Below are 56,067 nucleotides of genomic sequence, written 5' to 3' on the forward strand. Positions count from 1 at the left end.
ATTCTTGACAACAAAGAGGTCAGCAGTGATGAGCGTCAGGTGCGTGCGTTGGCACGAAGTGTCGGCATGGTGTTTCAAAGCTTCAATCTTTTTCCACACTTAACCGTTGGCGAGAACGTGATGCTGGCGCCAAAACTGGTGCTCAAACAGTCAGCCGAAGACGCACGCAAAATGGCACTGGATAAGCTAACAAAAGTGGGCTTGGCCGAGAAGTTTGACCAATACCCAGACAAGCTATCCGGGGGGCAACAACAGCGCGTTGCGATTGCACGGGCCTTGGCCATGTCACCGAAAGTTCTGTTGTGCGATGAAATTACCTCGGCGTTGGACCCAGAGCTGGTAGGGGAAGTGCTTAAAGTACTGGAGGAACTGGCAGCCGAAGGGATGACGCTCGTACTGGTCACGCATGAAATGAATTTTGCGCGAGATGTCGGTGATCGGGTGGTGTTTATGCACCAAGGAAAAGTGTGGGAAACCGGCCCCTCTGCTGAGGTGTTTGCCAATCCAAGCACGCCCGAATTAAGAAGCTTTATTAACGCTGTGCTTTAACCAGACACCCCTTGGCCATGCCGGTCTGGTCATGTCATCTGAGCAATGCATGACCACTGGCTCAGGCTTATACAAAGTGGGCGCTGGGTGTGCATATGTGCCTTAAATAGGCAATCAGGACAGGGTCGTCGTGTTGACAAATTATGGCTTTCTAATGTAACGTTTGTTACAGTTTTGTTTATTTTTGCAACTAAAGTTTTAATACGATTTTAACTCCAAAGGATGTGTGTTGTGCGCCAAATTACCGATGTGATTCGCAAAGAGTATGAAGACTTGTCACCCAGTGAGCGACGAGTGGCCAGCTTTATTCTGGATCATTTAGATGATTTGGCCACCTATAACTCGGTGGAGCTGAGTGAGGCCTGTCAAACGTCTAAAGCAACAGTGAGCCGTCTATTCCGGCGCTTGGGATACGATAGTTTTAAAGCGATGCGCGATGAAGTCCGGGTGCTGCGTCAATCTGGCGTGCCCTTACCAAGCGGAGCTTCTGAGTCTGGCACCACCTTGCTTGATCGGCATTTTCGCCTTGAGTCGAAAAATCTGTCGCGGTTAAACCAGCAAGCCAAACTTTGGCCGCTGGATGCCATACTGAGCAAATTCGAGCAAGCCCGGCGAGTAGTGTTAATTGGTTTTCGCAACAGTTACCCAGTCGCCATGCACTGGCGACAACAGCTGATTCAAGTGCGACCCGATATTCAACTACTGCCACAAGCTGGACAAACCTTAGCAGAGGATTTAGCCGATCTAACCGATCAGGATCTGATTATCTTGATTGGATTTCATCGCCGTCCCGCGCAATTTCCAATGCTGCTCAACCGTTTAAAAAGCTTGGCCATTCCGGTCCTGCTGATCACGGAAACACAAAGCGGGTTGGACCACTCACAGGCGACCTGGTGTCTAGAAATACCACTGGATAGTGTGTCTGCTTTTGACAGCTATGCCTTGCCCATGAGCCTTGTGAGCTTTATCACCAACGCTTTGTTGCACCAACAATTGCGCCATGGTCGTCAGCGGATTGAGGAAATTAACCGCCTCTATGACAGCCTTCAAGAACTGGATTTAACCCTGAACTAATTTTCGAGATAGATGTATGCAGACCACAAGCAATCCTTATAAGCGCACGATTAACCTAGCCGATGCCCGTTTGGGAACTCAAGCTATCTTTGTTACCGATGATTGGTTCGCCGATGTAAACCGAATGCTACAACCCGAGCCACCGGTATGGAAAGAAGGGGTGTTTGACGACAATGGTAAATGGATGGACGGTTGGGAAAGTCGTCGTAAACGCTTTGAAGGCTATGACCATGCGATTATTCGCTTAGGAGTACCGGGCTTTATTCGCGGGGTGGATATCGATACTTCGTATTTTACCGGTAACTATCCGCCTTCGGCCTCGCTCGAAGCCTGTTTTTGTGCCGATGGTGACCCCACTGCGCAAACGCATTGGACACCGATTCTGCCTGCCGTGGATCTGCAAGGGAACAGTCATCATTTTCATGACACCTCCCATCAGGATCAACCTTGGACGCACCTGCGTTTTAACATTTATCCAGATGGTGGTGTTGCGCGCTTGCGTGTGTACGGTATGCCTTACCGAGACTGGTCCGACGTTGCTGATGATGAGCAGATTGACTTAGCGGCCGCTTTAAATGGTGGGCGTGCGCTTGCCTGTTCGGATGAACATTACGGCACCATCAGCAATCTGATTAATCCGGGGCGGGGCGTTAACATGGGTGATGGCTGGGAAACCGCACGCCGTCGCACGCCTGGTTATGACTGGGCGATTCTGTCCTTGGGCCATCCCGGTGTGGTTGAAAAAATCATCGTGGATACGCTGCATTTTAAAGGCAACTACCCAGACAGTTGCTCAATCCAGGCGGCGTATGTCAAAGGTGGAACGGAAAGCCAAATCGAGACCCAAAGCCTGTACTGGAAAGAGCTTTTGCCTTCTCAAAAACTGCAAATGCACCAAGAGCATGAGTTCAGTCTTGAGCTGAACGACTTAGGCCCCATTACCCATTTGCGTCTTAATATTTTCCCGGACGGTGGCGTGAGTCGTTTGCGCATCCTCGGACGTGTGTATCGAGGTTGAGCATGAAACACCTGACGCTGACGCCGCTCACTGCTGAACACTTCGCGCCTTTTGGCGATGTGATCAGCACCGAGGATAAAGACTTTTTTCTGATTAACAGTGGCTCTACTGAGCGATACCATTCACTCGCGACAGTGAACACTGGCGCTGACGATGGACGTGCCATTATCAGTATTTTTCGTAAACCCGTGGCGGATCGTTTTCCTTTGCAAGTAAAACTGCTGGAGCGGCATCCTCAGGGGTCTCAGGCTTTTATCCCGCTACAGCGCAAGCCCTTTTTGATTTTGGTGGCACCTCCAGCAGATGCCCCAGATCCTAGCGCCATGCGTTTGTTTTTGAGTGATGGTCGTCAGGGCGTTAATTACCATGCGGGCGTTTGGCATCATCCCTTAATCACATTAGAGGATGATGATCAGTTGCTGATAGTTGATCGACAAGGGCAGTTGCCCAATTGTGATGAAGTGTTTTTTGATGATGCCGATGCTTGGTGGATTGCACATCCTTTTCAGGAAAAAGAGGAAGGAACGCTATGACGAATACAGGTTACCCACGTGATTTGATTGGTTATGGTGCCACGCCGCCAGATCAAGTGGCCCAATGGCGCGCGCTTAGCCCTGAATTTTGTACTCAACTACGAAGAGGGTGGGGAGATGTCGGTGTTGCATGGCGATGCCCATGCGGAGACCTTTCTGTCGGAAATCGCAGGTGCAAGCCCTTATCCAGAGCGCCACATGAGCATGGAGTCCATCTATGAATATGGATCGCGTGCTGGGGTTTGGCGCATTCTGCGAGAGTTTGAACAACGCCAACTGCCGATGACCATTTTCGGGGTGGCCATGGCTTTGCAGCGTCATCCTGATCTGTGTGCTGAGTTCCAGCGTCTAGGTCATGATATTTGTTGCCATGGTTTGCGTTGGATTCATTATCAACATATGCCTGAAGATCAAGAACGCGAACACCTGCAAGAAGCCATTGCTATTCTAAAATCCCTAACGGGCGAAGCGCCTTTGGGCTGGTACACTGGGCGTGACTCACCGAACACGCGTCGTCTTCTTGTTGAAGAGGGTGGGTTTCTTTACGACTCGGATTACTATGGTGATGATTTGCCGTTTTGGACGGAGGTGCAAACGAGTTCAGGTGAGTCGAAAAAGCATCTGATCATTCCGTATACACTGGACTGTAATGATATGCGCTTTTCGTCGCCACAAGGCTTTGCAGATGGTGAGGAGTTCTTCAATTACTTGCGTGATAGCTTCGATGTGCTGTATGCCGAAGGGGCGTATGCTCCGAAGATGATGTCTGTCGGTTTGCATTGTCGCTTGGTCGGACGTCCAGGGCGCTTTAAAGCTCTGCAACGGTTTTTAGACCATGTTCAAGCGCATGAAGGGGTGTGGGTGACGCGTCGGGTCGATATTGCGAAGCATTGGGTTGGGGAGCATGGGTAAGGGGGCTGGGTGCCTTCCGGGGTGGTGATACCTCTGCCGGGAGACACGCTTTGCGTCATCCCTGACCGCTCGACTGCCGCCGTCCTGGCGGCAGACGGTCTCCCAGCAGCGGCACCACCACCCCTCTAGAACAGGGTGCCCTCAAACTATACATTTAAGGTTTAGGAGAAAACTTCGTTAGATGAAAACTCACATTCAGATAAGGCGGCGGCACGCCACGTTGAGTCCATCCCGAAAATGACAAATGCAGCTTTTCGTTTTTGGCTGTAGGTGGATGCCAGTTGGTTCGTGAGATTTTTCACGTCTTCTTCCAACAACTGTCTAACCTCGATATAGCAGATTTCACGCATCCATCTGCCGTTTATTTCACTGCATGAGTAGAGTTCCAGCTGGCCAGACGTCAAGTTTGCAAGAAACTCTTTGGGCAGTAGTGTGCGTCGAAAATCGAAGGGTGGAAACAAGTCATTTTCAGCCGTCGTGGCGGAAAGTTTTTTAGCTAGCTCAGCTCTACAACATAGCTCTAAAGACATGAGAAGGTGCGTTAAAAAATTATATGTGTAGTGTTCAAGGCACTGTAGCTGTTTAACTGGGTAGTCTTCTGAAAAATGATAATCCAGGCTTTCAAACTGGCATTGAAAATGAACCGCCGTTTTCCAAGTTTGAGTTAACGTATCAAGGGCATAGATATGATCATAATCCTCAGTATGATTTTCACCTTCAGGTGAAGGATTGTCGCGATACATGGTGAGCTTGATGGTACTTGATAGTATTAAAATTTCATCGAGACGTGTGTTAAGTCGGCTTAAATTTTCTTGCAGGCATAATGTGGATGTCTCTGCAGTCAAGCCTGTAATACAGTCGGGGGGATTCGCCACTAGAGGATCATAGTCGCCAATATAGGATTTCCATTGATCAAAAACATCATTCAGCATGATTGCCGGAGCACTGATCATCACTGGAGACAGGTTGCTGGAGGATACTTTACCACATGAGTATCTAGCGCTATGGCGTTACAACGAGGCTTTATTTACACGATTGTTGTTTCGTGCAAGTCAAGAGTCTTTGTTAGAGCTATTGGCGGATCGAAAGTATGGAGGCATCAAGCATCGGAAAAAGCGAAAAACCGAGTCGTTGCTCCTAGTCCCCATCCGTGTCAAAATTGAGCGATACACGAACGAGAGGATCCCTCCATGAATCTCCAGAAAATTGAAGACGAGGCTCTCCACCTTCCTAAAAAGGAGCGAGCCCAATTAATCCAGCGACTGGTATTGAGCCTAGAGTCTCCGTCAGAAGAAGAGCTCAGATCCGATTGGTTGCTTGAGGCCCGGCGTAGAGGCGAAGAGCTCGATAATGGCACAGTTCAGGCTGTGTCCGGTGAGGATGTCATTAGGAAGGCTAGAGCACTCATCAAATGAACTATTCTTTTCACCCGGCAGCGGAAGCCGAGTTCCTGGAATCGGTTGGCTATTACGAATCAAAAGTTCCGGGATTGGGTGGCACCTTCATAGAGGAATTTGAGGCCCTGGCCAATTTAGTCGGCGAGTCACCAAAAGCCTGGCAAATTGAGTTGCCGCCAGATATCCGTAGAGCACCCCTTCACAGATTTCCGCTATCTGTTGTTTACCGAGAAAAGTCTAATGGTTTTCAAGTCCTGGCTGTTGCCCATGACCGGCGACGTCCGCAGTACTGGCTAGGCAGGCTTTAACAATCGGCTGCACAGCGACCGATTTTCCGCCGCTTTACTGCTCCAAGCCTGCAGTGAGAATGTCCTGTTCATGGCACTGTCAGCTGACAGCCAACCCCATCACAGCACTTTAGCCGATTTCATCTCTCGAATGGATGAGGTGATTGCACCCTTGTTCACACACGTTCTAATGGTGTGTGATAGCTTAAATCTAATCGGACGGGAGATGTTCGCGATTGATGGCTGCAAGATGCCCTCGAACGCTGCCAAGGAGTGGAGTGGCACACATGCGGAGTTGAATCGTAAGAAAGCCAAGATTGATCGCTCCGTAGAGCGAATGCTAAAAGCGCATCAAACGGGTGATCAACAGGATCAACCCATTGAGGTCACCGACCGTGAACGTGCCCAGATCGTGAAGCTTGAAAAGGTTTCAGCCAAGATAAAAAAACACTTAACAACGGCACCTGAGCGGTACGGTCAACGGGGTACTCCAGTTAAAGGTAATATCACTGACCCTGAAAGTGCCAAGATGAAGAAATCTAAGGGAGTGATCGCAAGGCTGCACCGGGGTTTATTGAGAAAATGAAGCAAAAGATAGACAGCCCGATGGGGCGTCATATCTACAGTCAGCGATTAGGCACGGTAGAACCCGTGTTTGGTAATTTAGAAAGCACAAGGCACTGAATCGATTTACCTTAAGGGGCAAAACCAAGGTCAATGCGCAGTGGTTAATGTACTGCATGGTGTACAATATCGAGAAAATAGCGACACAGGGGCAACAATGCCGTTCACGACGAGCGCTAACGTGTCGAGGGCATGGACTTTCCAGTAAGGAGTAGGGTTTGTCAAAATTATCACAGTCACAGAAAGTGGTTCAGTTTCTTCGGGATAATCCGAAAGAGCGTTTCAACGCGAGAACTATAGCTGAAGCAATAGTCAGTCTCTATTCAGATGACTATGCAGAAAAGCGCAACAATCCCAGATTTGTCGATGAGAAAGCATTTATCACTCAGATAGTTGCCGAAATTGGCGCACAGAAGGATCAAATTGCAAATCAAAGCTCCCATGTTTTTTGGCAAGATAAACCTCGCCCGAGACTTTACTGGTATGACCCAGATAAAAAGTCGACCGATATACCCGATGTTTCGGATTTTGATGGCGTTGATGACGATGAGGTCCCAGTAGATACTGCACCAGCTACAAATCACATATTATCCGAGCATGAGCTGTATCCATTACTGATTGAATACCTAAAAACGGAACTAAAGCTTTACTGTCTTCGAATAGATGAAAAACGCTCCAAAAACTCAAGGGGTAGTGGCGGAAATCAATGGTTGCATCCGGATATTGTTGCGATGCAGCCCATTGATAAAGAATGGAACGAATTAATCAGAAGCTGTGTGAAGCAGGGGGCTGGTCAGAGTGTCCGTTTGTGGTCGTTCGAAGTGAAGAAAGAGCTCAATGGTTCCAATGCCAGAAAAAGCTTCTTTCAGGCCGTAAGTAATTCTAGCTGGGCAAATGAAGGTTACTTGGTAGGCACGTCGATTGCTGACGCAAATACTGAAAAAGAGTTAAGGATGTTGTCTGCGTTGCACGGAATAGGGGTAATTCTTCTTAACCCTGAAAATCCCAGCGAAAGTGAGATGATATTACCTGCACGTTCTCGTCCAGACGTAGACTGGGAGTCCACTAACAGGATACTAACTGAGAATGAAGATTTTCGTGATTATATCGAGCTAGTTTCAACCTATTATCAAACGGGCAGGGTTCGTGCGAGAGATTGGAACAAGGCATAAACAAACACCTATGAGTCCAAACTATTGTCGACAGGCATTAGTTTTTTATTGGCCGCGTTAGCGGCCAGTATCAAGCCCCTGAGCCAGTGATCCTACTTCATCTGTCATCGTTGGCTGTGAATCACTTACAGCAAACATATCCATGGGCACTTCCTACGAAACCAATATTATCTTCAAAGCCTAATCTTGCGACACCGTGCGGCACTTCATTACGATTGCTTTATCAATAGCCGACCACAGTCGATGAGGCGACAGAAATCAGGCTGGATTGGCTCTAGAATAAGGCCTTGAGAGGTCAATGGCCTATACTTATAAAAGTAAAGGCTGAAAGTACAGAGTTAATAAGTGATGGTTGACTGAAGTCATCAGTTAAAAATTGATAATATACAACGGGTTATAGTAGAGTGGCTTATCAGAATTAGGTTTTTCAACAGGCTCGTTATTCATACAGGAGAGCGACATGAAGGAAACTGGAAAAATCAACTATGTCGAGATTCCGTCAAGGAATCTTGAAGCAACGAAGGCGTTCTTTACTTCTGCTTTCGGATGGTCATTCGTTGACTATGGCCCCGAGTATGTGGCGATCGAGAATGCAGGTATAGATGGCGGCTTTTATAAATCTGACAAAGTATGCTCACCCGAGCGCGGTAGTGTACTGGTTGTTCTTTATAGCTCGGAGCTTGAAGAAACGGTTAAGAAAGTCATATCGTCAGGTGGCAAGGTGGTTCAGGATATATTCGATTTTCCAGGTGGCAGGAGGTTTCACTTTACCGATCCAAATGGAAACGAATATGCTGTTTGGTCGGAGCCGGATGCATAACCAAGCCATCAAAGATAATCCCTTCGGTCACTGGGTCTCGTATGACTCGGCCATTTATGGCAAGTGTTAAACATATTCGGAAAGTTGTCATCCAGTCACAAACGGAGTTGTATATGAAAAAGAAAGTGGAACGGTCAAAAGGACTGAGAGTCTTTAATTCCCTGTGTGCGGCCCTGCTCATGACCTCTGTAATTTACATTTTGGTTATGGGCTTCAACTCTATTGTGATGGCGGTTATGGTTATTTCCGTTGCTGGAGCAGCAGCACCTCTTATCCACAGCGATGAGGGAATTTTGGAGATAGTAATTGGCACCTTCGAAGCCATGATCGACGGGGTCGTAGCTGTCATCGAAGGCATAGTAAATACAATTACTAGCCTGTTCAGTTAGAAATGCATACTGAACAGGCTTTCGTTGGTAGCCCGTGGACATGAGTGTTCAAAAGCTTGGAAGAAAATAAGTTTATTTGAAACAAGATGGCAATGAGCTGTTCTAGTCAATCAGCCTAAGCTATTGGGAGGGCTTAATGAGTATCAAAGCCATCCAGCAGTCGTACCAAAGGCTCGCTTTGTATGTTTATGCATATTGTCTCTTTTAAGATACATTGCTATAGTCTCTTTACAAGGATGAACTAGAGTCAGCTATGCCAGAAATTGATGCTCTTTTAGGTCTTTCATTTTGCTTGTATTTCTTTGATAACAAGCAGCATAAATTGCCTCATCTTCACGTTAAGTACGGCAGTTATGAGTTAATTATTGCTATTGAAACGGGCGAGTGTTTAGAGGGGTATTTACCCAATAAGCAACGAAAACGTGCTGAAAACCACATACAAATGCATAGCGAACAACTAATGGCTATGTGGAACAAAGCGGTGAAAGGTGAAAACCCAAGTAAGTTAGGTGATGTATGTTAAAAGTCATAGATGTTGATTTTGTATCAGGTCATACATTAGAGCTGACGTTCAATGACGGTTTCCAAGGTCACGCCGACTTGGCGGAGTACTTTACAAAAGCGCCATTTTCAGAGGTTAAGGATTTTAAACGATTTTCTTTGACTGGCGATGGATCTTTAAACTGGAGTGGTCATGAGCTCTCTGCGGTGACACTTCGTGACATTACAACAGGCTCACAAACGTCTGTTGAGTCAAGTTTTAATGTTCAAGAAATGGAAGCTGTTATCAAACAAGCATCATGGGAGTCTATGATGGAAGGCCGCCCAGACATTCTACAAGCGGTCATTCGCTCTTATGTTGAACAGTTTGGTCATGGTCAAGTCATTGCAAAAGCCGGCATAAAAAGCCGCACTAGTGCATACCGTTCATTGAAGCCCGAAACGACGCCAAACTTTGGGACATTAGTTCAATTGGGGCATGCTGTTATTGAGTTAGCCAAAGATCGATCAGTGGCAAACAAGGAGCCACGCATATAACACCTCAGTGTCATTATTATTCTACGGGTGTGGCATGAGCTGGAGGGAGAGCGTGCGAAAATCAGATAGGCTTTTTCAGTTAACCAATATCCTGCGTAGACACCAGCCACTTACTGCCAAGCAGTTGGCTGAGAAATTAATCGTGTCTGAAAGAACCATTTATCGCTATGTTGATGATTTGTCTATATCTGGAATACCTGTTTATTGCGAACCGGGTGTTGGATATCGCTTGTCTGAAGGATTCGAGTTACCACCTTTACAATTGTCGCCGGATGAGTTGGAAGCACTGATCACTGGAGTAAGCTTCACTGCGTCTTTGACTGGAAAAAGTTTTGCTGCTTCCGCGCGTTCTTTACTGTCTAAAATTGAAGCGGCTTTACCGAATGGATCACGGATGATGTCTAGCAACGAAGATAGAGTGGTTAGGGTGCCAGCAAGTCACCGTGAATCTGCGGTATATCTTCTGTGGGGTAAGATTCATTCGGCTATAGTGGCTAGGCACTGGCTGAATATAGACTATCACTCGCTTTCAGAGGTAGTGACGACCAGAACCGTATATCCTTTAGGGCTATCGCCAGTTCGCAGGAAAAAGCTGAGGAATACTGCCAGCAATGGTTAGATAACAGGGTTGCATTGGAGTATTTAGAGCTTCTTGAAAAACAGTCTGTGAATATGACATTCTGGACGAGAATTAATTAAAAGACTCTTATCATTTGTGGCATCTTGACAAGAAATTAAGTTTAGATAAGGTACAAAAAGTTGAGCTGGTAAGATGGGCTCAGGCCCATCTTACTTTTGCGAGTGCTTAATCATCCAACATAGCAGCAAAACCTTTAAAGCCCATCTCGCCCAGATTGGCTCGCAGAGTGAGTTCACCTGTTGCCAGATCAATGGAGTAAACACCAGAAGTGTTGGCACTTTGCATCATCAGCATGGCATATGCCATATTCGTGCCCTCTGCAGGCGAGACGATTTCCATATCACCCATTGCACTGATATCCACTGCTTTACCATCCAGTGTTAGAGCAGCAACGGTGGTCAGCGACCCAGCGTTATTGGCAAGATTCAGCAGTGTGTTGGTTTCTGCATCTAGCACATATTGTACGGTCTCGGATGCGGTCTTACCCTTGATTGCATTGGTATAGGCGCTTGCAAAAACAGCAGGGATAGCGCCTTCGTTTTTGTCACCTTGGGCATAGAACAAATCGGTGAAACGGCGTACTGAATTGGCACGTTCGTCATTATCACCGAACCCTGAGGGGAAATAGACATGGTTCGACCCGTCGGTTGCCACAATGCGGATCGCATCAATGCTGTTGTTGAAGTCGAAACCAACCATTGCACCTTCGGTGATTCCAACATTATCGCCTTTTAGGTTATCGGTCGCTGTCAGCGCGCCAGTTGCTGGATCGATGGTGTAGACAGCCGCATTCGGTGCAATACCGATCAGTTCGCCCGTCACAGGACGATAGGCAATTGCGGCCAAGCTGCTGGATAAGGTGATTGTCTCGCCGACCTCGGTCAGACCAGGCAAAGAGACAAGACTGGTGCCGTCACTGCTCAGCGCATAGCCGGTGACTTTGATATCATGGGCGAAGGCAGGAGCGCAGAGCAAGGCAAAGATGGTGGTGGAGAGCAGAGTCTTTTTCATGAATATTTCCTTTTACTAAATTCGGCACCAAGGGCCTTTTAAGTTTCTAAGATCACGATTTAGGTGTTATATGCGAAGCCTGGGAGGCAGCAATATTTTGCATAAATGCCCGTCTACTCTTATTTGCCTTATCTAGTAGTTTAAATTGGCGATAGCAACGGCGACAGTTCGCGCATAACGCAAGATGAGTGTAAAGCCAAACCCACTCTCTGAAACTTAATCGAGTCTCTAGCTTTTTAGACATTAGAGTCGTTGCATGTTTACAGGAGTACATAGATTTCATTTTATTTCTCCTTGCGAAAACCAGCTGCGTTCTAAACAGCTTCTTAGTTTTACACGTGCTCTATGTAAAATTGTCCAGCAGTTATCTTCACTGATGTTTAATGAATCACATATTTCATCTGTTTCAAGGCCCATTAATTCTCTCAGGGTAAAAACACGCGCTGTTTTTTCGGGTAGATGATATACACAAATATCAAAAACCTGCCAAAAATGATCATTTTCTAAAGAGTCATCAGGTGTTGTCCAGGTTGATGGCGCGGCTTCGTCAGTCCATTGCTCATTATCTTTAAAAAGCATATCGATTTCTGGAAGGTCATCTGAAGAAAATTGGAAACTAGCAATACGGGTTTTACGACGTATTTCATCGAGTAACTTATAACGTAATATACCAAATACCCAAGTTTCAAAACGTGACTCACCTCTGAAGTCATGTAGCTTTTCCCAAGCCGTTATTAGTGTTTCTTGAACTAAATCTTCAGCAAAAGATTTATCGCTCATTTGTAGTCGAGCAAAAGCCAACAGTCTTGGTCTTATATTATTTAGGCGTTGTGTATAGTCCCTTATAGAAGCCTCCTGATGGCTGGTATCAAATATTTCGCTAGGATTCATAACAGTGCTACTCATGAAGTGACTTCTCTTTATAGTAATGATATTTAATCCAATAATCTAAGCTTACGTAGCGTCCTCCACCCGTGTAAAAAAGTGTCAAAAACATAATAAAATAGGTGGCCGCAAATTCGACACCATTATTCAAGATGACGAAATTTCCGTTTTGAGTTAACCAACTAAAGTTTCCATGTGTTCTTAAAATTTCTCGGCCACGTTGCAGTTGCTCGGTTGAGGCGTGAACTCTATCGTTTGCCAGCCAACTTGAGGCGTCAGCAATGGCTAGCCAGCCATTTTGCCAATGCACAGTCAGGGCGGCGACCAGCATCGTTACCATTAAAGGAACACTAAACCAACGTACCGCCAATCCTGGGATCAGTAATAAACCACCGATTAGTTCAGCACCACCGGCTAGAATGACCATCAATTCAGGAAAAGGTAGCCCCAATCCCCAATCAGGATTTCCAAACCAATTCACCGTACTTTCAAAATTAGCCAACTTCATCCATCCTGCTTGCATCATGACAGGTGCTAGGTAAAGGCGCATTAACAAAGGCGCTAAGCCATCGAGATGCCGTAAGCAGTTCATCACGTTGCGAGAATGACTTATCAGTGTACTTATCATGACGACTCTCCTCTAGCTCTGCTGAGTACATCTCGATCATGCCAACCTTGCACTAGAGAAAGACCCTGATTCAGAAAATGCTGATTGGGCTCAAGCCCAAATTGAATGGCTATCTGTTGTAGATGATTTTCAAGTGCTGTTTCTGGTTGGTCCGATATTAGTGCAAATAGATGGGCACTAAACGGATTAAGATGTTCAAAAACTATTTTGTCATTTCGGTTTCGATACACTAACAAGAACGTAGGGTGTAGACTGGGTTCAGTCGGCTGGTTATCTCGATTAATTAAGTGAACAGGATAGCTGTAAGCTTCAAGTAAACTTAAAGGGGATAAGTTTATACCATAATTAAGTTTCGGAGTTTCCCCACCATCAAATTCTGCATCTGCTAATTCAAGAAATAGCTCTAGCCATTCGTAACGCATCAGCTCATGCATAAAAGGGGGATCCTGCTCAGTGCTAGGTCTAACATCACTTTGCAGATAATCCAAAAACTGTTCAGCAATATCGTAAAACCTTGGTGACTGACAGCGATAATTGGACATAAATCCGCGAATCTCATTTAACCACCACTCATCAGACACTATCTGTTTAAACACAGGAAATGCACTGCTGATAAAATTATTAATATTATTAAAAAAGAGACGTTGATAGACCGCCAGTCTGCGAGGCTCGATTTCGAGCGAAACCTCTTCTGGGTTGCGAATAGCATGAGTTAATTTAAGCAAGTGTTCAGCGTACGCTGGTGGGTTATGCTGCAGCATGGTAACCACCTGACAACTGTATCGATTTAATAATATCAGTTTCTTTATAAAGCTCAGCTAGTGGCGGAAGGTTAAAGTCACGCTCCAATAATGTGGGTTTTAAGCCTGCATGGTGGTATACCACATGTAATAATTGCCAAACAGGATTGGAAACGGCAGCGCCATGGGTATCAATAATTAAATCTTCAGCTTCCTGATGATGACCGGCGATATGAAGATAGCCAATCCTGTCGGGATCAATTCCCTGAATGAACGCTTTAGCGTCATAGCGATGATTAACACTATTCACATAGACATTATTTACATCAAGTAGAAGCTGACAGTTGGCTTCATCTAGTATGGCTTGAGTAAACTCAAGTTCAGACATTTGTTGATGTATTTGTGCGTAATAGGACACGTTTTCTACATAAAAAGGCCTTTCTAAACAATCCATGACCTGTTTAATTCGTTCAGCTACCCAATACACGGCGTCTTCCGTAAAGGGAATCGGCATAAGATCATAAAGATGACCGTCATCACTGCAAGCGCTAAGATGCTCGCTGTAGACGTCTATCTTGTGATCGTCTAAAAAACGTTTAATTTGTTTGACGAAATCCATATCCAATGGCGCAGGACTTCCTAATGAAAGCGATAAACCGTGGGTATAAAAGCGGTAACGCTCGGTAAATTCACGAAAATTTTTGGCTAACCGACCACCAATGTTCATCCAGTTTTCGGGGGCAACCTCAAAAAAATCAACGGATACTTTCTCGCCAGGAGTGATTGCCTTAAGGTGCTCTCGACGGAAACCAAGGCCTACTTGATCGGTCGTTTTCATTAACTATCTCCTTAAGGTCACTTAAACCGAAATCGAATTCAATCAGAAAAGAAAAGGAGCCCGATCCATGGGCGAACCTAAGCCGCCTAGATTAGCCGCCACATTTACCTTCGCCACATTTAGCTTCTTCAATTTTTTCTTCACCGCACTTGGCCTCACCGCACTTGGCTTCACCACATTTGGCCTCACCACATTTAGCTTCAGTTGAACCATATTGAGCAACTTGCGTGTAACCTTGGGTTAAGACTTCGGTCGCAAATGGATTTGCAGCAGAAGCAGAAGCAGCCATACCTAAACCGATTAGAGCAGCGCCTGTTGCAGAAAGCAGAGTTTTAGTAGTTGTCTTCATGTTTCACCTCGATGTGTTTATTGATTAGAGCGTTTAGCGCTCATAGGTGAGTTGCACGAAATCACTTTTCCTTACAAAATATTTTTATTTTTTAATTTTTTGAATTTTTATAAAAAAATCAATGCATTAGTGTGTGTTAATTTATTTGAAATTCATTGTTTCTAGCTGAATTAACAACTGATAACTGATAGGTTTTTTGAACCGATCCATTCTTTATACGACTGACGGCGGTACCACGCATATAACACCTAAGTGTCATTATTATTCTACGGATATGGCATCAACTGGAGGGTGAACGGTCATCATCTTCAACCTTATAGACTAAGCCCCCCATCCCAGCCAGCTTATTTCATATACTCATCAAACAGACTGTAGCGCCACTGCCTCAATGCAATCACCATAGTGGTGCCGTGTTTGTCAGTCATGGGCAAGTGCCTGTCTTTTTTTAGCCGCTCGTTAAATTCCATGCTAAGTCGATCAATTTTTTCCTGCATTTCTGCGTTGCTGGTGTGGCTAAGTAAACCATTGAGTACCATGAGCTTTTCAGATTTGTCGTCAAAGCGGGAGTCAAAAAAGTCCTTTTGCACATACTGTAAAAAGAAACGTTGTATCGGGCCATCGGGTTTCCAACGGAAGTTGGGGGCAATGCGCAGTTTGATGCGGTTGCCAGGATGAAGGTCGATCAGCTTAAGCCGATCAAGCTGGGCGAGCTTTTGGATGCATTCTGCTGGGGTTAGGCGGAAGTGGCTGAGCAGGTCGTCGTAGCTGAAGCCATTAATGACACTGACGGTCACCATCAACAGTAAGACGTCTGAGGCGATTTCGGCTTCTTGTTCTTCACTCAGTTGTTCAACTTGGCGTTGCTGGAGTAGCATGCTTTGCACCAGTTCAGCAAGGTCGGTATTGGCGAGGGTGCACACTTGTTCAAGACGCGCGAGGGTGAAGCCCTGCTGAGCAAACAGGCGCTTGATCGAGGCTTCGCTCAGGCCCAATGCGTGGGCGACATCGGCATAGGTTACGCCGTTGGCGCGCAGGCGTTGTTTGAGGGCAGAGAGGAGGGCAGTGGTTTGCGGCATAGTGAATCCTAATGGAATCGGTAAAAAGTATTATCATACGATACCTTGAGACGAAAATAATAACACAATGAATATGAAGGTTTCTATTTTGATCCCTGTGGATACAATTGCCGTCACATCTGATAACTCGTAAAGGACCAGAGTCATGCTTAAACTCAGACATTTCGCAGGAGCCATTCCCTTTCTCGTGGCGGTGTTTCTCAACGCCTTTGTGGATTTGGGCCACAAGATTATTATTCAGAATACGGTGTTCAAACTCTACGATGGCCCACTGCAGGTCATCCTGATCGCGAGTGTTAACGGCTTGATCCTTTTGCCGTTTATTGTCTTGCTCAGTCCAGCCGGTTTTTTGTCCGACAAGTATCGAAAGACGTCCATTATGCAGGCATCCGCTTGGGCGGCGGTGGCAATCACCTTGGGTATTACCGCTTGTTACTATATGGGGTGGTTCTGGGCGGCCTTCGCCATGACCTTTTTGCTGGCGGCACAGTCGGCGGTCTATTCACCGGCCAAGTATGGCTATATTCGTGAGCTGTTTGGTAAGGAGCATTTAGGCGAAGCCAATGGTCTTGTGTCTGCATTGTCCATCTGCGCCATTCTGGTCGGTATTTTTGCGTTCTCCATTCTGTTCGAACACTGGTACCCTGCTGGCAGCCTATCCGAAGCCGATATCCTGCGCGCAATCGCGCCTATTGGTTGGCTGCTGGTGCTGAACAGTGTGATTGAGTTGGCCATGATGTATCGGCTGCCAGTGCAGCCAGCAACGGGTGTGAACACGACCTTTGAAACCAAAAAATACCTGAGCGGTCGATTGTTTGGCAAAGACTTGCAGCCACTGTTGAAAAGCAAGGTGATTCGCCTGTCAGTGATTGGCTTGGCGACGTTTTGGGGGGTGGGGCAGGTGATGCTGGCGGCTTTCCCTGCCTTCGCTAAAGAGGAAATGTTCTTGACCAATACGATCTTCGTGCAGGGTATTTTAGCCTGCTCTGGCGTGGGGATTGCATTGGGGTCTGTGTTTGCGGGTCGCTTTTCGCGTGATTATATTGAGACTGGGTTATTACCGCTGGGTGCGCTTGGTATTGCAATGGGCTTGTTGTACCTGCCATTTACCGAAACACTGATGGCCGCCGCATTGACCTTTCTGTTTATCGGATTCATGGGTGGGATTTTTATCGTGCCTTTAAATGCCTTGATCCAGTTTCATGCCGATGAGTCTGAAATGGGCCGGACACTCGCGGCGAACAATTGGGTTCAGACGGTGGTGATGCTGAGCTTTTTACTGCTGACGGTGGCCTTCTCTTTGTTGGGTTTGAGCAGCAAAGCATTGTTAGAGCTGATTGCGATTGTGGCACTGGTGGGCTGTTTCTATACCATTTACCAGTTGCCGCAAAGCTTGACCCGCTGTGTGCTCAGTTGGGTGATGTCGCGTCGTTATAAGGTGGCGGTGCAAGGGTTGGAGCATATGCCCGCACAGGGTGGCGTTTTGTTGTTGGGCAATCATATCAGTTGGGTGGATTGGGCAATTGTGCAACTGGCCAGTCCACGCCCCGTGCGTTTTGTGATGTTGCGCAGTATTTACGAACGCTGGTACCTCACTTGGTTGTTCGATTTATTTGGTTGTATTCCGATTGAGCAGGGTGTGAGCAGTCGCAATGCGTTGAAGACCGTCAGCGATGCGTTAAATAAAGGTGAAGTGGTCTGTCTCTTTCCCGAAGGCACGATTAGTCGCACAGGGCATTTGGGGGATTTTCGTCGTGGTTACGAACGTGCGTGCATGGATGTCACGTCAGATGTGGTGATTTTGCCCTTTTATCTGCGCGGTTTGTGGGGTAGCCAATTCTCACGTTCGTCCAGCCATCTCAAAAACAACTCCCTGCGCTTGACTCGTCGCGATCTGATTGTGGCCTTTGGCGCACCCTTGCCAGCGACAACGACAGCCGATGTGCTTAAACGGCGAGTGTTCGATTTATCAATATCCTCTTGGGAAGCCTATGTCGAAACCTTGCCGACTGTGTCCAAAGCCTGGATACACTCAGCCAAGCGCACAGGGCGTCGTTTAGCCATTGCCGACGTCGTGAGTGGGCGTGATCTGTCGGGTTACCAAGCTCTAACAGGTTCGATTGTTTTGGCACGTCGAATCAAGCGGCACAGCCCTGAGCAAAACCTAGGCCTGCTGCTGCCAAGCAGTGCCGGTGGCATGTTGGCGAATATGGCGGCCTTGTTGCGAGGCAAAACACTGGTTAATCTGAACTATACCGCGAGCCTTGCCGCGCTAGAGGCAGCGGTTGCTCAAGCGGACATCCGTACCCTGTATACGTCACGTCGTTTTATGAAGAAGTTGGAGGGTCGTGGTATACATTTGGAGGCTTTGCTGAATCGCCTTAAGGTTGTGTATCTCGAAGATGCGTTTGAGAAGGTCAGTCTTGTTGAAAAACTATTGACCTTGGTGAGTGTGACTGTATTACCCGCGTGGTTGCTGTGTTGGCTGCATTCCCGTGCGCATAACAGCGATGCCACGGCTGCAATATTGTTCTCTAGTGGCAGCGAAGGTGCGCCCAAAGGGGTGTGTCTGAGCCATAAAAACATCATGGCCAATGTGAAACAAACAGCGGAGGTGCTGAATACCGAGGAGCAGGACATTGTCATGGCGAATCTGCTTGTTTCATGCCTTTGGCTTAACCATTACGCAGTTTATGCCCTTGATCGAAAGTGTGCCCGTGGTGTGCCATCCTGATCCGACGGATGTGGTGGCGAGTGCCCAGGCCATTGCCCGTTATCAAGCAACGATTCTATTTGGAACCTCGACCTTCTTACGGCTTTATAACCGCAATAGCAAAATACATCCCTTAATGTTAAGCAGCTTGCGACTGGTGGTGGCCGGTGCAGAGAAGCTGAATGAAGACGTGCGCAATAGCTTTACGCTTAAGTTCAGTAAGCCACTTTACGAAGGCTATGGCGCGACGGAAACCACGCCCGTTGCCAGCGTTAATCTGCCAGACAAAATTGAAAGTGAGCGCTGGCAAGTGCAGCGTGGCCAGAAGCTTGGCTCAGTCGGAATGCCCTTGCCTGGCACCAGTTGCAGAGTGGTGGATCCCGAAACCTTTGAAGAGTTGCCAACGGGAGAGGCGGGGATGATTCTGATTGGGGGTGTCCAAGTGATGCAGGGGTACCTGAATAATCCGGACAAGACCGACTCGGTGATCAAAAATATCAAGGGGACGCGTTGGTACGTGACGGGTGATAAAGGCTATATCGACAGTGATGGTTTTCTGTTTATTGTCGACCGCTATTCCCGTTTTGCCAAAGTCGCGGGTGAAATGATTAGCCTAGGTCAAACCGAACAGGCCATTAGCCACTTACTTGAAGACCCTGATGTTGAGGTGATCGTTGTCGCCGTTTCCGACGCTAAAAAGGGTGAAAAACTGGTGGCGCTGCACGATGTGGAGCTGGACACCGATTCGCTCAAGCAGGCATTAATAAAAAGTGGCCTGAACAATCTGGCAATACCGGATCAGTGGTGTCGGGTGGCTGCACTGCCGAAACTGGGTTCCGGCAAAACGGATTTCGGCGCCGCAAAGGCATTAGCCTTGGAGTGTTGCAGGTAAACGCCAGAGTAGCTGCGCTACTCCGGCGTTTGAGTGGCGTCCGTCAGTGCAACGATGGCCGCTTCCAGATCCACCCGCTGTTGTTTGAGTTCGGCAATGCGGGTGGGGTCCCAGATGATCTGTGAGGCGTCAAAGTCGATGCGGTAATCGACCCGCCGCAGAAAATCCATGCCCAATAAACCATCATGAGCGCCAGCTCCTTGGAAGTCTATGATGCTGGCGCGAGGTCCATCAATCCGATAGGGGCCGATTTCAATCCGATCAAAGCGTGCTGAAAAGGTTTCGATCAGATCACCACTGGCGACCTGCGCATACCCAGAGGGACGTGCATCAATGGGTAATCGGGATAATTTATCGCGATGAAATACGGTTGAAGAGGCACCCGTATCCAGAATCATTAAGGTATTGGCCGTGCGGCCCTGTAAGGTGACTTTAACGGGGAGCATTACCGAATTGCCACGCATGGTCAGTGGTGTGTGCAATGCGGAAATGGCCTGATCGAGCTGTCGTAGATGCTGTTGCAGTTGCTGAATATTTTGCTGCTCTTGGCGCTTTAGATCCAGCTCATTACGGCGTTCTGGCGTCAGTTGAGTGCCGCGAACTTCGAGTTGGTTGCGATACTGCTGGGGAACTTTGCTGATGTTATCCACATAGATACGACGCCCTTTATCATCCGTGTAATGCAGGATTTGAGCGTGCAAGGTTGTGGCAGATAAGCAGGCCAGTAAAACGAAACCCAACGAATAAACCTGATGCGTCATGCGCTTCCTTTGCATAGAATGAACCCGTAAAAAAACCTGATCTGAGCTTTATAACCCAGATGCAGGTTAGTTTCCAGTCGCGTTCATCGCAAGAGCGTTTCGACGTTGGGTGTTGTTAACCTACTCATGCATCCATTGAGCAGGTATCACGGCGCTAGCATATCGCTTCCTTCAAGCGATTTAGATCGCACTCAAGACTTTACGAAAGATGGCAATTTCTTCGTCTGAGAATTGACCAAATACCGCTTGTTGTCGATCATTCGCGATACGCCAGAGCGTTTCGGCTTGTTCGGCTCCATTCGGATTAATGCTGAGCTGATTTCCTTCGCGTACTAACCAGCCTTTACGGCACAGCGTATCAACGGCAACGTTTAAATCATTGTCGGGCATGCCGATTCGATCTTCAAGCTCTTGTGTAGAGAGGGTACCGAAATCGTTTAGCGTTAAAAGCATACGTGCCTCGATTGTGCGCAGCCCCGTTGCCAATTGTAAAGGTTGATAGTCCGCTTGGTAGCGTTTTACGGCTTGGAGCATTTGGTAGTAGAGGTTGTCCGCCAAGCGTTGCTCATTTTTGCTTTGCGCCGCATCCGATGCCGATGTTTTTTCGGGCTTAGACCTGCATGGGGGATGACAGCAGAATAGGCCCCACCGTGATACACCAAAGGCGCACGACCGGTATCGACGAAGGACACCACTTTTCCTACGAGAATCCAGTGATCTCCTCCATCTAGGGTTTGATACTGCTCACACTGAAAGCAAGCAGAGGTGTCTGGCAGAATGGCAGCGTCCCCTAAACCCAATGCAAACTGAATGTCTTTAAACTTATCGTCACTTGGGCGTGCAAAGTGATTGGAAAGGTGTATTTGATCGGCCGCAAGGATGTTAACGGCAAAGTGGCTGGCTTTTTCGAAGACTGAATAGCTGCCAGAGTTTTTACTGATGCTCCATAAAATAAGGGGTGGGTCGAGTGAAACAGAGTTGAAGCTATTGGCGGTGACGCCTGCACGGCTTCCATCAGAAGCGGTGGCCGTGATCACAGTAACCCCTGTCGCAAAATTGCCTAATGCGCGACGAAACGCTTTGGGGTCGAATTCGGTTGAGAGTGTGCTCATAAGATAACCTTTGGCCTAACACGAAGAGTGTGGAGTTCACTGGGCGTATTGAATCACAGCCCAGTGACTTGAAAATGATTAGAGTAAGGATGGATCTGGCTCGAGTCCCAGTAATTCACGACCGAGGATTTGAGCGCAGACATCATAATCAGTGTAGGCGTGTGCAGCGGTCATGTTCGACTCATGCCAGAGGCGCTGAGACTCACGATCTTCATACCAGTTGGATGCGCCCATCACTGCCCACAGGCGATTGACGGCTTCAACGCACATCTTGATTGCATAGGCCTGATTGGTTCGCCAATGCGCCAACACATAGCGGGTAGGATATTCGTGGCGCTCGCCATACTCTTTGTGTTCTTGCCAGGTTTTTTCCAGAAAAGCACGTGCAGCCGCAACTTGTTGATAGGATTCAGCAATGCGCAGAATCGGGGGGATGGACTCACGGACAGCGGCACCCGTGTAGGCTCTAACACGGTTTTGAGTGAGTTCTTTGTAAACGTCGATCATCCGCTCCGCAACACCAAGGCTCATGGCGGCAAAGCCACATGCAAAGTATGGGCGGTAAGGGGTGTGATAAATTTTACTATCAGGATAGAGATCGCGCCCAACGTGACGGCCTTCCATCATATCGATTGCTGCTTGTATGCGATGTTCGGGCACAAAGACACCATCAATGTGGGCCGTTTTTGTACCACTGCCCTGCATGCCGACCGAATACCAGTCGTCGATAATGGTAAAGTCGCTGCGAGGGATGACAGCAAAGCTATACACCTTAGCACCATCGGATTTAGTGCGAAGGAAGCCGACGATAATCCAGTCTGCATGATCAACGCCCGAACTCCATTTCATATCGCCTGTAAAAATAATGCCACCTTCGGTTTCTTCATGCTTACCGAAAGGAGCAATGCTGCTGGATGCAACAGCGTCAGGATTCGTTCCCCAGAACTCATCTTGTGCTTGTTTGCTAAACATCGACATTTGGTGGTTATGGGTGCACAAAAGGCTGTAGGCCCAAGCGGTTGAACAGCATGCACCAGCAAGAGCCGCTATACAGTCGGTGAACTCAGGAAGTGACATCTCAAGACCCCCATAGGCCTTAGGAAGAAATGCTCGGTTGAGTCCAATCCCATGAAGCATGTCGACATTTTCTTTAGGAACTTGGCGAAGTTTAACCGCAAGAGGGGCATTCTCTCGAATGGCGGGCAAAATTTCGTTTAATTTTTTAAGCATAGGATTGTGTTGTGTCATGAGTCAGAAGCCTCTGTACTTTATCACTTATTTTAATGAGGTCGCTATTAAGCTAAATGCGTTAACTGGGTTAGATTATGGGCAAAAGTACTCCTTAGCAGAAAGGTAATAAATTATTTATTTATGGTACTTTTCTGTTTTGTTGCGTGTGTTATTAGGGTTTTCGGGTTTTTAAATGATTTAAAATCAAACGACTAGGAGCATTTTTTAAGCAATTATTTGGATTTTAATTATTTTTGACATGACTCAATGCTTAGCCGTTATACGATTGACAGCCTCTTTCATATGTACTAGGATTTTTAATACTTAATATGTTAAATAAATTCCTTTATACTAAATAAAAACTAAAAAGGTGCTTGCCATGGGCGAAATCGTTTTAGCAGCCAAGGTTACTCATGTTCCAACCATGCTCCTCTCTGAACAACCCGGAAAACTCCAGGGGTGTCGACAGCAAGCCATTGATGGACACAAAGAAATCATGCGTCGAGCACGTGAAAAAGGTGCGGACACGGTGATTGTGTTGGATACACATTGGTTAGTGAATGCAGGCTTTCATATTAACAGTAATCCTGTATTCAAAGGGCGTTACACCAGCCACGAGTTTCCACATTTTATCCAAAATCTGGACTATGCATATCGCGGTGATCCGGAACTCGGTGATGCCATCGCTGCTCGAGCAACCGAAAAAGGTGTGCACACGCTTTCTCATCAGGTTGAAACATTGGATTTAGAGTACGGAACCTTGGTTCCAATGCACTTTATGCAGCCAGGTGACATGCCCATTATTTCAATTGCGGCTTGGTGCACGGTTCACAGTCTGCAAGACTCCAAAACACTGGGTGAGGCCATTCGCGAAGCCGTTGAAGCCAGTGACCGAAAAGTGCTGCTGCTGGCATCAGGATCGTTATCTCACAAAATCTGGGAAAACGAACTCTATGCCGAGAATAACGGTACCTTCACCATTTCTCGTGAGTTCAATCGGCAAGTTGATTTGCGTGTTCTAGAGCTTTGGCAGCAGGGAGATATTTCCACCTTCCTAAAAATGCTACCTGAATATGCGCAGTTTTGCTCTGGCGAAGGGGGAATGCATGATACCGCAATGCTCTTCGGTGCCTTAGGCTGGGATCGCTACTCTGGAAAAGGTGAGCTGATTGGCGAGTATTTCCCTAGCTCTGGAACGGGTCAGGCCAATGTCGTCTTTCCTGTCATCTGAAATGAATTTTTTAGCCGTTAGATAACGATTAACGCAAAGCCAATTACTGGAGATTACATCGCGATGTTGCGAGCACATTACCCCTTTTATCTTGCGAATGAGCCCCAAACCCCCAACCAGGATTTGATTGTTTACGATAAATTCACAGGTGAGGTGGCAACACGTGTCGCGATTGCCGATGCTGCGGTGATCGATCAAGCCATTGCTGCGGCTGAACAAGCAACAGAGCCGATGCGCAAGCTACCTTCATGGAAACGTCAATCCATTTTGAACCACTGTGTTAAACGTTTTCAAGAGCGGGCGGAGGAGTTGGCTCAGGCTTTGTGTGTTGAGGCTGGAAAGCCGATCAAGGATGCACGAGGAGAAGTCACTCGCTTAATCGATACGTTTAAGATCGCAGCAGAAGAGGCGGTTCGGATCGGTGGTGAGGTGATTCCTATGGACATTACCCCCCGAGCCGAGGGCTATACGGGAATGTGGAAGCGTGTGCCTATCGGTCCTTGTTCGTTTATATCTCCATTTAATTTCCCGCTTAATCTTGCGGCACACAAAGTCGCGCCTGCAATCGCGGCTGGTTGTCCGTTTGTGCTGAAGCCTGCGAGCTTAACACCGATTGGTGCGATTATTATTGGAGAGGTGTTAGCGGAAACGGACTTGCCGAAAGGTGCCTTTTCGATTTTGCCTTGCCATCGTGATGGTGCCGATCTTTTCACGACAGATGATCGCCTTAAGTTACTCAGCTTTACTGGTTCACCCGAGGTGGGTTGGCAGCTTAAGGCTAAAGCCGGTAAAAAACCGGTGGTCCTGGAGTTAGGTGGCAATGCTGCGTGCATTGTAGATCAAGGAGCGAATCTGGACGATGCGGTTAGCCGAATCGTGTTTGGTGCCTATTATCAATCCGGTCAAAGTTGTATCAGTGTGCAGCGTATCTTAGTGCACGAGGATCATTATGACGAGGTGCGTGATAAATTAACGGCGGCGGTTAAAGCGCTGCCGTCTGGCGATCCAAAAGACGAGCAAACCTTTATAGGCCCGATGATTTCTGAGAAAGAGGCGATACGTTTGCATAATTGGGTGCTGGATGCCACCTCAAACGGTGCGACGCTCTTAGCGGGTGGCGAACGTCAGGGGGCAATGCTGCAAGCGACCTTACTTGAAAATGTCGATCCCTCTCTCGATGTGAACACCCAAGAGGCCTTTGGACCTGTTGCGATTTTGTCTCGCTTTAAGGATTTTGATGCGGTATTACAGGAGGTCAATAACTCCGCTTTTGGATTGCAAGCTGGAATTTTTACCCGCGATATTTACAAAATTCAAAAAGCTTGGGATGAGTTAGAAGTGGGCGGCGTTGTCATTGGTGATGTTCCTTCTTGGCGAGTGGATCACATGCTACGGGGGTGTAAAAGACAGTGGTTTGGGTCGTGAAGGGGTACGGTACGCCATAGAGGACATGACTGAGTTACGCCTTCTTGTCATCCGAAATCCGTCATAGTTCGACCATGCTGACACCGCCAGCATCGGCCTTGCTGATTTTAATGGCAACGGCAAGTCCGCTCGCCTTGAATGCCTTTCTACCTGCAATGCCGGATGCAGCGCGGATGTTGGGGGTTGATGCGGGTGTCATGCAGTTGACGTTTACCCTCTACCTGCTGACCCTTGCGTTTGGGCAGTTGATCAGTGGTCAGTTAGGGGATTACTTTGGTCGACGTCCAGTGATTCTGGTTGGTTTTGGATTGCATGTGCTGGGCAGTGGCATCGCCGCATTGTCAGGGACGGTCGAGGCACTGATTGTAGGTCGCATACTCCAGGCATTGGGAGGGAGTGCAGCCATGGCCTTGGCTCGCACTGTTTTATTGGATGTGTATGGACGCCAAGGGGCTGCAGGTCGAATGGGCTATCTAGTGATGGCCATTGCCTTAGCGCAAACCTTGGCACCTGCTTTGGGTGGCGTGCTCAATCTATGGAGTGGTTGGCAGTCTGTCTTTTATCTATCGATTGCGATGGGAGGCACTGTTTGGTTGATTGCCTTATGGTATTTACCTGAAACCTGTGCAGAGCGACGTTCCAGCCTTAGCCTTTTTTCAGTACTGCAGTCTTATAAGGGACTTCTCAAGTCAGTGGCGTATCGAGGATATGTCCTCACGACAACAGCCTTAGCGTGCGGATTTTATCTATTTATTGGTAGCGCACCCTATCTTGTTGTCGAAAGCCTTGGCGGCACGTCTGCTGATTATGGATTTTGGTTTTTGACGGTGTCGCTTGCGTTTTTGTTGGGCAGTTTTATGTCGACACGGCTGGCGCATCATATTGATCTTGATGGACTCATCGTCATTGGAAATGGACTGGCTGTGTTGGGTGCCTTGCTCTTGTTGATTTTTTACTGCGTGCAGGGGTTGAGTTTGCCGACGCTGTTTTTACCTATGGCCCTGATGATCTTGGGCAGAGGGTTGAGTCAACCGGTTGCACAAACGGCGGCAATCAGCAGCAGCGCAGGTTCGACAGGTGCGGCTTCAGGCATGATGGGGTTTATTCAGTTATTGGTGGGCTCAATGGTGGCGCAGAGCGCTTCCTGGTTAATTCGTTTTGATCCTATTTGGATTTTCGCTGCAATCCTATTGACCGCGTTACTGGCAATGGCAGCACAGGTTTACAGTTGGTCACAGTGTCGATCAGCAAAACAATATAATGATGAGTAATGAGGTGTAAGTTATGGGTAAGCTGGCATTGGCGGCTAAAATCACGCATGTACCGTCCATGTACCTTTCAGAGTTAGATGGGCCTCAAAAGGGGTTTCGGCAAGCCGCCATCGATGGCCATAAAGAAATTGGTCGCCGTTGCCGAGAGCTGGGGGTTGATACGCTGGTGGTGTTTGATACTCACTGGCTGGTTAACGCCGCCTATCATATTAATTGCGGTGCACATTTCAAAGGCACCTACACCAGCAATGAGTTACCCCATTTCATTTCCAATATGGAGTTTGAGTTCAGCGGTAATCCACAGCTAGGTCAGTTGATTGCGGATGAGTGCAATGCACAAGGCGTTGAAACACTTGCGCATGCCAATACGTCGCTTGATCCAGAGTACGGCACGTTGGTTCCCATGCGCTATATGAATGAAGATCAGCATTTTAAAGTGGTCTCCATTTCGGCGATGTGCATGGCCCACTACTTGAATGACAGTGCGCGTTTAGGTTGGGCGCTTAGACAAGCGATAGAGAAACACTACGACGGTACCGTGGCAATTTTGGCCAGTGGCTCGTTATCTCACCGTTTTGCGCAGAACGGCCAAGCACCCAGTTTTTCAACGAAGGTCTGGAGCCCGTTTTTAGAGCGATTGGATCATGATGTGGTGCGTATGTGGGAAGCCGGTGAGTGGGCAGATTTTTGTGCCATGCTCCCTGAGTATGCGGTTAAAGGCCATGGCGAAGGCTTTATGCACGATACCGCCATGTTATTAGGGGCGTTGGGCTGGTCACGCTATGATCAAAAAGTAGAGGTGGTTTCACCCTATTTTGGTAGTTCGGGAACGGGGCAAATCAATGCAATCTTTCCTGTGTCACCGGTCGCGGGAGATGAAGTGCCGGGACCTCAGGCCTCTATTGCAGATGCTGCAGGTGCAACGGCTGGACGTCTTTAATAGGAAGGTAGATTCTAGATGGTCACTGTATCACGTCCTCATCGGTTGATTGTGCTGCTGGCTGCGCTGGTTGCGTTTGGGCCTCTGTCAATTGATATGTATTTGCCCAGTTTGCCCTTGATCGCTGATGATCTTGGTGCGGTGCAAAGCGAGATTCAGTTGACCATCAGCAGCTTTTTGATTGGGCTGTTTGTAGGGATGCTGGTCTACGGTCCTTTATCGGACAAGTTAGGGCGAAGGCCGCTTTTATTGGTTGGTATTAGCCTTTATCTCGTTGCCAGTGTGGCATGTATCTTGGCAAGCTCAGCACAGTGGCTGATTGCATTTCGCTTTTTGCAAGCCTTGGGGGCGGCTTCGGCGTCTGTCTTGGCAAGAGCGATTGTTCGAGATTTGTTTCCAATCAGTGAGGCGGCGCGAGTCTTATCCCTCATGCATTTAGTCACAATGATTGCAACGCTCATTGCGCCATTGGTCGGCGGGTATTTGATCTTGCTGGCAGGTTGGCGCGCGCTTTTTGGGGTGCTGTTTATCTTTGCATTGGTTGTATTGGTCTTTTGTATCTGGAAAATACCCGAAACCCATCATGGTAGCTCTCGTGGTACGAGCTTTTCCGCTGTCTATAAAGCCTATGGAAACATTTTGCTACAGCCCGTCGCGGTGGGGTACATCTTGTGCATGTCGTTAACCTTTGCGGGCATGTTTGCCTTCATAACGGCTTCCCCATTTGTGTACATTGATTACTTTGGTGTGTCGCCTCAGGCTTACGCTTGGCTGTTTAGCATGAATGTTGGCGGAATTATCCTGCTGGTCAGCTTAAATGCGCGTTACGTCGGGCAGTGGGGAACACAGCGATTATTGTGGCTAGGTGCAAGCCAGGCTGCGGTTTCAGGTTTAGTGCTGTTTTGCGCCACGTTATTCGATATTGGTGGGCTGACGTTAATTGTGCTGGCGTTATTCAGTTTTGTCAGTGTCACGGGTGTATTGGGCGCAAACTGCATGGCGAGTCTCTTGTCACGTTTTCCTGAACAAGCCGGTGCCGCCGCCGGAATAGCCGTGGCGACTCAATTTGGAATCGGTGCCTTGGCCAGTGGGTTAGTGAGTGGATTACACGATGGAACCCCGTGGGTAATGGGTTGGGTCATCGGTCTTTTGGGGTGTGGTTCCTTTCTGGCATTGTTACTGACACGTGAAAAAAGCTGAATAAAAATTAAAACTATATTTTAGTAGCGTTGACATCACTTAATATATTAATTAAATTTGATTTAGTTTACGATTGAATAATTGTTAAACATTTTTTAAGAAAGATGACAGTGTGTGAGGTGTTTCAGTGCCACATTTTATCGTTGAATATTCAGGCAACTTGCATCATCGGTTGGACTTTCAACCCTTGTTTAAAGAGTTGCATGAGTATGTGGTCTCTACGGGGGCATTTCCTTTAGGGGGAGTGCGCAGTCGTGCCATCCGTTGTGATGACTTTCGTGTGGCGGACGGTCGATCAGATTTCGCCTTCATAAACCTAACACTCAAGATAGGTCACGGGCGAGACATGACTCTGAAGCAGCAAGTGGCAGATCAGGTATTTGAGATCTTGTGTCGCTGGATGGAGCCGATCACGAACGAAAGCTATTGCCAGATCTCCTTCGAGATGACGGAGCTTGACCCTGTTTTAAAATATAACAAAAACAATATTCATGCCCTTTTTAAAAGTAATTGAGTGTTTGTTCTTGTTGAACGCCATTGAAAATAAGGTTTTTACGTGTACTTATACTCAAGAGGATGATCTAAGTACAAACCGTATAAACAAAAATTGTACATCAGGTAATTGAATTTTGACTGTGTCTTAAACGTTCTTACTAACCTCAAGACATGCAATACAATAAAAACAATTGGAGACATACTATGAAATCACTCCCAACTAAAATTAAACGTCTAACAGCTGCCTCTCTATTCATCGTTGGTATGGTCGGGGCATCACTTGCAACCGCGTCTACTACCCTGGTCGTCGGCACGTGGATGCCCCCCAGCAATCCCATGAATGCCGTTGTCTTGCCGACTTGGGGCGCTTGGGTCGAGGAAGCGACAGAAGGGCGAGTAACGGTGCGAATTGAGCATGATCTTGGTAATCCAGCCGCCTATTATGACCTAGTGGAGGATGGCGTAATTAACGCCGGATGGAGCTTCCACGGCTACTTGCCTGGACGTTTCACCCTGCCTATGGCGGTTGAGCAACCTGGCATGGGTGTAAATGCCGAGGCAGCTTCGGCGGCATTATGGCAGGTTCATGAGACGCATTTTGCAAAGGCGAATGAGTATGAAGGCCTTGAGTTACTTGCGTTGATTACGCATGGACCCGGCCAGTTGCACACCCGTGAGCCAATTAACAGCCTACGTGATTTACGCAATAAACGTATACGCATTGGGGGTGGTGTTCAATCTGCGCTGGGTGAGCGTATGGAAGTGACGGCTGTTGCGGCACCTGGACCTCGTGTCTATGAGATGTTACAGCAGGGTGTTATTGACGGTGTCTTTATGCCAGCCCAAGAGCAGCGCTCATTGCGTTTGGATGAGGTGGCACCTAATTTAACCCTCTTTCCAGGTGGCCTGTATCTAGGCAGTTTTGCGATGTTCATCGATCCAGAGTTTATGGAGCAACTTGAGCCACGTGATGCGGATGCTATTCGCAGTGTGTCGGGTCTTAAGCTGTCAGCAATGGCGGGTAAAGAGTGGGACCAGGCCGATATTGATGGTATTGCCTATGCGCGTGAGAAAGGGGTGAATGTTATCGAGTTGGATGAAAATCATCCGATGGTGCAGGAATTTAACCAGTTGATTCAAGGCATGGATGACGCATGGGTCGCCAGTGTTCAACGTGCTGGCGTCGATGCGGCCGCTGCGTTGGCCGATTTGAGACGCCTGGCGCTTGAATATGCTGAGCAAAACTAGGTAGGAGAGACACATGTCATTTGTAGCCTGGTTAAAGGCACATTATGACGAGAAGGGGCCAATCCGTTGGTTGGCCTTTCTACTCGAATTAATCGCCGCTGTAATGTTAATGGTCTTGATGTTGATTACCTGTGTCGATGTGGTGGGCCGATATGTGTTCAATAAACTTGCCGGGTTCAATTGAATTGACTGAAATCGGCATGGCCATCTTAATCTTTGCAGCGATGCCTGTGGTGACCTGGAGAGGAGGCCATATTGTTGTCGATTTGTTGGACCGTTATCTGAGCACCTTTGTGGTTAAGTGCTTATCACTTTTGTCTGCCATCGTGATCTCAGGTTCATTTTATTATCTTGGGCATCGCATTTATCAATTGGGCGAACGTTCGATTCGTCGAGGTGAAGTGACAGAGTTCTTGGGCATATCCAGTGGTTATATCGTGCAGTATATCGCCATCATGAGTTGGGCGACGGCATTGGGCATGATCACCTACGGTGTTTATCGAATCTTCTTTCAAGATAAATCCAACTAGTCTCTATCACAGGTAGTTTTTTATGTCCGTTATACTTATCGGCTTTGTTGTTCTGCTGTTATTAATTATCGTGGTGAGGATGCCGATTGCCTTTGCGATGGGGTTGGTTGGTTTCTTCGGCTTTGCTGTGATGATGGGATTATCCTGGGATAATTGGGATACGTTTCGTTGGACGGGGCCCATGTCGATGGCTGCAAACCGAGTTGTCTCGACGGTGCAAAACTATAGTCTGTCGGTGATTCCCCTGTTTATCCTGATGGGAAATCTGGTAATGCGCTCGGGTCTTTCGCAGGAGCTGTATCAGGCGTCAAATGCCTTTTTAGGGCATAAAAAAGGTGGACTGGCCATGGCGACGGTTGTGGCCTGTGGTGGCTTTTCTGCGATCAGTGGTTCTAGTCTGGCGACATCGGCAACCATGAGTAAGGTGGCCATGCCATCGATGCGTAAGTATGGCTATAGTGACTCATTGGCGACCGCGACCATTGCCGCGGGTGGGTCTTTGGGCATTCTGATTCCACCCAGTGTCATCCTGGTGGTCTACGGTTTGCTGACGGAAACCAGTATTCGTGAGCTTTTCGCGGCTGGCTTTATACCCGGTTTTATTGCCATACTCTTTTACTTGGGCGCTGTGCAATATGTGGTTTGGCGTAACCCAAGTGCAGGCCCTGCAGGTGATCGGACGCCTTGGCGTGAACGCTTGATCGCCTTGCGCGGTGTGTTGGGTGTGTTAGCGCTATTTGTCATTGTTATGGGAGGGATTTACCTCGGTATCTTTACCCCCACCGAAGCGGCGGGTATTGGAGCCGGCGGTGCGTTTGTCATTGCGTTAATGCGCAAGTCACTGACTTGGAGCAGCCTTTTTGATACCTTAACGGATACGGCGCGTACCTCTGTCATGCTGTTGGTTGTGGTGATAGGCGCGCTCATTTTCTCGGACTTTATCAACCGCGCAGGCCTTCCTGATATTCTGCTGAGCTTTGTTAATTCCTTAGACGTTCAGCCGATTGTCGTCATTCTTGTCATTGTAGGGATTTACCTGATCTTGGGCATGGTGTTCGAGAGTTTATCGATGATGCTGTTAACGATCCCGATTTTCTATCCGCTGGTTGCTGCATTGGGCTACGATCTGGTTTGGTTTGGGATTGTGGTGGTGATCGCGATTGAGATTAGCCTCATTACGCCGCCTGTTGGAATGAACGTGTTCGTGTTGAGTGCTGTGTTAAGAGACGTAAAAACCAGCACAATCTTTAAAGGCGTAGGTCCCTTCTGGGTCGCTGATATTTTGCGATTACTGCTCATCATTTTTGTGGTGCAGATCTCATTGTTCCTGCCAACATTGTTATACCGATAACAGGAGGTTTCATGCTGTCGAATTTTCGCAAAATACTCTATGTGTCAGATCTAGAGCAGGGCTCACGACCTGCTTTTCGCGCCGCGGTTAGTCTTTGCAATCATTATGATGCCCAGCTGACTTACTTGCATGTGATTGAGGCGGTCTCCGCTACGGCAAAGAGTGTGCTCAGTAATATGATGGAAAAAGACGATATCGAGGGTTTTTTAAAAGAGGGGGTTGAAAAACTCCGTGACAAGGTTGCTGTGCGCTTGGAGCGATTCTGTCAGCAAGAGCTAGAAGCCGATGATCGTTTGAATATTGCTCAGGTTGACGTCAGAGTCGAGGAAGGTACACCTTGGAAGGTGATTCTAAAGGTTGCGGACGAAATAGATGCCGATGTCATTGTGATGGGGACCCGCAAGCATTCGGCGCTCAATCAAATTCTACTTGGGTCTACAGCGGCTAAAACACTCACGCACTCAAAACGCCCAGTGTTTGTCGTACCCTTGGGGAGTGAATAGTTCACCTCATATCTAGCCAGCTGCTGGGTGTTTTCAGCAGCTAGGCTGGCAAACATGAGATCCATTTGGGGTCTACTCAGGGCTGTTACTCATTCTGTTTTTGATCCTTCACTGACCGGTTTAATTTGTGTGAGTTTGTTCAGAAGCTCATAGAGCAGGTCAAGATTCTCTTGAGTGTATTGCTCTGTGATTTCTTGATATCGCGCTTCCAGTAACGGGGTCACGCGCTTAAACATGGTTTCTGCTTTTTCGGTTAGGCTAATTAAAATACGCCGTTGGTCTTCATTTGACCGACGTCGCTGAGTGTAGCCTTGTTGTTCTAAGCGACTAATGATACCCGTAAGACTGGGACTTAGAATGCAACATAGGTCAGCTAACTGTTTGGATTCAAGCTCTTTATGTTCAGCGAGCGCACGAATAATTCGCCATTGTTGTTCAGTCAATGAAATGTCCAAAAGCACCGGGCGGAAAAAGTTCATGGTTGCTTCACGGGCTTTCAGCAATTTGAGCGGTAAGGATTCTTCGTATTTGAGCATTAAAATGTACACTTATTAAATACAGGTTATGTGTGAGGTATACATTTTATATGATTTGGTGAGTGATTTTATAGAGAATATCACTTTTAATAAAAATTTACTTTTGTGATTTTAATTGAAATTGAAAAAGTCTATGGATATGTTTCTATAAAGCGCGTTTATTAAATGCACTCTTCTATAAATTGGCTGTATTTGTGTGCAAAATTTGATTGATTGCACTTTTTTGGTTCAAGCGCAGCGTATCCGTTGCATGTAAGCACTCTGCTGTACGTGTCGTTGATAATTGGCAGGTGTGGCTGAAACGCACTTTTTGAATTCACGTAAAAAATGTGGCTGATCGCTGAAGCCAAGATCCGATGCAAGATCTGAAAAGGCTATGCTGTCATGGCAGTTGATCTCATGGACGGCAAACTGGCAGCGTACAATCCGACTAAAGGTTTTTGGTGACATACCCATATCACTTTGAAACTGTCGCTGCAGTGTGCGACAGGTGTAGCCAGTCAGGGCTTCTAACTGTCCGATGCGCAGAGCACCCTTGTTCTCGCAGATGATTTTAATGGTTTCTAAGGTGAGAGGAGAGGGAGTTCTCGGTGTTTTACCCTCATAACAGCGCCTGAATAACTCAACTTGGTTATTAAAATTACCCTCACTCACAATTTGTGCAAAGGCTGACTCAAGTTTTGGCATAATATCTAAAAGATTTACCTCGCAGTTCACAAGTTCATCTGCAGAAACGCCTAGAAAACCGGGTATAACGCCAAGCTTATAACGCACGCCAAAATATCTATGTTGATGTTTTAATTCAGCATTACGTGCCTCCAGTGTCGAACCACAGACCTTCGCTTCAGGATTAATTTGATCACAATCAAACAGTATATCAATACATCCATCAGGGATCGCAAAGGTCGGACCCCCAGAATGATCCGCTTCGAATGCATAGCATTGGGAAATGATCTTATCCTTGCTAATTGCAAGGTCATAGTGTTTCGACGAAGTTAATACAAACCAGGGTTGCTCAACGTATGCGCCTGATATTTTGTTACTAAACGAAACACGTGAGTTGTTACTAACAGGAACACTTAACATATTAACTACCAAGTAAGGTTCATTTGAAATAAATCAAGCAATAATCATTCCAAAATAATTCAGTCCTTTTGATCAAATGTCGTAAATATTCAATACGCGTTCGGCGGGCAGGGATACTATCGAGAAAAGTGACGGAATGATTACCAAATCATGACCTGACAAAACGGCGCTAAAGACCATAGTCGCGATATAAAGTTACGGGTGATTCAATGTCTATAAATACAAAAATTGATTTTATTTATCTTTCTGAACCGGACATGATCAAAGCGGGCGTGACGGATATGTCTGCTTGCGTGGATACGATGGAAGAAATGTTTATCTTGCTTCACAAGGGTGATTATCGGATGGCCGGGCCGAACAGCGACTCCCATGGCGCGATGATTACCTTTCCAGAGAATTCACCCTTTGCAACGATGCCCAAGCCGACGGCCGATAGACGTCTGATGGCGATGCCTGCGTATTTAGGCGGCGATTTTCAGACCTGTGGTGTTAAATGGTACGGCTCTAATATTGCTAACCGTGAAAAAGGCCTGCCTCGCTCAATTTTGATGTTTATTTTAAGCGACATCGATACCGGTGCCCCTTTGGCGTATATGTCAGCCAACTTGTTGTCAGCTTACCGTACCGGTGCGATTCCGGGTGTGGGGGCGCGACACTTGGCTCGCAAAGACGCGAAAGTCATTGGCCTGCTCGGCCCCGGTGTGATGGGGAAAACCTCGGTTGCATCGTTTATGGCCGTTCGTCCCAGTATTGACACGATTAAGATCAAAGGGCGCGGTAAGCAGAGCCTAGACAACTTTATCGCCTGGGTCGAACAGGAATACCCGCAAATCACCCAGATTGAAGTCGTTGATAGCAACGAAGAGGTAGTTCGTGGCTCCGATATTGTCACCTACTGCAATTCGGGTGAAGTCGGTGATCCCTCCAAGTATCCAATTGTTAAACGTGAATGGGTCAAGCCGGGTGCTTACTTAGCAATGCCCGCCAGTTGCAGCCTCGATGATGGCATGAGCGGTCTAGGTGTTCGTAAGGTAATGGACAGTATCGGGCTTTATAAAGCCTGGTATGAGGAGGTGCCTAAACCTGCCCACAATTATATCCCCTTAGTGGGTATGCGCTTCATGGACATGATTGAAGACGGCTTAATGTCCAGCGATGAGCTTGAGGACTTAGGTGCGATTCTCGCCGGAGATGCGCCAGCCCGTCAAAACGACGATGAAATCATCATCATGTCGGTGGGGGGCATGCCAGTGGAAGATGTGGCTTGGGCCACCAAAATTTATCGCACAGCCTGTGAGAAAAACATTGGAGTTCCCTTGAATCTATGGGACACCCCGGTCCTTCGCTGATGCTCAAAAATAAAGCAGTTTCATCGAATCTAATTGATTAAGTTGATATTTTTAGGATTAAACCCATGACCAAGATCATCAAAGTTAAAACAGGCTCCAAGTTTGAAGAGATTGCGAGTTATTCTCGCGTCGTCGCTGTGGATAACTTAATCCACGTGTCCAACACGGCGGGTCGTAACCCAGATACCCAAGAAATTCCGGAGGACGTGATTGAGCAGACGGAGCAGGTATTTAGAAATATAGAAAGAGCACTGGCGGCCGTTGATGCCTCGCTGGCGGACGTTGTGATGTCACGCGTTTTCATCCAGTACCCAGAAGACACCCCAAAGGTTATGGAATTCATTGGCAGCAAGTTCCGTGGTATTAACCCGGCAACAACCGTTACCTGCCCACCACTGGGTTCGAACGTTTATAAGGTTGAGCTTGAAGTTACCGCGTATCGCGGTGCGTCAAAAGCCGACGTCGAAGAAATCACCATCGCTTAATACTCTCTATCGAGGTCGCCGTCCAAGGCTAGCCTCGTTGTACAGGCATCAGGGCAACTGCAATGACAAAAGCACTGGAACGCGTTAATACATCAGATGAACAGCCCGTCACGACACAGGTGGTGATAATTGGCGGGGGAATTGTGGGTGTAACTGCCGCTTTGGCACTTGCCGAGCGCAATATCCCCGTGGTTCTACTCGAAAAAGGCCAGATTGCCGCTGAGCAATCATCCCGCAATTTAGGATGGATTCGCAAAACCAGTCGTCATGTTAGTGATGTTCCGATGGCTCAGGCCGCGGACCGTCTATGGGCGCAGATGCCAGAGCGCATTGGTCGCTCTGTGGGGTATCGTCAGGCGGGCATCATGTTCCTGGCGCGAACGCAAGAACAGATGGCGATGTATGAGGCTTGGCATGAGTCCGTCCATCCTCTAGAGCTGGATTCCAAGCTTCTTTCACCCGCTGGAATAGATCAGTTGGTTCCGGGTGGCAAGGGGGCTTGGGTCGGGGGGATCTATACCCCGTCAGATGGTTACGCTGAACCTGCGATCACCACCAGTGCTATAGCCAATGCCGCGATGAAAAAGGGCGCAATTCTGATACAGAACTGTGCCGTTCGCACCCTGACTATGTCAGCCGGAGCTGTATCGGGTGTCGTTACAGAAAAGGGTGAAATTCGTTGCGAACAGGTACTGTTGGCCGGAGGTGCGTGGTCTCGTCGTTTTCTCGCTAATTTGGGGATTTCATTGCCGACTCTTCCGTTGATTTGCTCTGTACTGCGCACCCAGCCGATGAAAGGCCCAACGGATATTGCCGTGGGTGGCCCTAACTTTTCGTTCCGCAAGCATCAGGATGGTGGCTACATCATCACCCAGCGCGGCAAGCTTGATGCGCCAGTTACGCTGGATCATTTGCTGATCGGCCACCGTTATCTGGATCAACTGCGAACTCAACGGAGTTTTCTGAAGATCGGTTTCGGGCGGGCATTTATGAATGATTTGAAGATGAAGAGGCGCTGGACGTCCGATGCTCAGACACCCTTTGAGCAGGTTCGCACCAACGATCCACTCCCCAATCATGAACTAAATCAAGATGCACTGAATAACCTGAAAGCCGCTTGGCCTGCATTTGATGACGCCAAAATTGAGGAAGCCTGGGCGGGTTTGCTTGATGTCACACCCGACTCCAATCCGGTCATTGACCGTATTAATGCCCTTCCCGGTCTTTTTGTGGCCACAGGGTTTTCAGGACATGGTTTTGGGACAGGTCCCGCCGCCGGTCAGTTGGCCGCTGATTTAGTGAGCGGTGTGCAACCCATTATTGATCCAGCACCTTACCGATTTAGTCGGCTGTGAACGCGTTAGAACGCTCAACGTTGTTAAGGTGCTTTGGATATGAACAGGCCGGAAATCGGCAAAGAGTGGACTATCAACCTTATGGTTGATAGTGAGAGTAGCGTAATTCTTTTGTAATGAATCACGCTACGATGCAAAAGAGGGCAAGACAGTATGCTACCGAAAGTAAGAGCCATCGTTTATGCATCTGACATCGCGGAAGGCAGCCGCCCTGCATTTCGAATGGCTGTAGAGCAAGCCGTCAGACATGAAGCGCATATCATTTTTTTGCATGCCATTGAACCACCGGTTACAGATGCCGATGCGATGATTCGGGATTATCTGATTTCTCAGGCCCAGTTGAAACACACCCGTCAGCTCATGGATCAATACCGAGCCAAAATCGAACAACGCATTTCAGATTTTCTGGAAAGTGAAATACCGAGTGATATCAAACTGAAGCAGGCACCTCAAATTGAGGTAAGGATCGGAAAACCTGACACAGTCATTGTAGACGTTGCTCGAAATCAAAATGCCGACTTAATTGTGATGGGGGATCGTGGAGGCTCCACCGCATCGCGCATATTTCTTGGGTCTACGACACAAAAAGTCATTCAACAAACATCCATACCCGTGCTGATCGTTCCTCTGAAGGGGAAGTGAATAGCACCAGTCAATCTATCAATTACGAGGTAACACGATGAAGAAAATAACTAAAACCCTGTTCGTTGCTACACTGGCAATCTCACCGCTTTTGGCGTCCGTATCGGCCGTGGCCGATTATCCAAAGCGCCCGGTCAGCTTTGTTGTACCTTGGCCACCGGGTGATTTGGAAGACATAGTGACGCGCATGATCGCAGACGAAATGCATAAACAAACAGGCGTTCCCGCATCTGTTATTAACAAGCCCGGAGGTGGTGGCATTGTGGGGGCGTTGGATGTATCGAGAGCCCGAGCCGACGGTCAAATGGTGGGTTCCTTCGTTGCCGATATTTTAACAACACACATTCATTCCGGTAATGCGCCTTACGACCAGAACACCTTTGAACCTGTGGGTATTTTCCTTGATTATCCCTTTGTCATCGCAGCGAATGCCGATGCGCCCTATAACAATCTGGCAGAACTCGCGGAATACTCCAAAGAAAATAACATCTCCCTTGGGCATTTCGGCTATCAAGCCTTACCAACAGCAATCACCTTCAAGGCTGCAGAACAGCAAGGGATTCGTATCGCCAGCGATGCTGCCTTTGATGAAAATAACTGCGCGACGCTTGCAACAGGTGATGCGACCATCATCAACACCACAACTCAGTTGATTCTGTCCTGCTTATCGTCGGGTGAGGTCAAAATCCTGACCTCATTAACCCATGAACGCTTAAGTATAGCGCCCGAGATTGCCACCCTTGCTGAGCAGACAGGCATCACTCAAACGACATGGAATGGCTTGTTTGTGAAGGCGGGTACACCGGAGAGCGTGAAAGAGAAAATTGCCGACATTGCGCAAGCGGCTTTGAATTCGGATCGTGTTCGAGATATCAGCAACACGACCGGTGCCGGTATCTACTGGATTGGTGGACGTGAGGCTGAAGAGTTGGTGGCCAAGGATTTCGAAAATACCAAAGAGTTGCTTGAGTACATGAACAAGTAGTTTCGAGTAAGGGGGACGGCCTTTTATTCGGGTCGTCTTCATCTCCTGACGTTTTGATTAATCGATTATCCGAAAAGAGATACCACTGTGTCTAATAAACCTCTTGTCAAAGCCGATATTTATTGGATCTTGCTTATCCTCTCTGTCGTGCTGCTCATGCTAATACCTGAGCAAGCCGCTTGGGTAGACACCAGACGAGGGTGGTATACGCAACCCATGATGGCTCATTATTGGGTCTGGGTATCTTAGCCATTTTTTCCGCTTTTAGAGTGATTCAGCTCTCACGTGGTGATGGCAATGTGTGGCGCAGTACTGTGTTCCGACAGAATCCTCTTGATAGTCTGGTCGCCATACTTGATAGCTATCGAACGGCGCTCATCTCATCCGTGCTGTTTTACCTCTATATTAAATCCCTATCCATTATTGGTTTTGTCCCTGCCACGTTTATTTTTGTAACGGTGCTGCTATGGCTGTCTCGGCTGTTTAATCGGACGTGGGTGCTCGCCACGATTGCGACTCTAATAGCGCTGGTGCTCATCTTCCGTGTGGCTGTTTCTGTATGGTTGCCTGATGTGTGGCTGTACTCACTCTTACCCGATCATTTGGCAGATTTTGCCAATCGCTATCTCTGAGAGGTTTGATCACTATGGATGCAATATTGTTAGGCTTGAATGAAATTGCGACGTTTGATGTGATCGTCGCCATCATCATTGGGGCACTCATCGGTGTGACGATTGGTTCTATTCCAGGACTTGAACCCGCAGGTGTCATGGCGATCCTACTCCCTATCAGTTTCTCGATGGAGCCTTGGCGGGTGTGTCGCTGCTGTTGGGTGTTTATGGCGGCGCTTGGTACGGAGGTGCGATCCCCGCTATTTTATTGAACACTCCTGGTACACCCGTCGCGGTGCTCACCACGTATGATGGCTATCCTATGGCCAAGCGCGGGGAAGCACGAAGAGCCCTGTCCATTGCCTATACATCGTCCTTTGTTGGTGGCCTGATTAGTGTCTTCTCTCTGGTGATGTTGGCTCCGACTTTATCACAGATTGCACGCAAGTTTGGTTCCGCTGAGTTTGCCATGTTGGCGGCTTTGGGGATGGTCTTTGTTGTGCTGGCTCACCGCAAACATGTGGTTGAAGCGGCCATGATGCTGGGTTTGGGCATTTTTCTGGGCACCATTGGATTGAACCTCTCCTATAGCACACAAGTATACACCTTCGGACAAAGCTGGTTGCTGTCCGGTATCCCTTTGGTGCCTGCTGTTATTGGCCTGTTTGCGATGTCTCAAGCGTTCATACTGCTGTCGCAAAGAGGCAATGATGCACAGGTCACAAAGTTGACAGGAAGCAGTATTTTTTCAGGTGTATTTGATCTGTTAAAACACAAAGTTACGGTAATTCGCTCGGCTGCGCTGGGTGTGGTTATGGGATTGTTACCCGGTGTTGGTGAATTTGGTTCACAGTTTTTTTCATACACCTTGGCACAGAAGTTTTCTAAAACACCTGAGCAGTTTGGCAATGGCGCACCTGAAGGACTCATTGCGACGGAAACATCCAATAATGCGGTCACAGGATCGGTTATGGTGCCCTTATTGGCTTTCGGGATTCCAGCAGATGCCTTGATGGCGATGATGCTGGCTGTCTTTATGGTGCACAACTACATTCCGGGTCCCACGTTGTTTGTCGAACGCCCTGAGTTTATATCCGGTCTGTACATTTCACTGCTGCTAATGAATGTCGTGGCATTCACCTACCTGACCTTTGCGACTAAGTGGATTGTTAACCTGACCCGTATTCGCGGTCGGTTCATTGGCGCTTTTATTTTGGTGCTGGGTTTTATTGGGAGTTACAGCCAGAACTTCCAATTCAGTGACTGTTTAATTGCGCTGGGCTTTGCAATTTTCGGTTATGTATTAAAACGCAACAATATACCTGCAGTACCCATTGTATTAGGCCTTGTTTTGGGTCCGCTGTTCTTGGCTAGAACCCAACAGGCTCTAGGCGTAGCGGGTGGAGATATTACCATCTTCTTGCAGCGACCCATTAGCCTGACCTTGTTCATTATGATTCTACTCTCAATCGGTGTGTACGCTTGGAGCCAGCATCGGGAATCTAAACAGGAGAAGCATCAATCCTAATCGCCTAATTATCCTTTTGAAAATAAAAAATACTTGTCTCTAGTCATGCTGAGGAATAAACCGATGACAAAAAATATGAAACCTTCTTTAACGGCAGTTTTGCTTGGCTCGGCGATTGCCTTGGCGTCAGGTTCTGCTACTGCACATACTCTCTACAGTGAAAATGGCACAGAATTAAACTTAGATATCGAGGCTGTTTTTGGTGTGTTCTCTAGCAAAAAAAACTACCAGCCAAATAGCAAAGGTGGCGGTTCAGATTGGCAGGAAGGCTATATCAAATACGGTTTTTCGGGGCAGCATGCCTATAGTGGAAGCAATGCTTCCGTATACGGTGGTCTGAACCTAGTCAGCACCGCGACCTGGGGTGACGGTGATGCTGCTGGCTTGACCTCCGGTAAGGAGTCTAAGACCGATTTGGAAGATGCTTACCTAGGATGGCGTTCTGGGGATTTATTCCCTGCTCTCGGTCAAGATGGGCTGGATATTTCCTTCGGGCGTCAGAGTTTTTCCATCGGCGATGGTTTTCTTATTAACGGAGATGCGCTGAATTTAGGTGATGGACTCGATCCAGAGCTGAACCGTGGCGGTGCCTATTGGCTAGCGGGTCGCCAGGCCTTTGATCGGACGGCCATTGTTCGTGTTGGTGGTGACGAAGGCGTTCGGCTGATCTGTTTTGGCTGAAGTCCGATAACCTTGCTCAGTCCAAGATGGAACTTGCGGGTATCAACACGGAGTATGTGATTCCTGAAGGGACTTTTGGTGTCAGCTATATCAAAGGGCTTGATGCATTTGGTTCAACTGCACGAGATGGGCAAGAAACTGTCAGTCTGCGCTATCAAGGTAATGCAGGTGTTGAGAATCTGTTCTTATCGGGTGAGTTCGTGACCCAGGATCAAGGAGATAATTCTGCAAGTGCAGATGCTTGGTATGTTGAAGCAGGTTGGACCTTTGCAGACCTGCCTTGGTCACCCAGCGTGAATTACCGATACTCCTCTTTTGACACGGGGTTTGATCCTCTGTTTTTCGGATTTAACCGTGGGTATGGGACATGGTTTCAAGGTGAGGTTGCGGCCAACTATGCCGGTCCATTTAACTCAGGTGCTGATGTGCATCACATAGGCATCAAAGCGTCACCGACTGAAATGTTAAGCGTGGGTGCCCTATATTTTGACTTTAAGGACAAGGCGGGTAGCGGTGCCAATGATGCTCAAGAAATCAATCTCTATGCAGAATGGGTCATTACCCCAAATCTGATCGTGAGCCCGTTGATCGGTGTTTACTCCCCAGACAACAGCAATACGAGTCAGATCGGTGGTAAAAAGACCAACGTCTATGGCCAATTTGTTGTCGTAGTTCCATTCTGATACCACGATTACATCAACAGGTGACAAGAGACGACGGTCTCTTGTCTTAATTCATAGGAAATACATATGATAAATATAAAAACAATGCTAATTGATGGTATGCCCCTCATCGGTACTGGAGAGCCCTTCTCAGTCATCAATCCAGCGACCGAAGACATTATTTGCCAGTGCAATATGGCCAGTACTGAACAACTTGACCAAGCCGTTGCGGCGGCGAAAAGGGCTTACTCTACTTGGCGTCAGACACCGGATGCTGAGCGTAAACGTCTCCTGCACGAGATTGCGGATCATCTGGAGCAACATGCAGATGAGCTGGCGAGTATTATCGTGCAGGAACAGGGTAAGCCTTTAGCTCTTGCACAGATAGAAGTCGGAGCTGCAGTGGGTTGGACACGCTATACTGCTGAGCTGGACATCCCAGAGCAGGTTTTCGAGAATAGCGATACCCGATACACGACAGCGCACAGAAAACCGCTTGGCGTTGTTGCCTCGATCACCCCTTGGAACTGGCCCTTAATGATCGCGATCTGGCATATCATGCCTGCACTGCGCGCGGGCAATACGGTTGTTTCCAAACCCTCTGGTTTGACGCCGTTAAATACGCTGCGACTTGTACAGATTATCAACGAAGTGCTGCCTAAAGGGGTTGTAAACGTTGTGCTGGGTGAGGCCGACATTGGCAATGCCATCAGTCGCCACATCGACATCAATAAAGTGATCTTCACAGGGTCGACCCCGACGGGCCAGCGTATCCTGTCTAATTCTGCCAATACACTCAAGCGATTAACACTTGAGCTCGGTGGCAATGATGCGGCCATTGTTCTTCCGGATACGGATATCAATCAAGTTGCAGAGAGCATTTTTAACACCGCATTTCTGAACATGGGGCAAACCTGTGCGGCCATTAAGCGACTCTATGTCCACGAAAGTCAGTATGAAGAAATGGGTAAGGCTTTGGCAGATCTTGCTTCACAGCAAGTCGTTGGAAACGGACTTAATCCTGCAACAACCTTTGGCCCTGTGCAAAATGCCAGACAGTATCGGTTGGTTTCGGAGCTAGTGGAGGACGCTCGTCGCAATGGGGGACATATTATTTGTGGTGGTGAAGCCAGCTCAGAGCCAGGGTATTTTTATCCACCAACCATCGTATCCAATGTTTCGAAGGGTGTACGCCTTGTCGATGAAGAGCAGTTTGGCCCGGTGTTGCCCCTTATCTCTTACTTAGAGATAGACGATGCGGTGCGCATGGCGAATAGCTGTGAGTATGGTCTGGGAGGCTCCGTATGGGGTTCAGATCTTGAGTTGGCCGAAACGGTTGCTCGTCAGTTAGAGTGCGGCACGGTTTGGATTAACAAACACGCAGAAGTACTGCCTCATATCCCTTTTGGTGGCTGCAAACTGTCTGGCGTGGGAGTTGAGTTTGGAGTGGAAGGGCTTCTTGAGTACACCCAGCTTCAGGTTATCAATCGCCATAAGTAATCGTTTATTTCCCCCTGGTCACTGCTTAACGGATAAGTGACTTTTGGCTCCCGTCAGGGAGCCTTTTTAGCGTGAGGTTTTATCAGGCTGTCTGTCACTGTGCAGGAGGCTAGGATAGCGATTCCCCGAGACTCAGTGGCTTGGTTATTGCCTCTGACGTTAAGCCAATGCCTGCCATACATTCTATTGAGACAGAATATGATGCTAATAAATGAACTAAAGGGGGCACATCCCTTCCAGCACGAGGCGCTGGCTTTAATTAGCCGATTAGTGGCTTCGAGTGGTTTGGCTTTTTTTCTCGTTAATCCCAATATGCAGCACAGCAACGCCTTACTCTATAATCTGACGCCTGATATTGAAAAAGACTATCGTACCGAGTACGGTGCCCTTGACCCTCTCAACCCCGAACGTTTTGCCGATAGTGATGAAACCTTAGTCACGCTTGATTCGCGTATTGCACCACATTTTCTTAAACAAACACTCTACTACCAAAAATTTATGGTGCCCTATAACCACCGCTATGTCGTCGATATGTTTTTTCGCCAAGATGGAAAAATTCTTGCGGGTATTAGTATTTTACGTGAAGAGTCGATGGGTAATTTTTCGCGTGAGGAATTGCAATTGCTGCAAAAAATACAGCCGTTTATTGAGTTTTCTCTGAACGCCATTTACATGCCGCAACGGGATCAGGAACGGAAAAGTATCGCGACAAAATATGCGTTGACTGATCGTGAGCTGGATGTGTTGGAGTGTGTTCTGCGCGGGAGTGGCAACAAAGACATTGCCAGTTTGCTATCACTGGGACTGGCGACGGTTAAAACCCATCTTCATCATATTTTCCAGAAGACCGGTGTGCGTGCTCGCAGTGAGCTGGTTGCCAAGATCATGGCTGACCTGAATCGTTGATCCCCATCTTTTGATGGATGCCGTTTCACGCCTGAAAACCAAATACTAACCGCTGAATCAGTCGATGAAATTTAAGCTGAGGAGGCGGGTATCGATATGGCCAGCAATCAGGTTCAGGATCTTCTTTCCAGAAGATATCGTGTTATGGGGCAGCACTCCCCGCTATTTTATGAGAGACCTCTGCAATTGGTACGTGGTGAGGGCGTCTGGCTCTGGGATCAAGAGGGGAAGCGCTACTTAGACGTGTACAACAATGTCCCTCATGTGGGGCACTGCAATCCTCGCGTAGTGGAGGCGATGAGCCGCCAGGCGTCGACCCTCAATGTTCACACGCGTTACTTGCATAACAACATTGTTGATTATTTGGAACGCCTGACTGGCACCTTCAATGAAGGGCTAGAGATGGCCATGCTAACCTGCACCGGCAGTGAGGCCAACGAGCTGGCGTTGCGTATGGCGCGCTTTTGCACCGGGGCGCAGGGAATTATCGTGACCAACTTTGCCTACCATGGGAACACTGAAGCGGTTGCGGAGATAGGAACGGGCTTTATGCCAGAATCGCGCACCACTAAGCGCGTTAAGTCTTTCCCGATCCCAGATTCCTATCGACCGCTCAACGGACTTGAAGGGGATGATCTGGCGCAAGCCTATGCTGATCAGGTTCAACAAGCCATAGATGAGTTTCACTCCGAGGGCGTGCAAGTGGCTGGCATTTTGGTGTGCCCTGACTTTGCCAATGAAGGCTTGCTCAATGTACCTAAGGGCTTTCTGGAGAAAGCCGTGGCGAAGGTGCGTCAAGCGGGAGGCGTGTTCATTGCCGATGAAGTTCAGGCAGGATTTGGTCGCAGTGGTAAGCATTTTTGGGCTCACCAGTGGTACGACGTCACGCCCGATATTGTCACCATGGGAAAACCTATGGGCAACGGCCATCCTCTGGCTGGAGTGGTGGCACGCCCTGACATGATTGAAGCCTTCAGCAAAGAAGCCATGTATTTCAACACCTTCGGCGGCTCGCCCGTTTCCTGTGCGGTGGGTATGGCCGTGCTTGATGCATTGGAAAACGACAATTTGATGCAGAACGCCGTAACCACTGGAGCCTATGTAACTGAAGGGCTGCGTAAACTGCAGCAACGACACGAACTCATTGGCGAGGTCCGTGAACTGGGCATGTTCTTTGGCGTTGAGTTGGTACAAGACAGGGTCTTGAAAACACCCGCGAAGGCTAAGGCACGCAGTGTTATTAATTTGATGCGTGACAAGGGGGTGCTGATCAGCACCACGGGGGTACATGGCGCCATTCTCAAGTTGCGCCCCCCCATGCCTTTCCAGATAGAGCACGCAGATATGTTGCTGCACACGCTGGATGAAGTATTGACTCAGGTTGCTTGTCAGGAGGTTGTATGAATTCATTTGAAAATCTGGCCCCGGAGCAGCAACACGAATACCTGTTGGCATTGGCACATAAATCCCTGGATAACTGGGCGTTGAGTGGCAGCAAGTTGTCCTTGGTGAAGTACCGCGAAAATGCGGTGTATAAAGTGACGACCGACGGTGGACAAGCCTACGCCCTGCGTATTCATAGGCAAGGCTATCATAGCGAAGCATCCCTTCGTTCCGAGCTGGAGTGGATTTCTGCACTGCTTGAAAGTGGCATGGCTGTGCCGAGGGTACTTCCAACAGTCGATGGACACCTATTCGTCAGTGAAACCACGGATAAGATCATCGAACCTCGTACTATTGACCTGTTTGAATGGGTCAATGGCGTGCCGTTGGGGTCCATGGAGGAGGGTGTTGGTGATGACATTGAACGCATCGCTGAGATTTACACGAGCTTAGGACGTACCGCTGCTGAGCTGCATAATCAGTCCAGTAATTGGACGCTACCAGAAGGGTTTGAACGTCATGCATGGGATCATGATGGGCTAGTGGGAGATTCCCCTTTCTGGGGGCGTTTCTGGGAGCTTGAGTTACTGAATGATTCACAGCGGCAGTTGTTGGAACGTGTGCGTGATCGACTCAGCACCGAACTGTCGAAGCATGACCGCTCTCCTGAGCGCTATGGCTTGATTCATGCCGACTTTGTGCCAGAAAATCTCATGGCAGAAAACAATCGCTTACATCTGATTGACTTTGATGATGCGGGGTTTGGCTGGCATATGTTTGAGCTGGCAACAGCCTTGTATTTTATTCAGGAAGAGGCTTGTTACCCGGTGGTTAAGCAAGCGTTGATTGATGGCTATCGGCAGAAACGTGTGTTGTCAGATGAGGACTTGAGCCACATGGAGTTGTTTCTAACAGCGAGAGGGTGCACCTATTTAGGTTGGATTCGCAGCCGTCAGGAAACGGATACAGCTCGTGAACTGGCACCTGAGCTGATTCGTCGCGCTTGTGAACAGGCTGAGCGGTATCTATCTGGTTTTTCTGTATAGTCTCGGAAATAACGAGGGAGCAGAACTTAAAAATTTAGGTTTCTGTACCCTCGCATTTTCATGCTTGAATGGATGCGTTTTAAGGAATGTTGCTGGAGTTAACGCTGTTGCTGACGAAACTGCTGACTTGTCACACCCGTATGGCGTTTAAAAAAACGCGCAAAATACGCAGGATCACTGAATCCTAATTGATAGCCGATATCGCTACAGGAAAGGTCACTGAAGGTCAGTAATCGTTTGGCCTCTTGAATTAAATGATCGTGAATGATTTTCTTAGGGGAGCGATTGGCTATCCGGCGGCAAATGAGGTGTAGGCGACTCTCTGAAAGGCCGAGGCTGCGAGTGTACTCGGTGAGTTGCCAGTGTTCACGATAATGATCTTGTATTAAGTTTGAAAACATCCGAAAGCTTTGTAGATCATCAATATTCACGTTGACCGAGGTGCTTTGAGCGCGTGCTTGAGTCAGTCTGCTGACCGTAATCAGCAGCAAGATCACCAGCGTTTGCAACGCCAAATCCCGGGAAGGATCGCTTTGTTGCCATTCATCTCGAATATTCTCCAGGGTTTCAACCAGCGTGTGCCAATGTCGCGTCTCTTGTTCATTTAAGTCGTTAAAAGAGATACAGACTTCATGCTCGTATTCATGTTTCACACCCGATTTAAGCAATTGCCAGAGTAAGGATTGATGCAAGGTGAGTACATGACCACAGGCATCGTCACGGGTTAAAAATGAATGAGGGACCGAAGGTGGAGTTAAGACCAAGGCAGGACCTTGTGCTTGGTATATTTTATCATCGATATGGAAACAGAGGTCACCGCGGTCAATATAGTGCAGTTGGAGATATTGGGCATGACGGTGTACGGGCATATCTCGGCCAAAAAAAACGGCCAAATTCTCTAAGGCGTCATAATGGATAGGATCATCGATATAACGACGGTCATAATCCTGTCCTAGAATGATATTGGGTATCCATTCACGCTGCTCTGAGGTGCTCATGCATTTATTGTAGCATCAAAGTCGCACTCCAGTCGGCACACTAAGGTGCCAACTGAAGTGCAAGCGAGAAACGATGATTAGCGCTTGCCTAACGTTGGTACACGGTGAGTACCGTGGGCAATGCAGACGTTTTTGGTTTCCATATAAAAATCAAAGCTCCAGTCGCCGCCATCACGGCCAATACCGGACATTTTCACACCGCCAAAGGGCGAAGGAAGATTACGGTTGTTTTCTGAGTTTACCCACAACATTCCAGCTTCAACCTGTTTGGCCATGCGCATCGCACGTCCTGTGTTTTCAGTCCAGATATAGCCGGACAAGCCATATTGCGTGTCATTGGCAATCTGAACGGCTTCGTCTTCTGTGTCGAAGCTGATGGCCGTCAGCACAGGCCCGAAGATTTCTTCTTGGGCGATGCGCATTTGGTTATTCGCACCGGTGAAGAGTGTTGGCTCTAGGTAATTTCCGGCTGGATTAATATTGCCTTGTGCTTCGCTGATGCGACGACCACCAACAGCAGTGGTCGCGCCATCTTGTTTCGCGATGTCGAAATAGCTCAGTACCTTGTTGTAATGTTCGGTGGCAACCAGTGGCCCGACTTCAGTTTCCGGGTCGAGTGAGTGGCCGACACGAAGATTACGCACGCGTTGCTCAAGTGCCGCAATAAAACGGTCACGAATACCGCTCTGGATCAATAGGCGGCTGGAGGAGGTGCAGCGCTGACCGTTCAAGCTGTAAATCATGAAGACAACGGCATCCAATGCGCGCTCGAAGTCGGCATCATCAAAGACGATGACGGGGTTTTTTCCACCGAGCTCAAAGTGCATGCGTTTTAGGGTATCAGCCCCTTGACGCATGATATGGGAGCCAGTTGCCGTTTCACCGACCAATGCCACGGCTTTAATTGCAGGATGCTCTGTCATGCGTTTACCAACGCCTTCTCCAAAGCCATTCACCATATTCCACACGCCTTTTGGCAACACTTCATCGGCGATTTCGGCAAGAATATAGGCACTTAAGGGGGTTAACTCTGCAGGCTTGTGAACAACGGTACAGCCTGCCGCCAGTGCGGGGGCAATTTTCCAAGTCGATAGCATGAAAGGCGTGTTCCAAGGGGTGATAATCCCTACAGGCCCGATCGCTTTTCGAATTGTGTAGTTGGTGTGTTCTTCTTGATGCAGTGCTAGACCGTTTTGAGCTTCAGGTGCTTTGTCAGCAAAGAAACGGAAGTTGGCAGCACCACGAACGGCGGCCTGTTTCATAAAGCGAATGGCTTGTCCGCAGTCCATCGACTCGACTAATGCGATCTCATCCGCACGCTCGACCAATCGATCCGCGAACTTATTCAGCAAACGCTTACGCTCGGATCCTGGTGTATTTGACCAGCTCTCAAATGCGGCTTCAGCGGCTTCGCAGGCCGCGTTCATGTCCTCGACAGACCCCGCCATCACTTTGCCAAGCGAGCTATTGTCCGTGGGCGTATAGTTGTCGTATTCCTTACCACCCTGACCTAAGGTGAACTCACCGTTAATGTAATGTCCGGTGGTCTGTTGTTTGAAGCGCTCGAGATAGTGTTCAGCACGCTCTAAATTACTTTTCAGTGTATCGCTCATGAGTATTCTCCCGAACCTTAGTATTTGTCGCCGTAATAGGCTTGCTCTGAGACAATGCGTGTCTCTAGGGAGCAGATGTTTTCAACACTGCATACGACAATGTCGCCAGGTTGCATATCCACGACGCCATGCGGTGTCCCTGTGGCAATCATGTCACCGGGATTGAGCGTCATAATGTGACTGAGGTACTCGACCAAAAAAGGCACGTCAAAAATCATATCTTTGGTAGAGCCATCCTGAGTGATTTCGCCGTTAACGGCTGTCGTGAGACGAAGATTCATCACGTCAGGCACGTCGGCGGTATCAACGATCCAAGGGCCCATGGGCAATAAGGAGTCTCGGCTTTTTACCCGTAAGTTAGGACGGTAGTAATTCTCAAGGTAATCGCGGATAGCAAAGTCATTACACACGGTATAGCCAGCGATATAGTCTAGTGCGTCTTCTCGCTTGATATTTTTGCCAGACTTGCCGATCACAGCGACTAACTCGCACTCATAGTGCTGGAACTCTATGTTATCTGGGCGATAGCTAATCTGCTTATGGCCGGTCAGGGTGTTGGCGTGTTTGATGAACACCAACGGCTCTTTAGGGGGTTCGAATGCGAGTTCAGTGGCGTGATCAGCATAGTTTAGACCTAAGGCAAAGATCGTGCCGGGCTCTTTGACCGGTGGTAGCCATGTGATTTGATCGGAATCCAGCGTGACATTGAGTACTTCACCAGATGTGGTGGTGATTCTATCCTCTGAGTCAATATCGATATCCAGTTCGCGACCCTCAAAAATGATACGGGCGTGTCTCATGCTTAGGCACCTCCTAGCGTATTGGTTAGGGTGCCAACACCCTCAATGCTGGCGTCTACTGTGTCACCTTTACTGACCGGAACGCGATCACCCGCAAAGCCAACAGCAATAATTTCACCCGGTTGCAGAGTCATAATGTGCGAGATGATGCTGATTAATTCGGCAACACCACGCTCCATATCGGCGATTGCAAACAGGCTTTTGCGCTCGCCATTCACCTTAATGACCACTTGCAGGTCGTCGAGGTTGTCGAGACTGCTGCTGTCAATAATCTTGGGTCCTACGGGAGCGGAGCCATCTAAACATTTCCCTTTGATATCTGGGCGATAGTAGTTTTGTTCAGGCAGCGAATAGTCGGCCACCAGTGTATACCCACCGATAAAGTCCAAAGCGTTTTCAACGGATACACGGCAGGTTTCTTGACCGATGACGATGCCTAAGCTGGCACCAACGACCATACTGGCGACATCCTGACCGTCAAAGTCTTTGGCCCACTCGATTTCTGCACCATCAACATTCCACGTGTTGCGTGGCTTGTAATAGAGAACCGGTTGGGTTGGCGGTTTTTTATAGGGGTCTTTTTTAAATGAGTCTTGTAAAGCCGTCAGTTGGTGTTTGTCGTTAAGCGCGACACAGACCAGCTTACTCTTCACTAGTGTGTTTGCAATCATGGTTAACCTTCTCGTATTGAGGGTGACAATCAATAGCCAGCCTGAGGTTTTTCATCTTCAATCGGTGTTTGTTGCTTAAAGCGTTGTGCCAGTTTTCGGGTTTCATTGGCCAAAATCAGGGTATCAACACCGACACCGACAAAATTGGCGCCTTGTTTGATATAGTTTTGTGCTAATGAAGGGTCGAGACAGAGCAGACCTGCGTACTTGCCAGCGTCTCGGATCTTGTTCAATCCTTGGTTAATCGAAGCGACCACTGCTGGATTACCGGCATCTCCGACATAGCCCATAGAGGCTGAAAGGTCAGAGGGGCCAATGAACACAGCATCGATACCCTCAACGGCTAAAATGGCGTCAAGATTGTCCATTGCCGTGGCGGTTTCAACCTGCACGATTAAACAGATTTCACGGTTCGCCTTTTGGAGGTATCCGGGTATCTGGTTCCAGCGTGCCGCTCTTGCTAAAGAGGTGCCCAATCCTCGTATGCCTTCGGGAGGGTAGCGAACCGCTTTCACCAGTTGTTCGGCTTGTTCAGCACTATCCACCATCGGCACTAATAGTGTTTGCACACCAATATCAAGCAGCTGTTTTATGAGTGCCGTATTCCCCTCTACACAGCGCACAATTGGTGCTACATCATAGGGAGCCAGTGCCTGAAGGTGAGACATGATCGTGCGCAGATCAAAGGGCGCATGCTCACCATCGATGAGCAGCCAGTCGAAGCCCGCAACGGCGGCGATTTCTGCTGCACTGTTATCAGGTAAACCCAGCCACAAACCATACTGTGGTTGGCCTGAGTTTAAGCCTTGTTTAAAGCGGTTTTTAGGCAGTTCCATAATCGACTCCTGCTGTGTGTCAGCGACAAATGATTAGTCGAAGTTCAGTGATACGCTGCCCAGTGAGCCAAAGTCAGCATGAACAGTGTCACCCGCTTTTACTGGCACGGGGCGAGTAAAGGATCCAGATAAAATAATCTGCCCAGGTTCTAAACCTATGCCATGCGGTGCGAAGCGTTTACAAACCCAGGTGATCCCTTTAAGAGGATTACCTAATACGCCTCCGGCCAGACCGGTTTCTTCAATCTGACCATTGAGATAGAGCATGCAGCCCGCCCAGCGAAGATCAACATCCATTGGACGAATAGGGCGTCCACCCAGGATAATCCCAGCATTCGCCGCATTATCTGAAATGGTGTCATACACCTTGCGCGTATAGCCGGTTATCGGATCCGTTCTAAGGCAGCGCGCGGCAATGAGTTCCAATGAAGGAATGACGTAGTCAGTAGCCTCCAATACATCAAAAATGGAGACATTTTCACCAAATAACGGCTTTTTCAAAATAAACGCTAATTCGACCTCGATACGGGGATCGAGGAAATCTGCAGCGCTAATGGTTGCACCGTCTTCAAACAGCATGTCATCCAATAACACGCCATAATCCGGTTCATCTATATTTGAAGCCATCTGCATGGCTCTTGAGGTCAGGCCAATTTTATAGCCGATCACCTTACGACCTTGTTCAATCTTATGGTCTACCCATTTTTTTTGAATGGCGTAAGCATCGGCCATATCCATTTCTGGATACTCAAGTGTTAAAGCCGGTATTTGTTTACGTTCGACTTCTGCCTGATGAAGGCGGTTGGCCGCTATTTCTATTTGCGCAGTCGTTAACATGCCTAGAGCACCTTATATGAGTGGAAGGCGATAATTTTCTCAAATAATGAATAATCGCTATTTGAAAGATTTGATAGCCTAATATGTGATTTCATTTTACTTAACATATTAAGTAAGTCAACTGTGTAGTGTGGAATTGTGTGCAGATGTGTGACATATAGTCTTATATGATTAAGGAGAGTGGGCCGTGGGCTTGTTCAAAAAGTGTTGAAGAAAATACGTTAAGATGTGCTTAGGGAGTTAGAGGTTGGAGGTGGTCGACTTTAGTATGGAGTGTCGTGACGCTATTTTGATTGTCTGTCCGCTTAATGAAAGTCGCTGTTACAGATTTCAGAGCGACTTGCTGTTTTCGAGTAGGGTGATGCCTAAGACCCTAAGACCCTTAAAGCCGTACACCATACGTCGATTGACTTTCAACCACCTGAATCAACCTATCCAAAAGAGGAGAACGAAAGCGTTCGGATGGATACACGAGGCTAGAAATAAAAGGGTAGGGCGTATCGACCACGGGTTGTTCGAGCAACTGCCCAGTCGCGAGATCCGCTTCGACAACGCAGCGCGGTAGAAGCCCTATGCCCATGTCAGCAAAAAGACAACGACGTATGACCTCAACATTGGCAAAGGATTGTCGCGGTTTGAGTTGCAATCCCTGACGGCGAAAATGCGCTTCGGCGCGGACGCGGTAGGTGCATCCGGGCTCAGTGGTAATCACAGGGAGCTCAGTTAATTGAGCTAATGTGAGTGCTGAGTTTTGAAAACGTTGAGGGTGGCAGACAAAAATAACTTCCTCTGTATGCAAGGGGTGCTGGGTTAAATCACTACTGGATGTTAACGACTCAGTCACTAGAATGGCGGCATCAAGCTCGCCCTGCTCAAATGCACGACGATAGTCAAAAGGCTCATGCGTCAGTAAGAGTTCTATGCCTGGCGCATCCTGTTGAAGCGCTTCAATTAATGCGGGTAACCGATAAATGCACATAGAGCTGGGGGCAAATACCCGCAATTGGCCCTTCGCTTCGTTACCGAGATGCTGCGCACGGTAATGAATTTCGTCGGCCTGATGAACAAAACTACGCAAAGCGGGTTCAAGTTGGCGTGCCGCAGCCGTAGGCACTAAGCCTCGGCCATGGGTTGCAAAAAGCTGTAGACCCAATTCGTTCGAAAGCTCTTTTAGCTGAGCTGAGACACTGGACGGTGCCAAGTGCAGTGCTTTGGCCGCCGCTTGGACACTCCCTAAATCGAGTACTTTTAAGACACTGCGCACTTGCCTAGGTGTCATTGTTCGTAAATCTCATTCAATATGTTCTAAATTATTCGCTTTTATTGCGCAGTATAGCGCATTAATCTAAAAACACATTCATTCAATACGTGATCAGGAGAGTTAGATGCACCTCTATATAGCCTATAAAAATTATTCATCTTGGTCCTTGAGACCTTGGCTGGCGATGAAAGTGGCGGGTATTCCATTTGAAGAAACTCTTCTTCCTTTCGCTCATGGCGACAGCTTAAAGCAGTTCAGTGAACAGCAGGTGTTACCTGCGCAGGTGCCGGTACTTATCGTGGACGATTTAGTAATTTGGGACAGTTTAGCCATTTTGGAATACTTGGCAGAGAGTTATCCAGAGTGCCAATTATGGCCTGAGTCGCGTGCGCTACGTGCTTGGCACGTTCGGCCTCTGCTGAAGTGCACAGTGGTTTTAGTGCGTTGCGCAGTCAGTTTCCGATGAATTGCCGTACTGAAAAAGCAGTGGAGCCGAATGCAGCGGTGATTCAAGACCTGCAACGATTGGCACAAATTTGGGCACGCTTTGAACACGTCGATAAACCAGCAGGTCCGTTTTTAGCGGGACGCTTTAGTCACGTTGATGCCATGTTTGCCCCCGTGATGTGGCGGGTGCGAAATTATGGCTTGAAGGTATCCCCGGCGTTTGATCGTTGGGCGCAGGCGATGTACGACCTGCCTGCAATGCAGGAGTGGTTGGCAGCGGCGCGCGCTGAAACCTGGCAAATGCCTGCCTATGAGCGTTAAGCGATACGAGCGCAGGTCAGCTTCATGATTGAGGTGGCCTGCGTTGAGGGAGTTACAAACAGTTCGATACTTTAGAGTCTAAGCTTTTTCATCTTGTATTACTTGCTGCAGAAGCTTTGGTGATCTTGGCAGCAGTCCGACTTTGAGTCCAATAGGTTTAAATACTCGGTTCATCACACTCAACGTCAGCTGTGCTTTGTCACGCTCAATATCGGATAATGTTCGTCGGCTGATGCCGACCAGTGCCGCATACTGTTCCTGTGTGAGACCTAGAACTTGCTTACGTAACGTTCGGAGCAGCATCCCTTCAGTGGTTTCGCCTTGATACAAAGCCTGTACCATTTTGAGCAATACGGCTTCACGCTCTTGGCCGCTTAGGGATTTCAAATGAGCCCCCATCTTCTTAGCCTCTGTTCGATACTGGTCATACCCGTTGTTGGCATTTTAAGTAGAGTTTCAGAAACGCCTCGTATGCGTAAACGCTCTTTTAAACCCACTAATTGGGACGCTAAAGTGCGTAAGTCATCCATTAATTGAGATGGGGTAGCGATAGGTGCCAATTGCTCGGTAATTGCATGCCAATTGAATTCACCGCCCTGCTCGAAAGGAACACCCCATTTCATGGTGCGTATAATGCCTTCAGGGT

64 protein-coding genes and 4 pseudogenes (2 of these 68 running past the window's edge) are annotated in these 56,067 nt (G+C 48.0%); 44 read left to right on the plus strand and 24 right to left on the minus strand.

Annotated elements, in window-relative coordinates; translation table 11 throughout:
* From D791_RS03535 to puuE, 5 genes and pseudogenes are all read left to right on the plus strand, one after another.
* Positions 1-549, plus strand: the 3' portion of a protein-coding gene (locus tag D791_RS03535) for an amino acid ABC transporter ATP-binding protein (RefSeq protein ID WP_036507836.1). The gene continues 180 nt to the left of window position 1, outside the view; only the last 549 of its 729 coding nucleotides appear in the window; its start codon lies off the left edge, out of view; the stop codon is at positions 547-549.
* Positions 550-780: 231 nt separating this feature from the next.
* The gene (locus tag D791_RS03540; RefSeq protein WP_036507839.1) at positions 781-1,623 is read left to right on the plus strand and encodes a MurR/RpiR family transcriptional regulator; all 843 of its coding nucleotides are present in this window, start codon (positions 781-783) and stop codon (positions 1,621-1,623) included.
* 16 nt (positions 1,624-1,639) lie between these two features.
* Positions 1,640-2,641: an allantoicase gene (alc, locus tag D791_RS03545; protein WP_036507842.1), complete on the plus strand. Its 1,002-nt coding sequence runs from the start codon at positions 1,640-1,642 to the stop codon at positions 2,639-2,641.
* Between the two features lie 2 nt (positions 2,642-2,643).
* A complete protein-coding gene (locus tag D791_RS03550; RefSeq protein ID WP_036507845.1) occupies positions 2,644-3,174 on the plus strand; it encodes an ureidoglycolate lyase in 531 nt (176 codons plus the stop codon).
* Positions 3,171-4,086 (plus strand): annotated as a pseudogene (puuE, locus tag D791_RS03555) (allantoinase PuuE). Before D791_RS03550 ends, puuE begins: the two are co-directional and overlap by 4 nt.
* 161 nt (positions 4,087-4,247) lie before the next feature.
* On the opposite strand, the gene D791_RS03560 reads toward puuE, so the two are convergent.
* On the minus strand, positions 4,248-5,018 hold the full coding sequence (locus D791_RS03560; protein WP_036507846.1) for a hypothetical protein: 771 nt from the start codon (positions 5,016-5,018) through the stop codon (positions 4,248-4,250).
* A 46-nt stretch (positions 5,019-5,064) separates the two neighbouring features.
* Between D791_RS03560 and D791_RS21965 the strand changes: the two are divergent.
* From D791_RS21965 to D791_RS03610, 11 genes and pseudogenes are all read left to right on the plus strand, one after another.
* Positions 5,065-5,190, plus strand: a pseudogene (locus D791_RS21965) (IS91 family transposase); the annotation flags it as partial.
* Positions 5,191-5,276: 86 nt separating this feature from the next.
* Positions 5,277-5,501, plus strand: coding sequence for an addiction module protein (locus D791_RS03570; RefSeq protein WP_036507850.1), 225 nt, complete (start codon positions 5,277-5,279; stop codon positions 5,499-5,501).
* Positions 5,498-5,791, plus strand: a complete 294-nt coding sequence (locus tag D791_RS03575) for a type II toxin-antitoxin system RelE/ParE family toxin (RefSeq protein ID WP_036507853.1) — start codon at positions 5,498-5,500, stop codon at positions 5,789-5,791. The genes D791_RS03570 and D791_RS03575 overlap by 4 nt, the downstream gene beginning before the upstream one ends.
* Before the next feature lie 70 nt (positions 5,792-5,861).
* Entirely contained in the window at positions 5,862-6,356 is a 495-nt protein-coding gene (locus D791_RS03580) for a hypothetical protein (protein ID WP_051514125.1), read from the plus strand.
* A 94-nt stretch (positions 6,357-6,450) separates the two neighbouring features.
* Positions 6,451-6,609 carry a transposase gene (locus D791_RS21970; protein ID WP_089503596.1) on the plus strand — a complete coding sequence of 53 codons (159 nt, stop codon included), beginning with the start codon at positions 6,451-6,453 and terminating at the stop codon, positions 6,607-6,609.
* Between the two features lie 3 nt (positions 6,610-6,612).
* Positions 6,613-7,566: a COG2958 family protein gene (locus tag D791_RS03585; RefSeq protein ID WP_036507856.1), complete on the plus strand. Its 954-nt coding sequence runs from the start codon at positions 6,613-6,615 to the stop codon at positions 7,564-7,566.
* Positions 7,567-8,026: 460 nt separating this feature from the next.
* On the plus strand, positions 8,027-8,386 hold the full coding sequence (locus tag D791_RS03590) for a VOC family protein (RefSeq protein WP_036507859.1): 360 nt from the start codon (positions 8,027-8,029) through the stop codon (positions 8,384-8,386).
* A gap of 113 nt (positions 8,387-8,499) precedes the next feature.
* On the plus strand, positions 8,500-8,775 hold the full coding sequence (locus tag D791_RS03595) for a hypothetical protein (RefSeq protein WP_036507862.1): 276 nt from the start codon (positions 8,500-8,502) through the stop codon (positions 8,773-8,775).
* 253 nt (positions 8,776-9,028) lie between these two features.
* Positions 9,029-9,298: a type II toxin-antitoxin system toxin DhiT gene (gene dhiT / locus D791_RS03600; RefSeq protein WP_036507865.1), complete on the plus strand. Its 270-nt coding sequence runs from the start codon at positions 9,029-9,031 to the stop codon at positions 9,296-9,298.
* Positions 9,292-9,813, plus strand: a complete 522-nt coding sequence (gene dhiA / locus D791_RS03605; RefSeq protein WP_036507868.1) for a type II toxin-antitoxin system antitoxin DhiA — start codon at positions 9,292-9,294, stop codon at positions 9,811-9,813. The genes dhiT and dhiA overlap by 7 nt, the downstream gene beginning before the upstream one ends.
* A 52-nt stretch (positions 9,814-9,865) precedes the next feature.
* Positions 9,866-10,432 carry a helix-turn-helix transcriptional regulator gene (locus tag D791_RS03610; RefSeq protein ID WP_202806807.1) on the plus strand — a complete coding sequence of 189 codons (567 nt, stop codon included), beginning with the start codon at positions 9,866-9,868 and terminating at the stop codon, positions 10,430-10,432.
* Positions 10,433-10,618: 186 nt separating this feature from the next.
* Here D791_RS03610 and D791_RS03615 read toward each other — a convergent pair whose 3' ends face one another.
* The 8 genes from D791_RS03615 to D791_RS03645 form a co-directional block, all read right to left on the minus strand.
* Complete coding sequence (locus tag D791_RS03615; protein WP_036507871.1) at positions 10,619-11,464, minus strand: DUF4394 domain-containing protein; 846 nt, start codon at positions 11,462-11,464, stop codon at positions 10,619-10,621.
* A gap of 52 nt (positions 11,465-11,516) precedes the next feature.
* The gene (locus D791_RS22160) at positions 11,517-11,747 is read right to left on the minus strand and encodes an anti-sigma factor family protein (protein ID WP_081763705.1); all 231 of its coding nucleotides are present in this window, start codon (positions 11,745-11,747) and stop codon (positions 11,517-11,519) included.
* Entirely contained in the window at positions 11,744-12,370 is a 627-nt protein-coding gene (locus D791_RS03620) for a sigma-70 family RNA polymerase sigma factor (protein WP_237748498.1), read from the minus strand. The genes D791_RS22160 and D791_RS03620 overlap by 4 nt, the downstream gene beginning before the upstream one ends.
* The gene (locus tag D791_RS03625) at positions 12,363-12,977 is read right to left on the minus strand and encodes an HvfX family Cu-binding RiPP maturation protein (RefSeq protein WP_036507874.1); all 615 of its coding nucleotides are present in this window, start codon (positions 12,975-12,977) and stop codon (positions 12,363-12,365) included. Before D791_RS03625 ends, D791_RS03620 begins: the two co-directional genes overlap by 8 nt.
* Entirely contained in the window at positions 12,974-13,738 is a 765-nt protein-coding gene (locus tag D791_RS03630) for an HvfC family RiPP maturation protein (protein WP_051514128.1), read from the minus strand. The genes D791_RS03625 and D791_RS03630 overlap by 4 nt, the downstream gene beginning before the upstream one ends.
* On the minus strand, positions 13,725-14,555 hold the full coding sequence (locus D791_RS03635; RefSeq protein WP_036507876.1) for an HvfB family MNIO-type RiPP peptide maturase: 831 nt from the start codon (positions 14,553-14,555) through the stop codon (positions 13,725-13,727). Before D791_RS03635 ends, D791_RS03630 begins: the two co-directional genes overlap by 14 nt.
* Before the next feature lie 91 nt (positions 14,556-14,646).
* A complete protein-coding gene (locus tag D791_RS03640; RefSeq protein WP_036507878.1) occupies positions 14,647-14,904 on the minus strand; it encodes an HvfA family oxazolone/thioamide-modified RiPP metallophore in 258 nt (85 codons plus the stop codon).
* Positions 14,905-15,248: 344 nt separating this feature from the next.
* Entirely contained in the window at positions 15,249-15,980 is a 732-nt protein-coding gene (locus D791_RS03645; protein ID WP_036507881.1) for a helix-turn-helix domain-containing protein, read from the minus strand.
* A gap of 145 nt (positions 15,981-16,125) precedes the next feature.
* Here D791_RS03645 and D791_RS03650 point away from each other — a divergent pair, with 145 nt between their 5' ends.
* Both D791_RS03650 and D791_RS21670 read left to right on the plus strand, forming a co-directional pair.
* Entirely contained in the window at positions 16,126-18,714 is a 2,589-nt protein-coding gene (locus D791_RS03650; protein ID WP_337588592.1) for an MFS transporter, read from the plus strand.
* The gene (locus tag D791_RS21670; protein ID WP_337588593.1) at positions 18,620-19,585 is read left to right on the plus strand and encodes an AMP-binding protein; all 966 of its coding nucleotides are present in this window, start codon (positions 18,620-18,622) and stop codon (positions 19,583-19,585) included. The genes D791_RS03650 and D791_RS21670 overlap by 95 nt, the downstream gene beginning before the upstream one ends.
* Positions 19,586-19,602: 17 nt before the next feature.
* Here the strand turns inward: D791_RS21670 and D791_RS03655 are convergent, their stop codons facing one another.
* From D791_RS03655 to D791_RS03665, 4 genes are all read right to left on the minus strand, one after another.
* A complete protein-coding gene (locus tag D791_RS03655) occupies positions 19,603-20,346 on the minus strand; it encodes a retropepsin-like aspartic protease family protein (protein WP_036507884.1) in 744 nt (247 codons plus the stop codon).
* Positions 20,347-20,526: 180 nt separating this feature from the next.
* On the minus strand, positions 20,527-20,904 hold the full coding sequence (locus D791_RS20635; protein WP_237748499.1) for a MarR family winged helix-turn-helix transcriptional regulator: 378 nt from the start codon (positions 20,902-20,904) through the stop codon (positions 20,527-20,529).
* Positions 20,865-21,458 (minus strand): flavin reductase family protein, encoded by a 594-nt coding sequence (locus D791_RS20640; RefSeq protein ID WP_237748500.1) that lies wholly within the window; start codon positions 21,456-21,458, stop codon positions 20,865-20,867. Before D791_RS20640 ends, D791_RS20635 begins: the two co-directional genes overlap by 40 nt.
* Before the next feature lie 78 nt (positions 21,459-21,536).
* Positions 21,537-22,706 (minus strand): p-hydroxyphenylacetate 3-hydroxylase oxygenase component, encoded by a 1,170-nt coding sequence (locus D791_RS03665; RefSeq protein WP_036507887.1) that lies wholly within the window; start codon positions 22,704-22,706, stop codon positions 21,537-21,539.
* 361 nt (positions 22,707-23,067) lie between these two features.
* Between D791_RS03665 and hpaD (D791_RS03670) the strand changes: the two genes are divergently transcribed.
* The 11 genes and pseudogenes from hpaD (D791_RS03670) to D791_RS03715 all read left to right on the plus strand — a co-directional run bounded on the left by hpaD (D791_RS03670) (position 23,068) and on the right by D791_RS03715 (position 32,882).
* Positions 23,068-23,919, plus strand: a complete 852-nt coding sequence (hpaD, locus tag D791_RS03670) for a 3,4-dihydroxyphenylacetate 2,3-dioxygenase (RefSeq protein WP_036507890.1) — start codon at positions 23,068-23,070, stop codon at positions 23,917-23,919.
* A 63-nt stretch (positions 23,920-23,982) separates the two neighbouring features.
* Positions 23,983-25,411, plus strand: a pseudogene (locus tag D791_RS03675) (aldehyde dehydrogenase family protein).
* The gene (locus D791_RS03680; protein ID WP_237748501.1) at positions 25,389-26,615 is read left to right on the plus strand and encodes a Bcr/CflA family efflux MFS transporter; all 1,227 of its coding nucleotides are present in this window, start codon (positions 25,389-25,391) and stop codon (positions 26,613-26,615) included. Before D791_RS03675 ends, D791_RS03680 begins: the two are co-directional and overlap by 23 nt.
* A gap of 13 nt (positions 26,616-26,628) precedes the next feature.
* A complete protein-coding gene (hpaD, locus tag D791_RS03685) occupies positions 26,629-27,555 on the plus strand; it encodes a 3,4-dihydroxyphenylacetate 2,3-dioxygenase (RefSeq protein WP_036507896.1) in 927 nt (308 codons plus the stop codon).
* Between the two features lie 18 nt (positions 27,556-27,573).
* Positions 27,574-28,755, plus strand: coding sequence for a Bcr/CflA family multidrug efflux MFS transporter (locus D791_RS03690; protein ID WP_036507899.1), 1,182 nt, complete (start codon positions 27,574-27,576; stop codon positions 28,753-28,755).
* Between the two features lie 127 nt (positions 28,756-28,882).
* On the plus strand, positions 28,883-29,269 hold the full coding sequence (locus D791_RS03695) for a 5-carboxymethyl-2-hydroxymuconate Delta-isomerase (protein ID WP_036507901.1): 387 nt from the start codon (positions 28,883-28,885) through the stop codon (positions 29,267-29,269).
* A gap of 185 nt (positions 29,270-29,454) precedes the next feature.
* Positions 29,455-30,498 (plus strand): TRAP transporter substrate-binding protein, encoded by a 1,044-nt coding sequence (locus D791_RS03700; RefSeq protein ID WP_036507904.1) that lies wholly within the window; start codon positions 29,455-29,457, stop codon positions 30,496-30,498.
* A 13-nt stretch (positions 30,499-30,511) separates the two neighbouring features.
* Complete coding sequence (locus D791_RS21675) at positions 30,512-30,682, plus strand: hypothetical protein (RefSeq protein WP_337588594.1); 171 nt, start codon at positions 30,512-30,514, stop codon at positions 30,680-30,682.
* Positions 30,651-31,028, plus strand: coding sequence for a TRAP transporter small permease (locus D791_RS03705; RefSeq protein ID WP_337588595.1), 378 nt, complete (start codon positions 30,651-30,653; stop codon positions 31,026-31,028). The genes D791_RS21675 and D791_RS03705 overlap by 32 nt, the downstream gene beginning before the upstream one ends.
* Before the next feature lie 22 nt (positions 31,029-31,050).
* Positions 31,051-32,379: a TRAP transporter large permease gene (locus D791_RS03710; protein WP_036507907.1), complete on the plus strand. Its 1,329-nt coding sequence runs from the start codon at positions 31,051-31,053 to the stop codon at positions 32,377-32,379.
* Between the two features lie 11 nt (positions 32,380-32,390).
* Positions 32,391-32,882: a universal stress protein gene (locus D791_RS03715; protein ID WP_036507912.1), complete on the plus strand. Its 492-nt coding sequence runs from the start codon at positions 32,391-32,393 to the stop codon at positions 32,880-32,882.
* Between the two features lie 89 nt (positions 32,883-32,971).
* Here the strand turns inward: D791_RS03715 and hpaR are convergent, their stop codons facing one another.
* The gene (gene hpaR, locus D791_RS03720) at positions 32,972-33,418 is read right to left on the minus strand and encodes a homoprotocatechuate degradation operon regulator HpaR (RefSeq protein ID WP_036507917.1); all 447 of its coding nucleotides are present in this window, start codon (positions 33,416-33,418) and stop codon (positions 32,972-32,974) included.
* A 228-nt stretch (positions 33,419-33,646) separates the two neighbouring features.
* A complete protein-coding gene (locus D791_RS03725) occupies positions 33,647-34,504 on the minus strand; it encodes a helix-turn-helix domain-containing protein (RefSeq protein ID WP_081763708.1) in 858 nt (285 codons plus the stop codon).
* 209 nt (positions 34,505-34,713) lie between these two features.
* Between D791_RS03725 and D791_RS03730 the strand changes: the two genes are divergently transcribed.
* The 13 genes and pseudogenes from D791_RS03730 to D791_RS03785 all read left to right on the plus strand — a co-directional run bounded on the left by D791_RS03730 (position 34,714) and on the right by D791_RS03785 (position 47,637).
* Complete coding sequence (locus tag D791_RS03730) at positions 34,714-35,853, plus strand: ornithine cyclodeaminase family protein (RefSeq protein WP_036507920.1); 1,140 nt, start codon at positions 34,714-34,716, stop codon at positions 35,851-35,853.
* A 65-nt stretch (positions 35,854-35,918) separates the two neighbouring features.
* Entirely contained in the window at positions 35,919-36,338 is a 420-nt protein-coding gene (locus D791_RS03735; RefSeq protein ID WP_036507922.1) for a RidA family protein, read from the plus strand.
* Between the two features lie 62 nt (positions 36,339-36,400).
* Positions 36,401-37,693 carry an NAD(P)/FAD-dependent oxidoreductase gene (locus D791_RS03740; RefSeq protein ID WP_036507924.1) on the plus strand — a complete coding sequence of 431 codons (1,293 nt, stop codon included), beginning with the start codon at positions 36,401-36,403 and terminating at the stop codon, positions 37,691-37,693.
* 153 nt (positions 37,694-37,846) lie between these two features.
* Positions 37,847-38,335, plus strand: a complete 489-nt coding sequence (locus tag D791_RS03745) for a universal stress protein (protein ID WP_036507927.1) — start codon at positions 37,847-37,849, stop codon at positions 38,333-38,335.
* Between the two features lie 37 nt (positions 38,336-38,372).
* Positions 38,373-39,320, plus strand: a complete 948-nt coding sequence (locus D791_RS03750) for a tripartite tricarboxylate transporter substrate binding protein (protein WP_036507931.1) — start codon at positions 38,373-38,375, stop codon at positions 39,318-39,320.
* A gap of 179 nt (positions 39,321-39,499) precedes the next feature.
* Positions 39,500-39,952, plus strand: coding sequence for a hypothetical protein (locus D791_RS03755; RefSeq protein ID WP_157682221.1), 453 nt, complete (start codon positions 39,500-39,502; stop codon positions 39,950-39,952).
* A gap of 14 nt (positions 39,953-39,966) precedes the next feature.
* Positions 39,967-41,459 (plus strand): annotated as a pseudogene (locus D791_RS03760) (tripartite tricarboxylate transporter permease).
* Between the two features lie 63 nt (positions 41,460-41,522).
* On the plus strand, positions 41,523-42,140 hold the full coding sequence (locus D791_RS20645) for a hypothetical protein (RefSeq protein WP_237748502.1): 618 nt from the start codon (positions 41,523-41,525) through the stop codon (positions 42,138-42,140).
* 26 nt (positions 42,141-42,166) lie between these two features.
* On the plus strand, positions 42,167-42,823 hold the full coding sequence (locus tag D791_RS20650; RefSeq protein WP_237748503.1) for an alginate export family protein: 657 nt from the start codon (positions 42,167-42,169) through the stop codon (positions 42,821-42,823).
* Positions 42,824-42,889: 66 nt separating this feature from the next.
* A complete protein-coding gene (locus D791_RS03770; RefSeq protein ID WP_036507935.1) occupies positions 42,890-44,302 on the plus strand; it encodes an aldehyde dehydrogenase family protein in 1,413 nt (470 codons plus the stop codon).
* A 198-nt stretch (positions 44,303-44,500) separates the two neighbouring features.
* Entirely contained in the window at positions 44,501-45,208 is a 708-nt protein-coding gene (locus D791_RS03775) for a response regulator transcription factor (protein WP_237748504.1), read from the plus strand.
* 144 nt (positions 45,209-45,352) lie between these two features.
* Entirely contained in the window at positions 45,353-46,612 is a 1,260-nt protein-coding gene (locus tag D791_RS03780) for an aspartate aminotransferase family protein (protein ID WP_237748505.1), read from the plus strand.
* Entirely contained in the window at positions 46,609-47,637 is a 1,029-nt protein-coding gene (locus tag D791_RS03785; RefSeq protein ID WP_036507944.1) for a phosphotransferase enzyme family protein, read from the plus strand. Before D791_RS03780 ends, D791_RS03785 begins: the two co-directional genes overlap by 4 nt.
* 98 nt (positions 47,638-47,735) lie before the next feature.
* Here D791_RS03785 and hpaA read toward each other — a convergent pair whose 3' ends face one another.
* From hpaA to D791_RS03820, 7 genes are all read right to left on the minus strand, one after another.
* Positions 47,736-48,635, minus strand: coding sequence for a 4-hydroxyphenylacetate catabolism regulatory protein HpaA (gene hpaA / locus D791_RS03790; RefSeq protein WP_036507948.1), 900 nt, complete (start codon positions 48,633-48,635; stop codon positions 47,736-47,738).
* 77 nt (positions 48,636-48,712) lie between these two features.
* A complete protein-coding gene (gene hpaE / locus D791_RS03795; protein ID WP_036507951.1) occupies positions 48,713-50,248 on the minus strand; it encodes a 5-carboxymethyl-2-hydroxymuconate semialdehyde dehydrogenase in 1,536 nt (511 codons plus the stop codon).
* A 17-nt stretch (positions 50,249-50,265) separates the two neighbouring features.
* A complete protein-coding gene (locus D791_RS03800; protein WP_036507957.1) occupies positions 50,266-51,048 on the minus strand; it encodes a fumarylacetoacetate hydrolase family protein in 783 nt (260 codons plus the stop codon).
* Between the two features lie 2 nt (positions 51,049-51,050).
* Positions 51,051-51,719, minus strand: coding sequence for a fumarylacetoacetate hydrolase family protein (locus D791_RS03805; RefSeq protein ID WP_036507962.1), 669 nt, complete (start codon positions 51,717-51,719; stop codon positions 51,051-51,053).
* A gap of 29 nt (positions 51,720-51,748) precedes the next feature.
* Positions 51,749-52,555 carry a 4-hydroxy-2-oxoheptanedioate aldolase gene (gene hpaI / locus D791_RS03810; protein WP_036507964.1) on the minus strand — a complete coding sequence of 269 codons (807 nt, stop codon included), beginning with the start codon at positions 52,553-52,555 and terminating at the stop codon, positions 51,749-51,751.
* Between the two features lie 33 nt (positions 52,556-52,588).
* Complete coding sequence (gene hpaH / locus D791_RS03815; protein ID WP_036507969.1) at positions 52,589-53,392, minus strand: 2-oxo-hept-4-ene-1,7-dioate hydratase; 804 nt, start codon at positions 53,390-53,392, stop codon at positions 52,589-52,591.
* A gap of 382 nt (positions 53,393-53,774) precedes the next feature.
* Positions 53,775-54,671, minus strand: a complete 897-nt coding sequence (locus D791_RS03820) for a LysR family transcriptional regulator (protein WP_036507972.1) — start codon at positions 54,669-54,671, stop codon at positions 53,775-53,777.
* 106 nt (positions 54,672-54,777) lie between these two features.
* Between D791_RS03820 and D791_RS20655 the strand changes: the two genes are divergently transcribed.
* Positions 54,778-55,119, plus strand: a complete 342-nt coding sequence (locus D791_RS20655) for a glutathione S-transferase N-terminal domain-containing protein (protein ID WP_237748506.1) — start codon at positions 54,778-54,780, stop codon at positions 55,117-55,119.
* Entirely contained in the window at positions 55,053-55,421 is a 369-nt protein-coding gene (locus tag D791_RS20660; RefSeq protein ID WP_237748507.1) for a glutathione S-transferase family protein, read from the plus strand. Before D791_RS20655 ends, D791_RS20660 begins: the two co-directional genes overlap by 67 nt.
* Before the next feature lie 78 nt (positions 55,422-55,499).
* Here the strand turns inward: D791_RS20660 and D791_RS03830 are convergent, their stop codons facing one another.
* Positions 55,500-55,808 carry a helix-turn-helix transcriptional regulator gene (locus D791_RS03830; RefSeq protein ID WP_237748508.1) on the minus strand — a complete coding sequence of 103 codons (309 nt, stop codon included), beginning with the start codon at positions 55,806-55,808 and terminating at the stop codon, positions 55,500-55,502.
* Positions 55,805-56,067, minus strand: the final stretch of a protein-coding gene (locus tag D791_RS03835; RefSeq protein WP_036507977.1) for a type II toxin-antitoxin system HipA family toxin. 1,084 nt of this gene lie beyond the right edge of the window; the window shows 263 of its 1,347 coding nt (coding positions 1,085-1,347); its start codon lies beyond the right edge, outside the window; its stop codon occupies positions 55,805-55,807. Before D791_RS03835 ends, D791_RS03830 begins: the two co-directional genes overlap by 4 nt.

Origin of the sequence: Nitrincola nitratireducens (assembly GCF_000585235.1) — a bacterium.
GTDB lineage: Bacteria > Pseudomonadota > Gammaproteobacteria > Pseudomonadales > Balneatricaceae > Nitrincola > Nitrincola alkalisediminis.

Bases quoted from the DNA above. Each gene is read 5' to 3' on its own strand.
- hpaA (WP_036507948.1), bottom strand. From the start codon at position 48,635: ATGAGCACCTCAGAGCAGCGTGAATGGATACCCAATATCATTCTAGGA.
- D791_RS03775 (WP_237748504.1), top strand. From the start codon at position 44,501: ATGATGCTAATAAATGAACTAAAGGGGGCACATCCCTTCCAGCACGAG.
- D791_RS03740 (WP_036507924.1), top strand. From the start codon at position 36,401: ATGACAAAAGCACTGGAACGCGTTAATACATCAGATGAACAGCCCGTC.
- D791_RS03690 (WP_036507899.1), top strand. From the start codon at position 27,574: ATGGTCACTGTATCACGTCCTCATCGGTTGATTGTGCTGCTGGCTGCG.
- D791_RS20640 (WP_237748500.1), bottom strand. From the start codon at position 21,458: ATGAGCACACTCTCAACCGAATTCGACCCCAAAGCGTTTCGTCGCGCA.
- hpaD (WP_036507896.1), top strand. From the start codon at position 26,629: ATGGGTAAGCTGGCATTGGCGGCTAAAATCACGCATGTACCGTCCATG.
- D791_RS03635 (WP_036507876.1), bottom strand. From the start codon at position 14,555: ATGAAAACGACCGATCAAGTAGGCCTTGGTTTCCGTCGAGAGCACCTT.
- D791_RS03630 (WP_051514128.1), bottom strand. From the start codon at position 13,738: ATGCTGCAGCATAACCCACCAGCGTACGCTGAACACTTGCTTAAATTA.
- D791_RS03550 (WP_036507845.1), top strand. From the start codon at position 2,644: ATGAAACACCTGACGCTGACGCCGCTCACTGCTGAACACTTCGCGCCT.
- hpaH (WP_036507969.1), bottom strand. From the start codon at position 53,392: ATGTTAACGACTGCGCAAATAGAAATAGCGGCCAACCGCCTTCATCAG.
- D791_RS03595 (WP_036507862.1), top strand. From the start codon at position 8,500: ATGAAAAAGAAAGTGGAACGGTCAAAAGGACTGAGAGTCTTTAATTCC.
- D791_RS03615 (WP_036507871.1), bottom strand. From the start codon at position 11,464: ATGAAAAAGACTCTGCTCTCCACCACCATCTTTGCCTTGCTCTGCGCT.
- D791_RS03575 (WP_036507853.1), top strand. From the start codon at position 5,498: ATGAACTATTCTTTTCACCCGGCAGCGGAAGCCGAGTTCCTGGAATCG.
- D791_RS22160 (WP_081763705.1), bottom strand. From the start codon at position 11,747: ATGAAATCTATGTACTCCTGTAAACATGCAACGACTCTAATGTCTAAA.
- D791_RS03710 (WP_036507907.1), top strand. From the start codon at position 31,051: ATGTCCGTTATACTTATCGGCTTTGTTGTTCTGCTGTTATTAATTATC.
- hpaI (WP_036507964.1), bottom strand. From the start codon at position 52,555: ATGGAACTGCCTAAAAACCGCTTTAAACAAGGCTTAAACTCAGGCCAA.
- hpaE (WP_036507951.1), bottom strand. From the start codon at position 50,248: ATGAGCGATACACTGAAAAGTAATTTAGAGCGTGCTGAACACTATCTC.
- D791_RS03805 (WP_036507962.1), bottom strand. From the start codon at position 51,719: ATGATTGCAAACACACTAGTGAAGAGTAAGCTGGTCTGTGTCGCGCTT.
- D791_RS03780 (WP_237748505.1), top strand. From the start codon at position 45,353: ATGGGGCAGCACTCCCCGCTATTTTATGAGAGACCTCTGCAATTGGTA.
- D791_RS03700 (WP_036507904.1), top strand. From the start codon at position 29,455: ATGAAATCACTCCCAACTAAAATTAAACGTCTAACAGCTGCCTCTCTA.
- D791_RS20645 (WP_237748502.1), top strand. From the start codon at position 41,523: ATGACAAAAAATATGAAACCTTCTTTAACGGCAGTTTTGCTTGGCTCG.
- D791_RS03560 (WP_036507846.1), bottom strand. From the start codon at position 5,018: ATGCTGAATGATGTTTTTGATCAATGGAAATCCTATATTGGCGACTAT.
- D791_RS03725 (WP_081763708.1), bottom strand. From the start codon at position 34,504: ATGTTAAGTGTTCCTGTTAGTAACAACTCACGTGTTTCGTTTAGTAAC.
- D791_RS03705 (WP_337588595.1), top strand. From the start codon at position 30,651: ATGTGTTCAATAAACTTGCCGGGTTCAATTGAATTGACTGAAATCGGC.
- D791_RS03645 (WP_036507881.1), bottom strand. From the start codon at position 15,980: ATGCCGCAAACCACTGCCCTCCTCTCTGCCCTCAAACAACGCCTGCGC.
- D791_RS03640 (WP_036507878.1), bottom strand. From the start codon at position 14,904: ATGAAGACAACTACTAAAACTCTGCTTTCTGCAACAGGCGCTGCTCTA.
- D791_RS03735 (WP_036507922.1), top strand. From the start codon at position 35,919: ATGACCAAGATCATCAAAGTTAAAACAGGCTCCAAGTTTGAAGAGATT.
- D791_RS03570 (WP_036507850.1), top strand. From the start codon at position 5,277: ATGAATCTCCAGAAAATTGAAGACGAGGCTCTCCACCTTCCTAAAAAG.
- D791_RS03655 (WP_036507884.1), bottom strand. From the start codon at position 20,346: ATGACGCATCAGGTTTATTCGTTGGGTTTCGTTTTACTGGCCTGCTTA.
- D791_RS03800 (WP_036507957.1), bottom strand. From the start codon at position 51,048: ATGAGACACGCCCGTATCATTTTTGAGGGTCGCGAACTGGATATCGAT.
- alc (WP_036507842.1), top strand. From the start codon at position 1,640: ATGCAGACCACAAGCAATCCTTATAAGCGCACGATTAACCTAGCCGAT.
- D791_RS20655 (WP_237748506.1), top strand. From the start codon at position 54,778: ATGCACCTCTATATAGCCTATAAAAATTATTCATCTTGGTCCTTGAGA.
- D791_RS03770 (WP_036507935.1), top strand. From the start codon at position 42,890: ATGATAAATATAAAAACAATGCTAATTGATGGTATGCCCCTCATCGGT.
- D791_RS03745 (WP_036507927.1), top strand. From the start codon at position 37,847: ATGCTACCGAAAGTAAGAGCCATCGTTTATGCATCTGACATCGCGGAA.
- D791_RS03730 (WP_036507920.1), top strand. From the start codon at position 34,714: ATGTCTATAAATACAAAAATTGATTTTATTTATCTTTCTGAACCGGAC.
- dhiA (WP_036507868.1), top strand. From the start codon at position 9,292: ATGTTAAAAGTCATAGATGTTGATTTTGTATCAGGTCATACATTAGAG.
- hpaD (WP_036507890.1), top strand. From the start codon at position 23,068: ATGGGCGAAATCGTTTTAGCAGCCAAGGTTACTCATGTTCCAACCATG.
- D791_RS03625 (WP_036507874.1), bottom strand. From the start codon at position 12,977: ATGATAAGTACACTGATAAGTCATTCTCGCAACGTGATGAACTGCTTA.
- dhiT (WP_036507865.1), top strand. From the start codon at position 9,029: ATGCCAGAAATTGATGCTCTTTTAGGTCTTTCATTTTGCTTGTATTTC.
- D791_RS03715 (WP_036507912.1), top strand. From the start codon at position 32,391: ATGCTGTCGAATTTTCGCAAAATACTCTATGTGTCAGATCTAGAGCAG.
- D791_RS03620 (WP_237748498.1), bottom strand. From the start codon at position 12,370: ATGAGTAGCACTGTTATGAATCCTAGCGAAATATTTGATACCAGCCAT.
- D791_RS21675 (WP_337588594.1), top strand. From the start codon at position 30,512: ATGTCATTTGTAGCCTGGTTAAAGGCACATTATGACGAGAAGGGGCCA.
- D791_RS03580 (WP_051514125.1), top strand. From the start codon at position 5,862: ATGGCACTGTCAGCTGACAGCCAACCCCATCACAGCACTTTAGCCGAT.
- D791_RS03650 (WP_337588592.1), top strand. From the start codon at position 16,126: ATGCTTAAACTCAGACATTTCGCAGGAGCCATTCCCTTTCTCGTGGCG.
- D791_RS03590 (WP_036507859.1), top strand. From the start codon at position 8,027: ATGAAGGAAACTGGAAAAATCAACTATGTCGAGATTCCGTCAAGGAAT.
- D791_RS03820 (WP_036507972.1), bottom strand. From the start codon at position 54,671: ATGACACCTAGGCAAGTGCGCAGTGTCTTAAAAGTACTCGATTTAGGG.
- D791_RS03785 (WP_036507944.1), top strand. From the start codon at position 46,609: ATGAATTCATTTGAAAATCTGGCCCCGGAGCAGCAACACGAATACCTG.
- hpaR (WP_036507917.1), bottom strand. From the start codon at position 33,418: ATGCTCAAATACGAAGAATCCTTACCGCTCAAATTGCTGAAAGCCCGT.
- D791_RS20650 (WP_237748503.1), top strand. From the start codon at position 42,167: ATGGAACTTGCGGGTATCAACACGGAGTATGTGATTCCTGAAGGGACT.
- D791_RS03750 (WP_036507931.1), top strand. From the start codon at position 38,373: ATGAAGAAAATAACTAAAACCCTGTTCGTTGCTACACTGGCAATCTCA.
- D791_RS03665 (WP_036507887.1), bottom strand. From the start codon at position 22,706: ATGACACAACACAATCCTATGCTTAAAAAATTAAACGAAATTTTGCCC.